Here is a 57444-nt window from a genome sequence, read left to right on the forward strand (position 1 = left end):
TCGTTCCAGTCGTAGGAGTTGGTCGTCCACTGCGCGGTGTCGCCGACGAACCTTGGGAAGGCGGTGCGCAGGACATTGCTACGCAGATCGTAGTCGGTGTCGGCAATGCGCTTTGCTCCCGCCACCGTCTCTCCGGGCGTTTCCACCCGATAGACCCGGCCAAGCCCGTCATAATAGGAGCGGACAAAATCCTCGCCCGCCCCATTGGGCAGCGGCGTCAGCTTGGCCAGAGCCTGTGTCGCCGGATTGCCCTCGTTCTCGAAGCGCGTCTTGGCATAAGCGCCGGTGACGCTCTGCGAGACCTGATAGGGCCGGCAGAACGGATCGTAGGTGAAGGTCTTGATCAGGCCGTTGATGTCGGTCTTCGTCGCCGGCAGCCCGCAGACGGCATTGTAGGTGGCGGTCGAGACGAAGCGCGTATCCGCCACCTGTCCGCCCGTGGCGAAGTAGCGCGGCGCGCGTTCAGTTACCGGGTAAAAGTGATAGGTCGCCTCATAATCCCATTCGCTCTTGTGGCCGAGCCCGTTGGTCGCAGAGATCGTGTTGCCATAGGTGTCATAGGCAAAGTACTGGTTCACCTCCTTTTGCGGCCCCGAGTAGTAATCGGAGAAGCTGCGCTTGCGGGTGAGATTGCCCTTGACCGGCGGCGTGGCGCCGGTGTTGCCGTCATAATAGGTCTCGTCATAGCCGATATAGGCAAAGCTGGTGTCCAGCCCGGCGCGCACCGTCTGGCTGCTCGGCAGCGAGACGATGTAGGCGCTCGTGTTGGGCGCAAAGCTCGCCACCGTCCAGGTCTCGTCGCCGCTGACGTCGGTGCGGCCGTAGTCCTTGATGCTGGTGATATTGTTGTAGGCGTCGAACGCCCGCTCGACCCTGAGAGTACGTGCAATGTTCTCGGTCAGCGTCGTGTCGGTCGCAATGTTCTGCACGGTGTAGGGCTTGCTCGCGGTGTTGACCGTATAGGTCTCGGCGACCTGCTTGTGCACGGTGCCGGCGCCATCCTTCCACACCGTCAGCGACGGCAGCCCATAGCTTGCCAGGTCCTGCCGGTAGGTCGTCTCCACCTTGGAGGCCGCCGTCTCGCCATTGGCCAGCGGCTTCGTCTCGACGATCGAGGCAAAGCCCAAAAACTTGCGCGCCGCCGGATCGTATTTGCCGCCGGCATAGGCGTAGGTGCTCACCGAAGTCTGGCCGCGGCCGTCGCCGACCGACAGTTTTGTCACCGCATGCACCACCTGCGGCAGGTAGGTGTTCGCCCAGGTCGACGATGGCGCATACTCCACCGCGACCGTCCCGCCCAGCTCCGTCACCACCGAGCGCAGCAGGTTCGGATTGCCGGCGCCGGGGGCCGAGATGAACATGTGGTCTTTGTAGTCGGTAAAATCCGGCAGGCCATCGCCGTTGAAGTCGCCTATGGCAACGCCGGCATTCATCCTGGCCGGAAGTGTGAATTCCACCGGCGCCATCGCCGTCGACGACGGACGCAGCGAGAAGACGCGGATCGTGTCGGCCCTGCGCGCCGTCAGTGTGCCACCGATGGTAATGACGTCCATGCGGCCGTCATTGTCGAAATCGCGAAGAACGGCGGACGTTCCCGGTATCGAGGAAACCGTGTACTCCTTGAAGCCGACACCGGTCGACAGCCAGAGTCTGACGCTGTCATCACTGCCCTTGTAGTGGAAAATGTCGGTCGCGCCGTCGCCATTCGCATCGGCCAGAACACAGGTACCCAAGTCGGCAAACGTCGAGCAGTTCGGGGAAAACGCGGGCTCGGCCGACTCCCACGTGCCGTTTGACAGGATAGCCTTCTTTACGTTCCCGCCCAGCAGCGGCGCGAACAACGGCTGCTGGTGCCCATTGCCGAGGAAATCGCCGACACCGATCACGGTGCCGATCCCGCCCCCGTTGACGGTATCGATGCCGTCAGCGTCCGCGTCGGCGACAATAGCTGGGCCAGCCGAGAGCACATCGCACGCGGCTTCATAGCCGGGCGGCGGCGTGACGGGGGGGCCTATGATCGGGATTGGCCTGCAATTGGCATTGGTCAACGCCAGCTGGCTGTTTGTGAGGACAATCGCGCCGCGTGTCCCCGTCGTCACCGTGTGGCCGTCATCCGAAGTTGTCGTCACCGTGTCGGCAAAGTCCATCGTGCCTTTGCCGGATAATAACCTGCCAGGCTTGGAGGAATATTTGCCGTCATACGCTGCGTTAAGGCCTGCCGAGATTATATCGATGAGTGCGCCATTCGAATCGAACTTGTATCGGTACTTTGTTCTGCTGGCAGTTCTTTGTCCGGTTGGGGATTCCCCTTGCGTGGCGTAGTCGCCAAAGATCTCGTCGCGGCCGTCAAAGTCCAAATCGCCGACCTCGTTTGCTGCTCCCACGCTGGACGGAAAGAGAGGACCATCTGTGAGGAGTGCGCTATTAACGGTCGTGTAGACCCCATCAGTATTCTGGTAAGTCATCTGGCCGAGCGGCTTGGCGGTGCCGCCGGTGATGGTGCCGTCGGCGGCGATGGCTGCATCGGTGCCATAGCGGGTGACGGCGGTCAGGCGCGAGGCGTTTGAGAACGGCGCCTGGTCGTAGGTCAGCTTGTAGGCGCTGCGCAGCACGCCGGAGACCGTGACGCCGATGGCCTTGATGCGCTGGCTGGTCTCGGAGATGTCGCGGCCATTGCCCATCAGGATCAGGTCGGGCCGTGTCTCCAGATAGAATTTTACGACGCTGCCGTTGTAGCTGATCGTATCGGGGTAACAGACCGGGGTTGCCGGACAGGTGTAGCTGTAGGCGACGCCGTTGCCATTGGTGTCGGTGACCGAGGTCAACAGCCAGCGATAGCTTTGGGCCAGATCATAGGCCGGCGTGCCGGCAGTCGGCGTCAGGTTGGCGACGGCCGCCACCGAGCGGTAGGTCGAGACGGTGCCGTCGCGATCCGTCACCTTCCATTCATTGGTGGTGCCGTTCAGCGCAATGCGGCGATAGGATTCATTCTCCGTCGCATGCGTGCCGCCGGTCGAACACGACGGCGACACCGTGCCGGCGACGCAGGCAACCAGCTGTTGGCCGTCGAGCAGATAGATGTCGGTGCCATCGAAGGCCGGCATGCCATAGCCGGGGCTTGCCCGCTCGATGACGTCGAAACCATCGAGCCCCCAGGCATAGCCCAGCCAGCCCTGATAGAGGCCGCCGGTCTTGGTTCGGCGCGAAGAATCGTAGGTGAGCGCGATCGACGGCTCGATGCCATGGAAGTCCGAAAGGTCGATGCCAATGGCATAGCCCAGATTGCCGTTGCCAGAGTTCTTCGGCAGATCCACCTTCGGCGTGCCGATCGCCTCCGGATCGCCGCTTTCGGAGGTCGTCGTCGTCGCCAACGTCGTCGCGGCAGGCTCCTCCGGTGCGGCATCGCTGTCGGTCGGTTGATCGGTCGTTCCTACTTCCGCCGCCGCGTCGGGAGCCTCAGTCGCGGGCGCAGCATCTCCCGTCGCGCTTGCTGGCGGCGTTGCGCCCACATCATCCGTGCCGGAGCCTGATCCCAGCGCTGCGCCGCGATTGCCAAGGTCCCCGCTCGCGCCAACATCTGGCGAAGTCCCTTGCGCCTCCTGCGCAAAGGCCGCCATCCCTGCAGAGCTTCTAATATAATAAACAAAAGATGTATCCGCGCCGAAGACGCCTGCGGCAAGCATTGCCGCACCAACAAGCAACTTGTTCATGATTCCCCCGAGCCAAAGTTGCTTACTTCTACTCAACCGCCCTCAAACGGGTACGACGCCAAGTCGTCACAGAGGCAATATCCACAGCGAAATTTTCGAAAGGCACCAGTGGCACCCGTCAATCGTCTTCTGCTCAGCGAGTTAGGCAGCGTGAACAAAACTTTGCGATTGCCGCCTGCGAATCGCTGCGCTGCTCGGACTTCCCCTCCATCGTCGTATTTCAGGCGCGGCAGCAGCTGCCACCCTGCCGGCTAGAGCGCCGCTTACCCCTGTTCGAGCTTTCCGAAGCGCACCAGATCGTTCAGCGCGGAACGGATTTGCGGCCAGGGGAATTCGGAGCATTCCTCCCAGCCTCGCCCTTACGCAATACAGCGTCGAGCTTGCCCGCCACACCAGCAAGAGTGGTGGCGGGGGTCGTTGAGAACGCTTCCAGCAGATAGTCAGCCCGCTCACCTGTGGCGCCTTGTCACCACGGGCGAGACGGGCGCGCCGGTGCTCACGCGACACCGCAACGCTGGCGGGATGGATGGCATAGGCCTCGATGTCGCGCGCCCACAGCCAACGCGCCAGCCAAAAGCCGACGCCGGCCGCCTCACAGGTGACGGCGATGCGCTTGATCGTGTGCCCGGCTTCGTCGCGCCAGCGCTGCAGCAGCTTCAACAGTGATGGTGCGACAGCATCGATCTTCTTGAGGGGCTGGCGCTTGAGACCCGGTACGAGCGCGGCGACGAGCCACTTCGCCTTGCTCATTTCGATGACGGCGATGACCGTGTTATCCTGTTCAAGAGCGGTAAGGGACCGGCTCGCGTCAAAAGACTGCGACATGGGGTGCCTCCTTCTGATGGTGGATCCAACAGCGCCTAAGGTGCCCCACCCTCGCCGCTCGCCCCATAGCGTCTACTCCCCACTTTTACGGTGATCGAGCAGCTCTGATCTTTCTTCGCCTTGGCGGCCGCCGGGATGCAGTGCCCGAAATCACGGGCGCCTGACGCACGAGATCGACGACGCGCGATTGATGAATCGAAAATTAGCGCTCAAGCCCCTTGAGCCAACGTTCGGAGTCGATCCGATCCGGTTGAGAGTATTGGTCGGCATTGTCGGCTCTGCCGCGGGCAAGCAAATACTCGACGACACGGATCGGCTTGAACTCTTCCTTCAGAACGGCAATAGCCTCTTTGGGGCGGGCCCGGGCACACATAAACACATCTAATGCCGCATAGCTGTGCTCTGGCCAAGTATGGATACTGATGTGAGATTCCGCCAATACCAGTACGCCTGAGACACCCTCGGGTGAAAACCGATGGAAGTTTGAAAAAAGTATAGTGGCTCCAGCGGACTGTGCGCTTTTCGTAATGGCTGTTTCGATAAAAGCGGGATTGCCAAACCTGTGCCGCCGAACAGATCGACAATATAATGGGCGCCAGCGCAGATCACGCCGTTAACTGAAACAAAGTTACCTGCACCGCCTTCGCGATTGTGCGACATGCTAAAAGCTCCAAAATATCGAAGGAGATCGCTCAGCCATTTTTCTGGCCGACCCAAACGAAAATGGCGTCGTAAAGTGGGTCCCGCTGTATCTCGATACGACGGCATTCCAGCGGGGTGAGCCCCGCATTCTTCATCGCGCTGGCTATCAGTTCGATGCTTAAATACGAATTGTCGTGCCCATCCTTCTGCGCAAATGACTGCCGCCTTGCCCAATCCGCTCCGATAGTTCGGCCCGTGGGTGCAAGGTGATCAGCGATGTGCTGGAAGCAATCGTCGTACGCGTCAGCTGTCCCCGAAATCGCTAGATTACCGAAGGCAGTGATCAAGTCGTATCGGTGGCTGTCCATCCAACTTGGCCACCGCTTCAGGCAGTCGAAAATCAAGAACTCGGCAAAGCGCTCGCGAAGCTGGTTGACCGAGTGATTGGATATTTTGAAATGATCGGCTACCCAACCGTAACACTCAGGAAGCGGTTGATTGCTCCGTACGAAGTTCGCTAGCACGCTAAGGGCTTCAGGCGCGATGTCGCAGCAAGACAGGCGATTGACTCCCTTGGTTGGGAGATACCAGAACAGCGTCGAAGTTCCAGATCCCAGATCGAGAGCATTTCCCATAACGCCCCATTCCGCCATCGCCTTCAAAATATCCTCGGCCCCTTGGCCCTTGATGAAGGGGCCGGAGAAATACTCCGTCAGATAGGTCTCAAAATAAGCTCGGACGGACGGACGCATTGGAACCAACTGCAGGTCTTTCGTTCGAAAGGCATCACGGTCGTTCTGGAACCCTCGGCCGAGTTCCCACATAACCCCGGACGGGGGGAGCTGACCGTCCCGAATGTCGGTAGTTGCGCTGAGAAGAAAAATCATTCGGGCGTCGTTCGGCTGGTACCAGTTGCGTCCGTAGTCGCCGAACACCTTTTCAACCTTCAATCCAGCATCGACGCAAAGCGCCGTGAACTCGTCGACGCAGTAAGGCCTAAGTCGAATGGTCGTCTCGGTCTCGTCGATGGCCGTCTCAGCGTCACGAATGTGTCTGAACGACACGTCGACTGTGCCGTCACAATTGTGTTGCTGCATACGATGACGAGACAACGTGAGCCTGGCGGCTAGCGGGCGCGTCCACTCAAAGCGCCAACTGCCATCAGGGGCAGTAGGATCGAAATAGTCTGGCTGGAGGTAGGCCTGTTCTGGCCTGACCTTTGCGAAAGACGATAGGTCGATCATCAATGTCCCATCGTCCGAGAGGTGCCGTCGCAGCGCTTTGAGCGACTGCCGCGCCTGGGACAAGTCTACCAACAGCTGAAATGCCTCTCGGGGCACGAGGATAAGGTCGAACCGCTCTTCGAGGTCCAACGTCCGGAGATCCCCAACGAGTGCTGACACATTGTTGAAGCCGAGTTTTTCAGCCTTTTCTGTCAGCCGTTCGACCATAGCCGGTTCGTTGTCGACAGCGACTATCGAACATCCGCTTCGAGCCAAATTAAGCGCGTTACGCCCGACCCCACACGGAATCTCAAGGACCGAGCGCGTAGAACCACCAACAAGACTGGCGAGAAAAGCATGGTCTACAGTGTCCGTATATTCGACATCGTAGTACGCGGCCCGTTCTTTATATGATATTATGCCGCATCGCCATGGCCGCCCCCTCACGCGGATTTCTTGGCCAATGCCTCGATCAAGGCAAAGTCGCTAATCACGTGCGGATGGATGATCTCACCGTTTTCAACAAATTTGCCCTTTTGGGAAACCGAGTCCTGGAAATCCTTAAGAAAAATCGATTTGCCGAGACTAATAAGATAACGCGTATGGTTTGTGGTTGCCCCGATCGACGCCGTCTGATGCACGTGAGCTGGCATGACGGGATCCTTGTAGTGCCAAACGCCATGCACCTTATATGGTGCCGCGCCCATCCAGGTGAATGTATGGGCCGTCGGGATGTATCCTGCTCCATAGCCGCAAGTGACGTCGATGATCATCGAGCCTTCCTTCATCTTCTTGACGAGTTCGTCTGTGAGCATCGCTGGTGTATCGTAGGTCGAAATCAAAGTCGCTCCGATCACCAGGTCGGCGTCGGGTATCTCTCGCTCCAGGGCTTCTTGCGAGACAATCAGGCATTTGACGTTCGAGGGAACGGTCGCCTCAAATCGGCGGAGGCTTTCCTCGCGGTAGCCAAAGACAACAACTTCGTTTCCGAGACCTGCGGCTGTTCGAGCAGCTGCTGCGCCGACATTTCCATGCCCGATGACGACGACTTTCGGCGGCTTCATCCCCGGTAGGGAAGCCAGCATTATGCCGAGCCCTCCCTGCGTCGATAGCAGGTGATGGGCCCCAAAGAGCACAGCCAATTTCCCGCTGATCTCGCTATCGGGCGTCATGAGCGGAAACGAACCATCTACGGCCTGAAAGTACTCATAGCTATAGGCTGTCACCCCATGCTCGCGCAGGTGGTGCGTTAGCTCGTAGTTTTCGCCTGGGTAAAAGTATGCGCCAATATGCAGCGGGCGGCACAGGTACCGCCGTTCGGCGACGCTCGGAAACTTATATTTCAAGAGGAATGGAGAAACTGTCCAAGCCTCGTCTGTTGAAACGATTTCGCCCCCTGCCGCCTTGTAGTCCCCATCAAACGCTCCCGAGGCGGCTCCGGCATCATGCTCAACGTAAACCTTAAAACCGGCCTCGACAAACTGTCGAACACCTTGCGGAAGCATGATAACCCGCTTCTCGTTGTCGCGGGTTTCTTTCAGGATAGAGACCGAGGGTTTATCCGTCATATTGGTACTCTTCATTTCGAGATTTTGTAGAAGTGTCGTGCTAGGCCCCTGACCTGCGTCCTGGTTAGATTCGAGCTGTTTCGTCGCGTTTTAGGAATAGCGTCAGCCGCACCAGCAGACTGAGAATTCCCACCTAACGCTGCGAAAGCGTTAGCGGACGATGCAGGGCTTTCATTCGGCAGGAGCCTGCAGCAGCGCTTCGTCTGATCTTCTCAACCTTCCGCATTCTCTTCCTCCCGAGCCCGCTCATAACGCTCAGCATTTCCTGACCGATCTCCGTCGCCTCGACGCTTGCGGTATGGGAAGCTCTGACCCTAGCTCTCGCCTGATATTCCCGCCCGCGGTCCCTTCACGTCCAACCTCAGACGGCGAGACAATGCCGACTATTGTGTTTCGCCCGATCGTCAATGAATTGCTTCAACTCGGCTCGCCACATAATCAGTCCCCGTGGCTCGGCATGGTACGCCTGCAGATCTTCAGCCATCTTCAGTTGCTCCGAGCAATTCAGGCGAATTGCCATCGTCATCTCCCTTGGTTTGCGGGCAATTGCCGTCACGATGGCTTCCCAAAGTTGATGTGCAAGTGACGTGCCATCCTGATGATGTAGCTCCGCGCTGATACTCAAGTTGGGCCGGCGCGCCTTCTCCCCGCGCGCGTCTTCTTTTCTTGCTTTGAGGGCTTCGCACGAAATGCAAAACGTTCGACTATAATGCGTCCGTTCGATAGTGGACAGTTTGGGCCAAAGGCCACAATATTGTTTGCATCGGTCGAGACACCATGGGAGCGGCGCCGGCTTGAGCGCTGCCGCCCAAGCCGCTTCGAGAGCATGCCGCTCATCCATCTCATCTGCTTTTGGACCGATTTTGACACAAAACTTTCTCTCCGGTGCGCGACACCCAGGCTGGAGCGCGTATGTTGACATAAAGATGTCTTTATGTGAATTTGGACACACTGTCGTCTTGAGGATGAAAATGTCGCAGAATTCTGCATCGCTGGACGCATTGTTCGGCTCCGTCGCGGCAAAGCCCGACGAGTCGGAAGTGCTTGCGGCGCTGACGGCAGCGGCGCGTGAGCGCATCCTCATCCTCGACGGCGCCATGGGCACGCAGATCCAGGGGCTGGGTTTCGATGAAGATCATTTCCGTGGTGAGGCCTTCGCCGGCTGCGCCTGCCATCAGCAAGGCAACAACGATCTTCTGATCCTGACGCAGCCGAAGGCAATCGAGGAGATCCACTATCAATACGCCATCGCAGGCGCGGATATCCTCGAAACCAACACCTTCTCCTCGACGTCGATCACCCAGGCCGATTACGGCATGGAGGATGCCGTCTATGCGCTGAATCGCGATGGCGCGCGGCTGGTGCGGCGCGCCGCTGTTCGTGCCGAGCAGCAGGATGGCAAGCGCCGTTTCGTCGCCGGCGCGCTGGGGCCGACCAACCGCACCGCCTCGATGTCGCCCGACGTCAACAATCCCGGCTATCGCGCCGTGACCTTCGACGAATTGCGCCTCGCCTATGGCGAGCAGCTGCGCGGCCTGATCGATGGCGGCGTCGACATCATCCTGATCGAGACGATCTTCGACACGCTGAACGCCAAGGCGGCAATCTTCGCAGCAGAAGAGGTCTTCAATGAGAAGGGCGTGCGCCTGCCGGTGATGATTTCCGGCACCATCACCGATCTGTCCGGCCGCACGCTGTCCGGCCAGACGCCGACCGCCTTCTGGCATTCGGTGCGCCATGCCAGCCCCTTCACCATCGGCCTCAACTGCGCGCTCGGCGCCAATGCCATGCGCGAGCATCTGGCCGAGATATCAGGCGTCGCCAACACTTTTGTCTGCGCCTATCCAAATGCCGGCCTGCCCAATGAATTCGGCCGTTATGACGAGAGCCCGGAATTCATGGCCGCGCAGATCGAGGATTTCGCCCGCGAGGGGCTGGTCAATATCGTTGGCGGCTGCTGCGGTTCGACGCCTGAGCACATCCGCGCCATCGCAGAGGCGGTGCGGAAATATCCGCCGCGCGCCATTCCCGACATCGTGCGCAAGATGCGCCTGTCCGGGTTGGAACCGTTCACGCTGACGGATGAGATTCCCTTCGTCAATGTCGGCGAGCGCACCAATGTCACCGGCTCAGCCAAGTTCCGCAAGCTGATCACGGCGGGCGACTATGTCGCCGCGCTCGACGTGGCGCGCGACCAAGTCGCCAATGGCGCGCAGATCATCGACATCAACATGGACGAGGGACTGATCGATTCGAAGAGGGCGATGGTGGAGTACCTCAACCTGATCGCCGCCGAGCCGGACATCGCCCGTGTTCCTGTCATGGTCGACAGTTCCAAATGGGAGATCATCGAAGCCGGCCTGAAATGCGTGCAGGGCAAGCCGCTGGTCAACTCCATCTCTATGAAGGAAGGCGAGGCGGCATTCCTGCATCATGCCAGACTCGTGCGCGCCTATGGCGCGGCGGTGGTCGTCATGGCCTTCGACGAGGACGGCCAGGCCGACACCAAAGCGCGCAAGGTCGAAATCTGCACCCGCGCCTACAAGCTTTTGACCGAACAGGCCGGCTTCCCGCCCGAGGATATCGTCTTCGACCCCAATGTCTTCGCCATTGCCACCGGCATCGAGGAGCACGACAATTACGGCGTCGACTTCATCGAGGCGACGGGAGAGATCACCGGGACGCTGCCGCATGTCCATATCTCAGGCGGCGTGTCGAACCTGTCCTTCTCGTTCAGGGGCAACGAGCCGGTGCGCGAGGCCATGCATGCGGTGTTCCTTTACCATGCTATCCAGGCGGGCATGGACATGGGCATCGTCAACGCCGGACAGCTTGCCGTCTACGAATCCATCGATCCCGACCTGCGCGAAGCCTGCGAGGATGTCGTCAACAACCGTCAACCGAAAGGCGGCGGCACCGCCACCGAACGCATGCTGGAGATCGCCGAACGCTTCAAGGGCACGGCGGGCCAGGAAGCCAAGGAGCGCGACCTCGCCTGGCGCGAATTGCCAGTTGCGCAGCGGATCAGCCATGCGCTGGTCAACGGCATCACCGAATTCATCGATGCCGACACCGAGGAAGCGCGGCTGGCCGCCGAGCGCCCGCTGCATGTCATCGAAGGCCCGCTGATGGCCGGCATGAACGTCGTCGGCGACTTGTTCGGCGCCGGCAAGATGTTCCTACCGCAAGTGGTGAAATCGGCGCGGGTGATGAAACAGGCGGTGGCCGGCTTGCTGCCGCATATGGAGGCCGAGAAGCTGGCCAATACCGCCAATGGCATCGACAATGGCGAACGCCAGACGGCGGGCAAGATCCTGATGGCGACGGTGAAGGGCGATGTCCACGACATCGGCAAGAACATCGTCGGCGTCGTGCTGGCCTGCAACAATTACGAGATCATCGATCTCGGCGTCATGGTGCCGGCGGCAAAAATCCTGCAGACGGCGCGAGAGCAAAATGTCGACATCATCGGCCTGTCCGGCCTGATCACGCCCTCGCTCGACGAGATGGCGCACATGGCCGCCGAGATGGAGCGCGAAGGCTTTGACATTCCGCTTTTGATCGGCGGCGCGACGACCAGCCGCGTGCACACGGCGGTCAAGATCCACCCGCGCTATGCGAAAGGCCAGACCGTCTACGTCACCGACGCCAGCCGGGCGGTCGGCGTGGTGTCGTCCTTGCTGTCGAATGACAGCAAGGCGAAGTATGTCGACACGTTGCGCGCCGAATACAAGAAAGTCGCCGACGCGCATGCCCGGTCCGAAGCCGACAAGCAGCGGCTGCCGCTGGCCAAGGCGAGGGCCAATGCGCATCGGATCGATTGGTCTGAATATGAGCCGCCGAAGCCGTCCTTCACAGGTGTGAAGGTCTTCGAGAACTGGGATCTCACGGAACTCGCGCGCTACATCGACTGGACGCCGTTCTTCCAGACCTGGGAGCTGAAAGGGCGCTATCCCAAGATCCTCGAAGACGAAGCGCAAGGACCCGCCGCGCGCCAGCTGTTCGAGGATGCGCAGGCGATGCTGAAGCAGATCATCGCCGAAAAATGGTTTGCGCCACGCGGCGTCATCGGCTTCTGGCCGGCCAATGCCACCGGCGACGATATCAGGCTGTTCACGGATGAGGGGCGATCGCAGGAGCTGGCGACCTTCTTCACGCTGCGCCAACAACTGACCAAGCGCGACGGCAAGGCCAATGTCGCATTGTCGGATTTCGTCGCGCCGGTGGACAGCGGCAAGCCCGACTACATCGGCGGCTTCATCGTCACGGCCGGCATCGAGGAGGTGGCGATCGCCGAACGATTTGAGAGGGCCAATGACGACTATTCGTCGATCATGGTCAAGGCGCTGGCCGACCGCGTCGCTGAGGCCTTCGCCGAGCGCATGCACGAGAAGGTGCGCAAGGAGTTCTGGGGCTATGCGGTCGACGAAAAGCTGGCGCCGGACGAGCTGATCGGCGAGCCCTATCGCGGCATCCGCCCGGCGCCCGGTTATCCCGCCCAGCCCGACCACACCGAGAAGGCCACACTGTTCCGGCTGCTCGACAGCGAGCGCAATGCCGGGGTGAGCCTGACCGAAAGCTATGCGATGTGGCCCGGCTCGTCTGTGTCGGGGATCTATCTGTCGCATACCGAAAGCTATTATTTCGGCGTCGCCAAGGTCGAACGCGACCAGGTTGAGGACTATGCACGCCGCAAGGACATGCCGCTCGCGGAAGTGGAGCGCTGGCTCGGACCCATTCTCAACTATGTGCCAGCGCACTATGCCGAGGCTGCGGAGTAGTGGCGGCAAGCTCTGCCGTCTTACGCTCCGAGCCGCAACTGCCGTTTCTGTATCATGGAAATGAGGTGCCGGATAAACGCTCAGGTCATAGGAATGTCAGCTGAGGCACAATTTCCATTCACGCGTTTCCGGCCGCCTCAGCGATGGCCATATCCCTCGCGCGCAGGAAGACGCTCTCCATCCGCCAGTGCTCGTTGGTGTAGCGGGGGTCGTGTGCCCATTCGTCCCAGCCATGATTGCGGCGGAATTCGCCGAGCAGGCCGGAAGCTGCAAATGACCTTTCCGAAAAGTTTGCGACAGAACCTTTCTATCGCTACCCCATTCGTTCTGAGGCGAACGAACCGGGTGATGGTGGAAATACAACCGTCTTGTTCCCGTTTAGGAAAACTCGGCCATGGATGTGGGCGTGTATCGCCCGTGCCAAGGCCTGTGCTTCAACGTCACGACCCAAGCTGACGTAATCCTCATTGGACTGCGCATGTGTCACCCGAATGATGTCTTGCTCAATGATCGGCCCCTCATCTAGATCGGCAGTGACGTAATGAGAGGTCGCGCCGATCAATTTCACTCCGCGTTCATACGCTTGCTTGTAGGGATTGGCGCCCTTGAACGAAGGAAGAAACGAATGGTGGATGTTGATAATGCGGCCGGACATCTTCCGACATATTTCATCCGAGAGAACCTGCATGTAGCGAGCTAGAACGATCAGCTCGGCCTTGGTCTCGGTCACTACAAGCATCTGCTGGGCTTCCGCTTCGGCTTTATTTTCCTTCGTTACCATGATGCAGTGAAACGGAATGTCGTGATTCACCACGACCTTTTGATATTCCATGTGATTGGAGATCACCGCCACGATATCGATCGGGAGAGCGCCAATGCGCCAACGGTAGAGGAGATCGTTGAGGCAGTGGCCGAAGCGAGAGACCATGACGATAACTCTTCGCTTCACGGCCTCGTCAAAGAATTCTGAATCCATCGCGAAGCGCGATGCGATTGGATCGAAGCCGACGCGGAGCTCGTCCAGGTTTCGCCCACCTTCAGACCGGAAGCTCACTCTCATAAAGAAGTTGCCAGTATCAACATCGTCAAACTGCGCACTGTCCGTGATGTTGCAAGTTTGATCAGCGAGAAAGCTGGAGATCGCAGCCACTATGCCCCTGGTGGAACGACATTTCACGCGAAGTGCAAATTTCGACATTGTTCGTTCCTCAGTTGTTTCGCGCCGCCAAGGTGTGACGGAATGCGGAAAGGGTATTCGCGAGCAAACACGCGATTGTCATCGGACCCACGCCGCCTGGGACAGGTGTAATCGCTTGAACGTGAGCAGCCTCTGCAAATGCGACATCGCCAACAAGGCGCGGCTTTCCGCCTTGGGTCACCCGATTGACACCTATGTCGACGACAACCGCGCCTGGCTTGATCCAATCACCTCGGATCATTTCTGCGCGTCCGACCGCGGCGACTAGAATGTCGGCCATCCTGCAGAGAGCCGGAAGTTCGCGGGTCCGCGAATGAGCGACTGTTACAGTGCAATTCTCAGCCAGCAACAGTTGGGCCATTGGTTTGCCGACGATATTGCTTCGTCCAACTATGATCGCGTGGAGACCAGCTAAATCGCCGAGACGATGCTTCAGGAGCAATAGGCAGCCGCGAGGAGTGCACGGAACGAACCCTTCTTGGCCGGTCGCCAGCCTGCCGGCATTCTGGACATGAAACCCGTCGACGTCTTTGGTCGGATCAATCGCGTTGAGAACCATGTTCGGATCAATCTGAGACGGCAATGGTAGCTGTACCAAAATGCCATGCACAGAAGGGTCCTGATTCAATTCATTAACGATTGACAACAGGTCGTCCTGATTGGTGTCGGCTGGAAGTTTGTGTTCAAAGGACGCCATACCCACCGCAAGCGTCTGACGGTGTTTGTATGCGACATAGACAGCACTCGCTGGGTCTTCTCCCACTAAGATCACTGCCAAGCCCGGCACTTTTCCGGTTGCCGATCTCAGCGCAGCTACATCGGCGGCAATCTGCGTGGTAAGGGTGTTTGCGACTGCTTTTCCGTCGATGAGCTTGCTGGGTTGAATGCCAACGGTCATGATTTTGCCTTTCGGTCTCGCGGGCGTCGAAGGATGCTGGACGCCGTGCCGGTACGACCAGCGCGGCTGCGATGGAAATCCCTGCGGACCGAGGGACAATTAGTCTATCTCAACTGAGAATAGATCGAAAAAGTGGATACTGATATTGAGACGGAGCAAGTCTCACTATCGAGATCCCAAGTGACTAAGAAAGGTTTCAAATTCAGCCTCCGGGATCGCCGCAGTGTGTTCGGGTCCGGGATAGGCACCGGAATAGATGTCAGCCCGGAATTCCCGGAATGCCGCGACGCGTTCACTATTCAGTCGGTCGAACTCGGCCTTGAAGTTGCGATACGCCTTGGCGTGGCGCGGAAGGCGGTTCCGGCCGTAGCCGAGCACGTCCTCTGCGAACAGGTACTGGACATCGCCACCTGAGCCCGAACCGAGGCTGAAGTAGATCATCGATGTGTTTTTGGCGAAGAACTCGGCTATCCGGCCGGGAACGACCTCAAGCTCAACAGCGAAACAACCGATTTCCTCGAGCCGTTTTAGTCGCTTCCACATCGTCAGCGCCTCTGATGCGGTCTTTCCGACAGCGCGCCAGCCGGTCCAGGTAACGTAAGATGGAATAAGGCCCACATGAGCGACAATCGGAATGTGATTTTCGCACATTGTCCTCTGGATATCGAAAGAAGCGGCACAATAGAAACAATCGCCCCCAATCGCTGTGTAGCGGTAAGCCGCCTCCAGGAATTGCTCGGCGCTGACCAGCAGCTTTCCGTCCACGGTTCCTTTCGTTGGCGGCGTCAGGCCGATCTGCACGAAGCACGCCCCCGCCGCCTCACGCATTTCGGGGGTGAAGTCCTTTGCCTCGATTGACAGGAGATCGATCCCCGCAGCGGCGGCGGCGGCGGCTTCCTCCGTGCTGGTGACATAGAGCATCGAAAGCTTTTCGCCCCGTCGCTTCTTCGCGCGTATGTCTTCGACGTGAGGTCTGTTGTGGTACATGATCGTGGGTCTCCGCGAAATGCGACTCCCTTTAATGAGTCTCGCTTACTCAACGGGTATCAGGAAGGTCAGGACTGAACCGGCACCCTGAACGAGGGTCCCAAGCTTGGCGTTCAATCGAGCGTTCTCGGGTGCGGAAAGGTGCGTCTCGAAGGCCGCCTGGTCCGCGTAGACCTCGTAGACGACAAACTTGTCTGGTCGACCGTCGACTTGGCGGCAGGCAAACGCTCGGTTCCCAGGTTCTTGCCGAACAATGCGCCCGTAGTCGCATAGCAAGCCGCGGACCTTTTCAACCGTCTCCGGAAGAGCCGTGACTTCCGCGATTACGGCTTTCGGGTTGATGTCGGTCAACGGATAGTCTCCTCAGACATCGATTATCACGCGGCCGCCTTCGACCTTAACGGCGTAGGTGCGCAGGTTATCGCAGGCGGGAGGCGTCTCGACCTCGCCGGTTGTGAAGTCGAAGACCGAGGCATGCTTGGGGCATTCCACCGTATTCTCCATCACCAACCCGTCGGCGAGGTGGATATTCTCGTGGGTACAAAGCCCGTCCGTGCAGTAATACTGGTCCTGATGATTCCGGAAGATTGCGAACGTCTTACCTGCATGGTCGAACCGTAGGCCGCCTTCCTCTTCCAGGTCGTCGGCTCCACAAACGTCAATCCAAGGCATCGTCACTCTCGCTAGATTTTGAGGCAACAGGGTTCGAGCGGGTTCAGGCCGATTTGTCCTTGAGGCGCTCTTTCTTGGCGCGGAAACGCGCCTTCATCCGTTCGTCAGATTCCTTCGACCCGTCGTGATAGGTGCCGAACATCCGGTCCACGGGGACGAGCCCCTCGCCTCCGTAATTCACCTCGAAATACTTATGGTGGAGGTAGTGCATATAGGCGTGGGTATCGAACCCCTGCTCATCGCTGGTCTCAACCGTGTCGAAACCGATGTGCCCAGGCACGGCGCCGAAACCCGCGAAGTGTAGCTGGTAGAGTGCAATGACGGGGTTTGAGGGGATAACGAAGTGCCAGAAAACCACCCCGAAATAGAGCAAGTGCTCAATGGGATGCATCGATAGCGATGACCACGGGCTGGGATTTATGGAGTTGTGGTGCACCGAATGGACGTATTTGTAGAGCACTGGGACGTGGATCAGCCGGTGGATGCAATAGAAGTGGAAGTCGTGAATTATCGGCACCACGACAGCCACGACCCCGAGCCACACAGGGTGCTCGGCGAAGTTGAGCCAGGGTATGTATCCATTCGCGGAACTCCACAGCATCAAGACCTGCAGGCACGTCCATATCGGTACACCGATCAGCAGCGACCGCAGCATATTGTCGAGGGTCTGCTTATTGAACCAAAATACATTTGATTGCTGATCCGCCGGGAACTTGTGGTTGTACTTAAATCGGTTCCCCTGCCGACGGCGAACGTAAAGCGGCAACTCCCAGCTTTGGTACCAGAGAAAGGCCAGGATGAGGTTCACCGCCAGCATTTTCAGCGACCAACCCCATGCAAAGTTCTGCAGGACTGCGGCGTCAGGGACAACCAGCTGCCAGTAGGCGAGTGCCGAGACCATGAACAGCAGGTTGTACGGAAAGAAGTAAGATGGAAGCCACTTCAGAAGCTTCTTTGGATTGGGAGGGAAGAGCCATATTGGCGCCGGCTCCAACAGCTCGTTGGGAGCCCAATCGCCGCGCTTGCTGCGCGTTCCAAACTTAAGATCGTCCATCGGATGCTCCTTTCGATCTCGCCCCGAAAGGCCCGATCGGCCTACAACATGCCAATATTCCAACAAATGGTCAATAACTAAATCCGGTTGATTTACAAAAAAAATCATGCCAGATTTCGGCCGTCGATCCTACGGCAAGCTGACGGGTGGAAGACGAAGCACTACGACCGCATTCACGCGCTCAAAAGGAGCCTCAATTGGGATATCAGACGCGGCGGGCACTGGCGCGATGGCATCGCGGGCGTTCTGGACGTCAAGACCGGCCAGCAGTAACGAGAAGGGCGCCATGATAACCGGCGTTTCCGATCTTAACGCCCCTGAAAACGCGAGCTGTATCTAATGTCAGTCGACAGCACCTTCAACGCATTCGTAGGCAACGCGACGCACCGTGGCGGCAACCAGATAGGTGTCAAACACTACAATGAGCGCTTAATCCTTAGTCTGATCCAGGAGGCTGGCGCGCTTTCCAAGGCCGAGATCGCGCGCATTACACATTTGTCCTCGCAAACGGTCACGATTATCGTAAATCGCCTCCTCAAGGAAGGATACCTGCGGAAGAAGGACGTAATCCGCGGCCGGATTGGTCAGCCTTCTACTCCGATCGAGATTGCACCGGATGGAGCGATTTCGATCGGGGTCAAGATTGGCCGCCGCTCCTTGGATCTGCTGGCTCTATCGTTCGACCGCCGGGTGATTGCTAAGAAAAGCTTTGCCTACGATGCCCTCGACGCGGACGTCGTCTCGGGCCTGATGGGAACAGCGTTCGACAGCCTGAAGGATGATTTGAGCCGCGTCCAGAAATCCAGACTCGTGGGCGTAGGTATTGCTGCTCCAACGGCGATCGAGTCTGGCATAGCCGTCATCGGTGATCCTGGCGGTGCATCCCCACGCTGGCGGGAGGCCGACATGGTCGCCAGGGTCGAAGAAACCTCCGGCTTGAGCGCCGTGGTGCTCAATGACGCTGACGCTGCTTGCTTGGCTGAGATTGATTTCCGGAGAGAGAACCGGAATCGGTCAATCGTATACTTTTACATCAGCACCTTGATTGGCGGCAGTGTTGTTTTGGAGGGCAATCTAATTACCGGCCACACCGGCAACGCGGGCGCGGTGGGTGCAATCCCTCTTAAACTTGGATCGCACAATAGGAGTCCAGCGCCCGCGCGGTTGAGTCAAGCCGCCTCCCTCAATCGGTTGGAGGTCCTTGCGGCGCAGCACAAATTGCCAATGAAGACGTTCCGTGAAGATGGTGGATCCGTCGCCAAGCTTGATGAACCGGCACTTGCCTGTTTCGATGAGTGGTGCGATCTGGCGGCGGATGCACTTGCTTTTGCGGCCATCTCTGGCACGAGCTTCATCGAAGCCGATAGTGTCGTTGTTGACGGCGTCCTCTTGCGACCTCTCCTCGATCGTCTCATCGTGAGCGTCCGGGAACGAGTGGCAGGCTACGATCTGGAGGGCATCATCATTCCTGAGTTCCGTGTGGGCTCGATCGGGTTTAACGCCCGCGCGATTGGCGCTGCTCTGGTTCCATTGAACGAACAGTTTGCGCCAGACAACAAAGTCGTTCTCAAGAGCTGAAGTGAAGGACCGCATGGCAGAGATAGCTATTGTCGGCGCCGGAGAATGCGGTGTCCGCGCCGCATTCACGTTGCGGGAACTTGGTTTTCAAGGGTCGGTAACGTTGCTGACCGCAGAGAAAGCTCTGCCATATGAACGACCGCCGTTATCCAAGACGATGCTAGCCAATCCCAAGGCCATTCGTGCCGAAGATGCCTATCCCGGAGCAGGGATCGAACTCCGACGTGGTGCGCTGGTCGAGTCTCTGGTGCCTGAGAGGCGGGAGATTCACCTCGCCGATGGCACGCTCTTGACGTATGATCAGTTGCTCCTTGCGACGGGAGCCCGTGCCAGATTGTTTCCTGGCCTTGAAGGCTGTCTCACACTACGAACCGATGTGCAGGCGCGGCGCATTATGCTGGAGTTCAGCAGCAATGCGCGCATCGGGGTCATTGGTGGCGGATTCATTGGCCTTGAACTCGCCGCGACTGCGCGGCAGGCAGGTGCCGAGGTTACGGTGATCGAGACCGCACCGCGCATTCTCGGACGCGCCGTGCCCGGGGCGATCGCCCAAATCGTTCACGCGCGGCACGAAACCGCAGGGGTCAAGATTCTGACTGATACTGTCGTCACCGAGGCTGGAACGAACCGCATTGTGCTGGCCAACGGGATTGAACTGGAGTTCGACGCCGTTATCGCTGGCGTCGGGGCGATCCCTAATACCGAGCTCGCCGAAAAGGCCGGTCTGTTCGTGGATAACGGGATTGTTGTCGACAGCGCATTCCGAACCTCCGAACCCAATATCTTCGCCGCAGGCGACTGCTGCAATTTCGAGTGGCGAGGAGCCCGTATGCGACTTGAAAGCTGGAAGGCCGCACAGGACCAGGGTGCCCATGCCGCAGCAGCCATGCTCGGTGCCAGTGGAGAGTACCAGAAAGTCCCGTGGTTTTGGTCGGATCAGTTCGATCTGACTCTGCAGGTCGCAGGGCAGTTCGATCTAACCCGGGATATACATCACCGCGCAGCCTCCGGTGGGGTCCGCATCGTCTTTCAGTGCGATCAAGATGCCCGGGTCTCAGCGGCCGCCGCAATAGGACAGGGGAACACGGTCGCGAGGGACATGAGTGTTCTCGAGAAGCTCATCGAGCGCGGAACTGTGGTTGCGGCCAGTTCGCTGATAGACCCTGACTTTAGGATCAAGGGCTTGCTCAAGTAATCAAGTAATAAAGCCGCCGGAGGTCTACCAGCCCAAGCCAAGGTGCGGTCCGCGGCCGTCGTCGCGGCATCCGCTCCAGCACTTCTCGACCGAAATCAACTAAAATGCTCTATTCGTTCGGATAGCGCAGTCCGATTTGCGCCCTGATCGTATCAAGTGATTGCATTATCGACACGGTCTCGTTAGCAGGCATGATCTCACCGGACAATTTTCCAGCCGTCACAAGCCTCTCCATTTCGGCAGCTTCATATTGCATGCCACGTCCTGCTACCGACGACGAATACTCTTCTATCACCCTGTCATTCTTGTCGATGTGGCGAAATGAAGTTGGCGAATACCAGGTAGATGCAATCTCAACTCTCCCCTCGGTGCCGAGGATCGATGCAACATTGGGTCCGGTGTTGTCGAGACTGGAGATGGTGGTAGACAAAGCCCCGCCGGCGTGTTGGAAGATAGTTGCTACCTCAGCGTCCACTCCTGTCTCCTTAATCCGAGCCATCGAAACGATGTGTTCAGGCTCTCCGAGCACGTCAAAGGCGAACGAAATGGGGTAAATGGCGAGATCAAGCAGGGCGCCTCCGCCGAGTTCCAGAGCGTTGAGCCGATGATTGGGATCGCCAGGAAGGTCACGAGTATGATCGGCGATCACCGAATAGATCTTTCCAAGCACTCCTGATGCGATGATCTCCCGGATGCGCACCATATGAGGAAGGAAGCGCGTCCACATCGCCTCCATCACGACCAGGTTTTTCGCAGAGGCGAAATCAACGACATTGCGCGCTTCCCGTGCATTGATCGTGAATGGCTTTTCGATAAGCACGTGCTTGCCGGCGGTCAGCGCCTTAAGCGCGTTGTCGGCGTGCATCGGATGGGGTGTAGCCACATAGATAATATCGACCTCCGGGTCCGACAAAAGGTCCTTGTAGCTGGCGTGCGCGTTGGGAATACTGAAACGATTGGCGAACTTGTCGGCTCCTGCCTGTGTTCGAGAGCCGACAGCCGAGACACGATGACCGGCAAGCTGCAAATCCTGGACAAAGAGATCAGCAATCCAGCCGGTCGCTAGAATCCCCCAACGCAATTCGGCGTTCATTATCTTACCTCAAGGCTCGACTGTGAATTCAACTTTGTAGGTGTCACGCTGCATGAGATATTGACTAGCCTCACCTACTTGCGTCGAACGCGACCCGCGTGCCGCTGGTCGTGTCGAAGAAATGCAGATGTTTCGGATCGAAGCGGATGCCGACGTTTTCTCCCATGTGCACCTTGGTATTTTTGTCGGTCTTCACGGCGACCAAGTTTCTGCCGACCTTTACGGTAACCAGCGTGCTGTCGCCCAATAGTTCGGTGGTATAAACCTCGCCGGCCATATTACCCGCGTCTGTTTCGCTGAGCCGCATATCTTCGGGTCGCTGGCCGACGGTGATCGCGCCGTTCACGCCGGCCGGAGCCGCAAGCGTCAACTCGGAGTCCTGCACCCGTCCGTCGGCAATTGCTATCGGAAGCAGGTTCATGGGTGGATTGCCGAGGAAGCCGGCAACAAAGACGTTTGCCGGCGTGTTGTAGATGTCGAGGGGTGTGCCGACCTGCTGTAGTTTGCCGTTCGCCATCACGGCGACACGGTCAGCCAGCGTCATCGCTTCGACCTGGTCGTGCGTCACATAGATCGTAGTGGTACCGAGGTCGCGCTGCAGGTGCTTCAATTCCGCGCGCATATAGACGCGCAGCTTGGCGTCGAGATTGGACAGAGGTTCGTCCATCAAAAACAGTTTGGGCGTGCGTACGATGGCACGACCGAGCGCCACGCGCTGTCTTTGCCCGCCGGACAGTTGACCGGGTTTGCGCTCTAGAAGCCCGCCGAGTTCGACGCGCTCGGCGGCGGCGCGTACCTGGCGCTCGCGTTCCTCACGGTTCACACCTGCGACTTTGAGCGGATAACCAATATTGTCCGCCACGGTCATATGCGGATAGAGGCCATAGTTCTGGAACACCATGGCGAGGTCGCGTTTACCCGGGGGCAAATCGTTGACCACACGATCGCCTATGCGAATCTCGCCAGCGCTCGGGTCGTCGAGCCCGGCGATCATGCGCATTGTGGTGGACTTGCCACAGCCAGAGGGCCCGAGCAACACGATGAACTCGCCATCGGCCATGGCGAGCGAGATCTTTTCCACGGCGACAAAGGAGCCCCAAAATTTAGATACGGATGACAACGTTACGGAGGCCAAGATCATATCCCTTCGTGGACGATGCTACGGACAGCAGTCATAGCTGTGGAGTATTTGTCACGATAAATCGTTGACGGCGATGGTCGGTTTTGGGAACGCCTCCGACGGTCGTTCAGCCCGCATCGAGCAAACTGAAACTCCATGAACTCCCGCTCAGGTCGGCCCATGTAGCCGGCGATGTCGGTGCCAAGTGCTAAGGCGCCAACGTCAGTACCGGTGAGAATATGCACATGCACGTCTGGATCAGAGGGCACTACGTTCAGCTTCTCCAGCCAGTCCCACGTCAGCAACGCGATGCTGGGCTCAGGAATATCCAAGAGCATGATATCCGACACGTCAGCCCTTCACCGCGCCGGCCGTCAGGCCTGCTACGAACTGTCGTTGCAGAAAGAAGAAGACAGCGACCACCGGCATGGAGATCATCACGGATGAGGCCATGAGCTCTCCGTAGCGGATGCCGTACTGGCCGATAAAGTCATTCACTCCAACTGGCAGCGTGCGCATCTCCTTGGTCGAGGTAAAGGAGAGCGCAAAGAGGAACTCCTGCCAGGTGACGATAAGCACAAAGACTGCAGTGGCGACTATCCCCGGCCGGCAAAGCGGCACGATTATCTCGAAAAACGTTCTGAACGGCCCGGCCCCATCGATCGCCGCCGCTTCTTCGAGTGTCAGCGGCAAATTGGCCATGAAGCCACGCAGCATCCAGATCGCCACCGGCAAGGTTACGGTGACGTAGGCGAGGATCAACGACGTATATGTGTTGAGTAGGTTGGCCCCCTTCATCATCTTGTAAATCGGGATGATGATGGCGCTGGCCGGGAACATCTGCGTGACGATCACCAGCGTCATGGCGATGATAAGTAGGCGGACGTGGGTGCGCGTAAATGCATAGGCGGCCAGCAGGGCTAACGAAACGGTGATGATGACGGTGGACAGTGAAACGATGACCGAATTCATAAAATAGGTTCGGAACTCCGGCCGGAATGCAGTGACGTAGTTGTCGAAGGTCGGGTTCTCCGGCCACAGCCTGGCGGGAATGGAAAAAGGCTCGGCCGCCGGCTTCAACGACACTGAAACCATCCAAAAGAAGGGCACCAGGATTATCAGCGCCAATACGACGTTGAGGGCCAGCAGTGCGGCTTGGCGGCTCCTGTGGGAACGGGTGTTCATGACGCCTTCCCCCTATGCCGGCCGCGCGACAAAACGCCGAAATAGACCATTATCAGCAGCGCCAGGACCAAGATTGAAAAAACGCCATATACAGCAGCTTCGCCAAAGCGAAATTGTCCGAAACCGAGTTCGTAGATCTGGGTTGGGAAGATGGCTGTGGCATTCTGTGGGCCACCGTTTGTCATCACCCAGATTACGTCGAAGTAATTGAAAGTGAGGATAGTGGTAAGGAGGAGATTGATGGCGATCACGTCTTTGATTCCGGGGAGCACAACGTCAAACAGGCGCCTAGTCGCTCCCGCTCCGTCTATCTTGGCGGCCTCGACCTGCTCTTGGTCGACCGTCTGCAGGGCCGCTAAGTAGACGATCGCCGAGAAGGGGAACCCTTTCCATACGGCCGCCATAATGATCGAGCCCATGGCTGTCGACGTTTCCGCCAGCCAAGCGGTACCGTGGTCGATCAGTCCCAGGCTAATAAGTAACGAGTTCACCAAACCGAGTTGCGGGTCATACATGAATCGCCAAAGGATGGCGGCCACTACGCCGGGGAGGACCCAAGGCAAAAGCACCAACGACCGCATAAGTCCCTGGCCAGGCATCTGCTGATTGAGCAGCAGTGCGACCAGCAAGCCGAACACATTCTGCAGTGCTACCACAAAGACAGTCCAAATGAGGGAGTTCCACACTACTTGGCCGAAGATCGGATCGGCCAAGATCTTGTAATACGCTGCAAGCCCCTGGAACTTCGGCACCGGGTTGATGAACGAGGTCGAATAAAGGCTTTCAATTATGGTGCCGATCATCGGGTAATACATAAGTGCGCCGACCAGCAGCAGCGCCGGAGCTACGAAAATCCAGGCCATCCAGCGTTCACGATAGGACATTGTATCATTTCCCGATAGAGAGGGCCGGGCTCGGGGCAAAGCCCGAGCCCGGCTTAGTCCTGGTGACTAGTTAAGGGCGTCGATAGCAGTGCAGGCCTTGCCGGCTGCCTTCTGCGGATCCATTCCGGAAAATACATCCTGCGCTAGAGTCACCTCGATGTCGGCGACTTCGAGATAGCGAGGTGACAACGGCCGGGGTGAGGCATTCTCGAGATGAGGGATGATGAGATCCGCACCTTTGCGGTTTGCCGCCAAAAAGCTTTTTGCGGCCTTCATGTTTGCCGGGACAAGTTCGACAACATCGCCGTTCACGTCTTCGCGGGTTAGGAACTGGATGAGTTTCCAAGCGGCTTCCTTGTGCTGGGAAGCTTCAAAGATGGCAAGGTTCCACCCACCATACGTGCCAATCGCCGTCTTACCTTCGGGCGCATTCCCTACAACGAAATCCCAGTCAAGTTTGGACTTCTGCAGAGTCGGCTGCTCCAGCGCGGGCCAGAACTCCGTTGCAAGAGATCCGTTTAGAAAAAGTTCGCGCATCGTTGCGGAACTGGCGTTCATGATGCCCTGCGGCGCATATGGCACCAGTGACTGCAGGTAACTCAATGCCCCGACCGCTTCAGGGCTGGTGAGCGCGCATTTGCCCTTCTCATCCAAGACTTTACCGCCATTGGAGAAGATGAAAGTATCGAGAACGACGACCGTGTCTTCCCCCTTGTGGCCGAACAAGCCAATGCCGTAGCGGCCCTTGGACTTGTCCGTAAGCTTCGGCGCCGCTGCCTTCAATCCCTCGAAGGTCTTTAGCGAGGCAGGATCAACGCCAGCCTCTTTGAGGAGTGCCTTGTTGTAGTAGGTGAAGGACCAAACGTCCACGTTGATGGGGATTCCCCAGAGCTTGCCGTCAGAAACGTTCGAGTCCCAGGCTCCTTTGAAGAAAGTGTCGCCCGTAAGACCGGAAGTCTTGACTTGGTCGTCGAGAGCCGTAATTGCGCCGGCTTGAGCAAAGGCGCCCATCCAGATTTGATCCAGGGTGGCTACATCAGGCGCATTACCGCCCTGTACCGCCGTCAACAACCGCTGTTGGTACTCCGAATATGGTATTGTGGTAAGCTCTACTTTGATTTCGGGGTTTTCCTTCTCGAAGCGCTTCAAGGCGTTCTGCTGATTCTGATTGAAATCGGATTCGGCCCGCTGGTTGTCCCAGAATTTTAGCACGACCTGCTCCGCGTTGGCCGAACCCGCGGCGAACATCGCTGTGGCCGCTGCGAGGACGGCCGACTTCATGACGTTGCGTATCATCCATTCACTCCCTGTTCAGTTTGTTTGGCTTGATATCCTCGCCGCCGGCCGTGCCGGCTTCGAATGGACCACCTCCTCCACCGACTACGATCAAGCGATGGATCGACACCGCTCCGGTGTTTGTGGACGCCGCGCGTGACCGGCGTGATCGCACGGATTAACTCAATAAATTGGAACGTTCTAAATTGCAACAACTATTTTCCCTCACCCATCGGGCCCAGATCTGCACCGCTTCAAGCCAGATCTACCCAAAGGACTGCAAATGTGGGGCTTTATGGCACACGATCGGGGGCGCAATGACAAAAGCGGCGGGTGACAGGCGCGCCCATTAGATAAAATTCCGCTTGACAAGCTAGGAACGTTCCAATTGTTTGAAGCCTAATTTGAGAAGACCGAGGTTGCGATGTCAAAGGCGAGACTGACTGTCATCGACATCGCCAAAGCCGCAGGCGTTTCCAAGTCCACGGTTTCGTTGGTCTTGCAGGGCTCGCCTCTGGTGAAGGAAGCGACGCGTTCCAAGGTCAACGCGACAATGCGCGAGTTGGGGTATGTCTACAACCGGGGTGCCGCAAACCTTCGACAGGCGAGCGCCAGATCGGGCATCATCGGTGTCGTGGTGAACGATCTTACAAACAGCTTCTTTGCAGAGTTGGCCGTAGGGGTCGACACGGTCGTCCAGTCGGCGGGCTTCGTCCAGTTCCTGTCAAATACGAGTGAAAATACCGACCGGCAGCGAGAGGTGGTTGCCTCGATGCGTGAGCATGGAATTTCGGGGCTTATCGTTTCGCCGGCCCGCGCCACCGATGCAGCAGACTTCAAGCCGCTCGTGGCGTCAGGGATCCCGGTGGTTGTGGTAGTCCGCAGCCTGCCCGGCGCGAGAATGTCGTCGATTGTGTCTGATAACGTTGGCGGCGTGGCGATGGCGGTCAAGCATTTGGTGTCGCTAGGGCATAGCCGGATCGCTTTTTTGGGAGGCTTTCCAGATACGGCTGTGTTTGCCGAGCGACGGTCTGGTTACCGCAAAGCGATGGACGAAAGTGGTCTTAAGTTCGATGAGGAGTTAGTTGTTCCGTCCATTCCCTCGAGAGCAGGTGGCGTGGAAGCCATCGGACGTGCGATGACCATCAGCGATCGACCGACCGGGGCCGTCTGCTTCAATGACGCGGTGGCGTTTGGCGTGTGTGATGGATTGCGCGCTCGGCGCATGGAACCGGGGCGGGACTTCGCGGTGGTAGGTTTCGACGACGTTATCGAGGCGAAAACGGCGGTTCCGGCCCTGACGACGATCTCGGTCGATCCGCAAGCTATGGGCAGGCGCGCCGCACACCTCCTTCTGAAGCAGATCAATGCGGGAAAAGCAGATGCGGAGAACATCATTGCGGCGGTCAGGCTGGTCGTCCGCCAGAGTTGTGGAACTGGCCAGAGCAAACCAGAGGGGAAGTTAGGATGACGGTTCGATGGGCATTGATCGGTGCGAGCATGATCGCGCGCGAGTGGGTCACTGGTATGCGGGGAAGCCGAGGCAGGTCGTATCAGTCGTCAGTTCCAGTGTTGGGCGCGCCAAGACATATGCGCGTCGAACCAGGACTTTGAGCATCCCGCAATGAGCAAGCACATCACCCCCGCCCAAGCCGCCGCCCTCATTCCGGATGGCGCTGTCGTGTCGGTCTCGTCCTCGAGCGGGCTCGGTTGCCCGGACCTGATGCTGAAGGCGATCGGCGAACGCTTCGAGGCCGCCGGGCATCCGCGCGACCTGACCACGCTCCACCCGATTGCCGCGGGCGACATGAGCGGCATCAACGGCGTCGATTACATAGCCCAAAAAGGCCTCTTGAAGACCATCATCGGCGGCTCCTACCCTTCAGGTCCTTCCACCGCCGAGCCGCCCCTCATTTGGCAAATGATCGCAAGCAACGACGTGGCGGCGTACAACATCCCTTCCGGAGTGCTCTTCGACATGCACCGCGAAGCGGCCGCGAAGCGCCCGGGCGTTATCACCAAGATCGGGCTCGACACCTTCGCCGACCCGAACCGCCAGGGCTGCGCGATGAATGCGGCCGCGGAAGCCCGGCCCGTGGTGAGCAAAATCCAATTCTACGGTGAGGAGTACCTCTACTTCGAGGCGATCGCGCCGCAGGTAGCGATCATCCGTGCCACGACGGCGGACGAGCGCGGCAATTTGACCTACGAACACGAAGGCGCGTATCTCGGCGGCCTCGACCAAGCGCTCGCGGCCCACAACAATGGCGGCATCGTCATCGCGCAGGTGAAGCGCATCACCAAGGACGGATCGATGAGGCCGCATGACGTGCGAGTGCCCGGAATTCTCGTCGACTACGTCGTCGTCGATCCCGACCAGAAACAGACAACGCAGACGCTCTACGACCCTGCAATCTCGGGTGAGATTTTTCGGCCGCTCGAAAGTTTTCGCGTGCCGGAGTTCAACATCCAGAAGATAATCGCGCGGCGCGTCGCGCAGGAACTCGAGGCGGGCAGCGCCGTCAATCTCGGCTTCGGGATTTCGGCCAACGTCCCACGCATTCTCCTGGAGGAAGGGCTGCACGGCGCGGTCACTTGGGTCATCGAACAGGGGGCGGTCGGGGGCGTGCCGCTGCTTGACTTCGCCTTTGGCTGCGCCGCGAATGCCGACGCCTTCATGCCCTCGCCCTACCAGTTTACATATTTCCAAGGGGCAGGTTTCGACGCCTCGCTGCTGTCATTCCTAGAGATAGGCCGCGACGGCTCCGTCAACGTGTCAAAGCTCTCGTTCCGCCCTCATATCACGGCGGGCGCCGGCGGCTTCGTCGACATTACGGCAAGGGCGAGGAAGATCGTCTTCTCCGGCATGTTCAATGCCGGCGCCAAGCTCGCTGTCGAGGACGGCAAGGTCGTTGTAGAGAAGGAGGGCAAGCTTAGGAAGCTCGTCAAAGAGGTCGAGCACGTCACCTTTTCGGGCAGGCGAGCCATCGAACAGCGCCAGGATATCACCTATGTCACCGAGCGCGGCGTGATGAGACTGACGCCGGACGGCGTCGTGCTGACTGAAATTGCGCCGGGGATCGATCTCAACACCGGCATTCTTGAACAGTCGGAGTTCCCGCTGATCGTGTCCGACACCCTAAAAGTCATGGACGGCGCGCTCTTCGTCGACAGGCCGATCGGCCTGTCGCTTGCCGTGAAGCCGGCCCGTAGCTTGGCGGGGGCATGTAATGGCTGACGCGCACATGAGGCTTGCCGCCGAAGGCGCGGTCGCATCCGTCACGATCGCTCGACCCGAGAAGCTCAACGCCTTCGATATTGACATGCTGAAGGCATTGGCCGCCATCTGCGACGAGGTCGAGGCGATGACCGATGTCCGCGCGGTGGTGCTTACCGGCGAAGGCAGAGCCTTCAGCGCCGGTGGCGACATCAAAGCTTGGGGCGCCATGCAGGCGAACGAGTTCGGCCATGCCTGGGTCCGCTTCGGCCATCGCGTCTTCGAGCGTCTGGCGACCCTGCGCATGCCGGTGATCGCCGCACTCAACGGCCACGCGCTCGGCGGCGGCCTGGAACTCGCGGCCGCAGCCGACTTCCGCATCGCGGAACAACATATCCGCATCGGCCTGCCGGAGACCGGGCTCGGCATGATACCGGGATGGTCGGGCACGCAGCGCCTAGTGAGGCGCTTCGGCGCGCAGATCGTTCGCCGCATGGTCCTGGGAGGTGAGACGTTCTCCGCCGAGGAAGCCCTCAAGTACGGACTGGTCGACGCCGTCGTGGACAGCGGCGCTGCCGTCATCGAGGCGAAGGCCTACGCGGCGCGGGTCGCGACGCGGGGACCGGCGGCCGTCGAGATATCGAAGCTAATGATCGCCGTTGCGAATGGCGAGGACAATGGTTCGGCGGTCGAAGCGCTCGGCTCGATTCTGGCCGCCAAGACTGGGGATCTCAAGGAAGGCGTCGCCGCCTTCTCGCAGAAGCGCGCGGCGGTCTTCAAGGGAGAATGGTGATGACGTTAGAGATCAGGCCAACAGCGCTTGCCGACGCGCCCGTGCGCGGCTTCGAGATGCTGATCGACGGCAGATGGACGGCCGGCGCAGAAGGCCGGACGATCGACCGGAACGCGCCGAGCCACGGCATCGTCGTGAGCCGCTACCAGGCGGCGACAAGGATGGATGCCGAGCGCGCCATCGCCTCGGCGCGAAAGGCATTCGACCACGGCCGGTGGCCGCACACGACGGCGTCGCAGCGCTCGCGGGTTCTGCTGAAGGCCGCCGATCTCATCGAGGCCCGCGCCGAAGACCTCGCCTATCTCGACTGCATCGAGGGCGGCAAGCCAATAACTCAGGTGCGCGGCGAGATCGCCGGCGCTGTCGACATCTGGCGCTATGCCGCTGCGCTTGCCCGCGACCTGCACGGCGAGAGCTACAATTCGCTTGGGCAGAACACACTAGGCGTCGTTCTGCGCGAGGGGATCGGCGTCGTGTCCATCATAACGCCGTGGAACTTTCCATTCCTGATCCTAAGCCAGAAACTGCCCTTTGCGCTCGCCGCCGGCTGTACATGCGTCGTTAAGCCCTCAGAGCTGACATCGGGTTCGACGCTCGTTCTCGGCGAGATCCTTGAGGAAGCGGGCGTCCCGGACAGCGTCGTGAACATCGTCACCGGCACGGGTCCCGAAGTCGGCGCGATCATGACGTCCCATCCTGCGGTCGACATAGTTTCGTTCACCGGCTCGACCGGCGTCGGAAAGCTCACCATGACGAATGCAGCGCAGACCCTCAAAAAGGTTTCATTGGAACTCGGCGGCAAGAATCCGCAGATCGTATTCCCGGATGCGGACCTCGACTCCTTCATCGACGCCGCCGTCTTCGGCGCTTATTTCAATGCGGGCGAATGCTGCAACGCCGGCTCGCGGCTAATCCTCCATAAGAGCATCGCGTCGGATGTGGTCAAGCGTGTTGCAGAGCTTGCGAAATACGTGAAGGTTGGCGATCCGCTGGACCCAGCGACGCAGGTCGGCGCGATCATTACGCCTCAGCATTTGGAGAAGATCGCGGGCTACGTCGCCAGTGCAAAGAATAGCGGCGCGAAGGTTGTTCACGGGGGCGATCAACTCGATCTCGGGATGGGGCATTTTATGTCGCCGACAATCCTCGAGGCGGTCATGCCGGATATGGAAATCGCACGTGAGGAGGTCTTCGGCCCCGTACTTTCAGTTCTCACCTTTGAAACGGCGGCGGAAGCCGTCGAGATCGCCAATTCCATCGATTACGGCCTTTCCGCCAGTGTGTGGAGCCGCGATTTCGATACGTGCCTGACATTCGGGCGCAGCTTGCGGGTAGGAACGGTGTGGATGAACACCTTCATGGATGGCGCCTCCGAGCTCCCGTTCGGTGGCTACAAGCAATCCGGGCTCGGTCGCGAACTCGGACGCCGCGCGGTCGAGGACTACACCGAAACAAAAACACTCAACATGCACATCGGAGGCCGCACCAATTGGTGGATGCCGCGACAGGAAAATTGGCCTGGCCAACGCACCGACCGGGACCTCGCCGAATGAAGACGACCACACGACCCGTCGCCATCGTCACTGGCAGCCACGGCATCGATCTCGGAATTGCGACCGCCTTTGCAAAAGCGGGATACAATGTGGCGATCACTGGGGTCGCGAGTCCCGACAACGGGCAGGATGCTGTCGCAAAACTAGAATCCTATGGCGTGGCAGCCGCCTATCTGCAGTCCGATATCGCTGATGTTTCCCGACATGAAGAAACGGTAACGGGCGTCCTTTCGCGATTTGGTCGTGTCGATTGCCTTGTTAGCAATGCCTCCATGGCAGTCGTACCAGGTGACTTCCTCGACCTGGTGCCGGCGGACTTCGATAAGACGATCGCGATGGACCTAAGGGGAACGGTGTTCTTTACGCTTGCTGTGGTCAAGGCAATGCTCGTGAGGAGCGCGGCGGATGTACCCAGGTCCATCATCAACATCACGTCGGTCTCACCCGAGGTAAGTTCGCCCGAACGCGCGGACTATTGCATCAGCAAGGCCGAGCTGGCGGCATTCTACCAGGGGGTGGCATTTCATATCATGGATACGGGAGTATCAGTATTTGAGGTGCGGCCCGGCATCGAGCGGGGGGAAGAAGCAGCAGACCTCGGCAAAATCTGCACGGCACTCGCTTCCGGCGGTTTGGGTTTTGCGACGGGAACGATCATCGAAGCCGACGGGGGCTCTTCAATTCCACGCCTCTGAAGGGAGCAACAGAATGGGCTTCGACTACATCATCACCGGAGCCGGGCCTGCCGGCTGCGTGCTCGCGAACCGGCTTTCTGAAGATCCGGCCGTGCGCGTGTTGTTGCTGGAGGCTGGCGGCGGAGATTGGAACCCGCTGTTCCACATGCCGGCGGGCTTCGCCAAGATGACCAAGGGCGTGGCGAGTTGGGCCTGGGAAACCGTGCCGCAGAAGCACATGAAAGGCCAAGTGCTGCGCTATACGCAGGCGAAGGTGATCGGCGGAGGTTCTTCAATCAATGCACAGCTCTATACGCGCGGCAATGCAGCCGACTACGATCTCTGGGCTACAGACGACGGCTGCGAAGGCTGGAGCTATCGGGAAATCCTGCCCTATTTTAAGCGCGCTGAGGACAACCAGCGTTTTGCCGACGACTACCATTCCTATGGCGGGCCGCTCGGCGTCTCCATGCCAGTCTCGAATCTCCCGATCTGCGACGCGTATATCCGCGCCGGCCAGGAACTCGGCATTCCCTACAACCACGACTTCAACGGTCGCCAGCAGGCCGGCGTCGGCTTCTACCAGCTTACGCAACGCAATCGCCGTCGCTCCTCCGCCTCAATGGCCTATCTGTCGCCGATCAAGGGTCGGAGAAACCTTTCGATCCGCACCGGCGCTCGCGTCGCCCGCATCGTGCTGGAAGGCACCCGCGCCGTGGGCGTGGAGGTCGTGACTGCGAAGGGCATCGAAGCGATCCGGGCGGAACGCGAAGTACTCGTCTCCTCCGGCGCCATAGGGTCGCCTAAGTTACTCCTGCAGTCGGGCATCGGCCCGATCGATCATCTTAAATCTGTCGGAGTTCAGGTGAAACACGACCTACCGGGGGTTGGCTCGAACATGCAGGACCATCTCGACCTGTTCGTCATTTGCGAATGCACCGGCGACCACACCTATGACAACGTGGCGAAGCTGCACCGCACCCTCTGGGCCGGTATCCAGTACGTACTCTTCCGCACTGGTCCGGTCGCCTCCTCGCTCTTCGAGACGGGTGGTTTTTGGTATGCAGACCCCGAGGCCCGCTCGCCCGACGTCCAGTTCCACCTCGGCCTCGGCTCCGGGATCGAGGCGGGAGTCGAGCGGCTGAAGAGCGCCGGTGTGACGCTGAACTCCGCCTATCTGCACCCGCGCTCTCGCGGCACGGTTAGACTTTCTTCCGCCGATCCTTCGGCGGCCCCGCTGATCGACCCCAACTATTGGGAAGACCCGCACGACCGGAAAATGTCGATTGAGGGCCTGAAGATCGCCCGGGAGATCATGCAGCAGGCCGCCCTGGAACCTTTCGTGATGGCCGAGCGCCTGCCTGGACCAAAGGCCGTGACGGACGAAGACTTGTTCATTTACGGGTGCGCCAATGCCAAGACCGATCACCACCCGGTCGGCACGTGCAAGATGGGTTTCGATTCCATGGCCGTCGTCGGGCTCGATCTCAAGGTCCATGGGTTGGAGGGATTACGCGTTTGCGACTCCTCAGTCATGCCGCGGGTGCCGTCCTGCAACACCAATGCTCCGACGATCATGGTGGGCGAGAAGGGATCCGACATAATACGCAATCGTGCCCCGCTTCCGCCGGCTCTTTTCGAGCATGAACGCAACGACGCGCGCCCCCGCGCACGCACCAACATTCAATAGGTGCACTCATGATCCGCCGCCACGAAGTGAGCAGGGAAATGGGGCGAATGTTACGATTTCCGGCTGTTCTCGTCGGCCAAGATATCCCGCGCATGCACGCACTGATCGGCCAAATTCGTGCTGACACATCCGGTTGGCATTTCATGGTGATGAATCACTGGCAAAAATGCGCTCCCTGATGACACAAGGATCTTAGCAGTCTTATGACGATTGACGTCCCGCAGCACATTCTCGACGCCATGACCGATGTCGATATGCCGCGACTACGGTCGGAGACGGCTCCGTCCGGTACAATGGTCCACGGCGACCTTCAAGTCCCGGTCTATCGATGCGGTTGTGTAGTGGTCGGTTCCGGTGCGGCGGGGCTGCGTGCGGCGGTGGAATTAAGGCGGCGTGGGAAAGAGGTGGTTATCGTCAGTCAAAGCGCTTGGGGTGGAACGTCGGCCTGTTCCGGCTCTGACAAGCAGACGCTGCATACGGCCAACAGTGCGGATCAGGGAGATAACTACAAGGCGATGGCGCGAGCAATACGCGCCGGTGGCGCGATGGATGAGGATATTGCCTATGTGGAGGCCGTGGGCTCGTCTCGCATGATGGCCTCGCTACAGTTTCTTGGCCTTCCACTGCCTCAGGACGCGCTGGGCGGCACTCTCAGATACAAGACCGACCACGACGAGGTGGGTCGTGCCACCAGTTGCGGTCCACGCACGTCACGTCTGATGGTCAAGGTGCTTGCCGAAGAGGCGATCCGTCTTGATGTTCCGTTCTATAACCACACTACGGCTGCCAAAATCCTCACCTGCGGGGAGGGGACGGATCGGCACGTCGCCGGCATTCTTACGATGCGCCCCAACGACCGAACAACAACAAACGCCTTCGGCCTTGCCCTGTTCGAGTGCTCGGTCCTTGTGCTTGCCGCGGGCGGTCCCGGCGAACTTTATCGTGATAGTGTCTATCCCAACGGCTGCTTCGGGTCGCTCGGCCTTGCGCTCGAAGCTGGTATCGAATTGGTCAACCTTACGGAGAGCCAGTTCGGTATAGGCACGCGCCGGGAGGGTTTTCCCTGGAATCTGTCCGGCACCTATGTCCAGGCAATTCCGCATGTCTATTCGATTGACGCGGAGGGCAATGAGCACCCCTTCCTTGCCCGGTATTATCGCAGCACACAGGAGATGGCCTCCAACCTGTTCCGCAAGGGATATCAATGGCCTTTTCATGCCACGCGGATGCTCGATTTCAGCTCGAGTCTCATAGATGTTGCGATCTATCGCGAGTCCGCAGCGGGGCGGCGCGTGTTCATGGACTTCAACCGGAATCCGCTGACCATGCCCGGCGATCTGCCGTTCTCCCTCGAACGGTTGGACGACGACGTGAGTTCCTATCTCGGCAATGCCGGCGCGGGTCAACATTTGCCAATCGAGCGGTTGAAGCACATGAACCCGCTCGCGATCGAACTCTATCGTCGCTACAAGATAGACATAACCAAGGAACCGTTGGAGTTCGCCGTCAACAACCAGCACATGAACGGCGGCATCATGGTGGACGTTTGGGGGCGCAGTAGCCTTGCCGGCTGCTATGCGATCGGAGAGGCCGCTGGTACGCACGGCGTGACGCGGCCCGGCGGAGCCGCGCTTAATGCCGGGCAGGTCTTTGGCACCCGAGCGGCCGAGCACATTGCAGCCAGCGGCAAAGCAAAAGTAGCGCCGAAGGTCGACATTGCCCGAGCTGCGCAAGCGGGCATCGCAGCGCTCTTCACGATCATGCGCCCCGACAGCTCGCTGACGATCAAGTCGGCGCGTTCCACGATCCAGGCGCGGATGAGCGATGCGGCCGGTATGATCTGCGACGGCGAGCGGGTAAGCCAGGCCCTCGCAGAAGCTCGAAGCCTCAATGTAAGCATTCGCGCAAATGGCATTAGGTACAAACGACCTGCTGAGGCGGTGCGGTCAATACAATGGCGGCAAATGGCGCTAGCTTCCGAAGCGGTGCTTACCGCTTTGGACCATTACATTGGCCAAGGCGGAGGGAGCCGCGGTTCCCGCGCAATATGCGATCGAGAAGGTGAATCGCTTCCGCTCGCGAGGACAGGCCCGCTGGAAGACTATCGCTTCCGGAGGGAGCGCGACGCCCAGCGGAGTGAACAGATCATTGTCCGATTGGACGGCGTCGAAATGGTGGTTTCAACACGTCCAATCCGTTCGTTCGACGAGAGTGCTGGGTCGTTCTTCGAACGCGATTGGCCAGATTGGCTGACCGGCCGGATCTTTGATCTCGGTTCTGACTAAGAAGATACCTAGTCGCGGTGCGCGTGATGTCGTCAACATCCGCATGGAATATCTGGAACTGAGGGAACCCGAGACCTAAACGCCAGCCGAAGGGCGACCGGAGACGGACAATGAGGTGTGGTATGGGTGGTGGAGAGGCTGACATCGTTTGCATGGGTGAACCCCTGTTCGAGTTCGCGTGGCGGCGGGACGGAACGATCAAGCCGGGCATTGGCGGCGATGTGTCGAATTGCGCGGTCGCCGCAGCCAGATCCGGCGCGAAAGCAGGGATGATAACCCGCCTGGGGGAGGACAGCCTGGGCGAGCGTATCCGGTCGCTGTATCACGACGAAGGCATCGCAACGACGCATGTCATCCGTGATGCTGCCGCGCCAACCGGTATCTATTTCATAGAGTATGGTCCTGATGGTCATAGCTTTTCCTATCGGCGCGCCGGCTCGGCTGCCAGCCGCCTGGCAAGCAGTGATCTCGCACCAGGCATGTTCGCGGGTGTGTCATTTCTTCATCTTAGCGGGATATCACAGGCTATTTCCGAGTCTTGCCGGGACGCTTCGTTTACAGCGATGGAGATGGCCAGATCGGCAGGTGCCAAGGTTTCCTTTGATACCAATCTGCGGCGCAGTCTATGGACGCCGGCAGCGGCGTGGGAAACCTTGTCAGCTTCATTGCCACAAATAGACTTTCTCTTTCCGAGCATGGAGGACGCACAAGCCCTGCTCGGGCTATCGGATCCGGATGCCATTTGCGACGAATTCCTTCGACACGGCGTCAAAACGGTCCTTTTGACCCTAGGCGAAGAAGGCGCAATTGTAGCTGGTGGCGATATGAGAATTCGGATACCCGCTTACTCAGCGCAACTTGTGGATGCGACGGCTGCTGGTGACACTTTTGATGGTGCCTTTCTGGCTGAATTTTTGCGCTGCGGCGATCCAGAGGCGGCCACCCGGTTCGCTTGTGCTGCGGCGTCCCTCGCAGTTGAGAAGACCGGCGCGGTCGATTCCATCCCTTATCTGAGAGAAATCCGCACACGTATGGCTGCGTAGTCCTGTCGAGCTTGCACCACACCAGCATTGGAAAACAACGCTCGTATATGCCCACCGTCGCGACGCGACGGCCATCAGTGCGTCGCCGGCGAGACGGGATCCAGATACCGGCCGATGCCGTTGCGGCCTTCATCAGTCTCCTTCGTCTTCAGGTGACGAAGAAAGCTCAGAATGGCTTGAAGCCGTGAGCCCGTCGAAATTCGCCAGCTTTTCAACGATCGCCATAGGAGTTTCCGCTTCGGCCTGGTCTTCACCGCAAAGATGCAGCACGACGGGGTATAGGATCTCCACCGGTGAAATATTCAGCACCTCGCAAAAGTGGAGTAGTCGGCCGACGGTCAGCCGTGAAACCGCGTTTTCGTAACGATTATAAACCTAGTCGCTGAGCCCAAGCATGGGTGCTAGCTTTGAACGCGGGATTTTCCGTCGGTCGCGAGCGTTGCGAAGACTGGTGCTGATCTTTTTTTCGATTTCGGCGCTTAACTCAGTTCGCCGAAGCTGGTTTTCCGATAGACCGGCTTGTCAATTTATGGATCATCGATCTGCTGTAAACCGAGGTGAGAAATCCATTCTTCGAAAGCTCCTGCCATTGCTCCTGCCAAAGTGACGTTGATCTTCTGTGTTCGTTCCAATCAATGTAACAGAATTGGTTGACTGGACGCCACCTTGGAATCTAGTGGGCCTGCCAGAATATGGGCGCGTCGCTTCGCGAAACCGCTCTATGCCTTCGGCACGGAGCCAACGCGGCCAGAACGCCGTCATCAATACACCAGATTGGGATATCGCCCGTTTACAGCACGGCCCGCAATCAGCATAGTGCGCCAGCTCGGGTAATACGAGTTGGTGATGGTAAGTGGCTAGCTCTTCTTGCCATTCACCGCGGGAGCCGTCCTGGCGCTAGCCGGTGACGACGGCTGCTTTCTATTCAAAGAGTGACGGCCGCGATCGCGGCCGACTTTGTCTGCCTCAGAGAGGGAAAGAGGGCCCCGCCTTCTCTCCCTCGCAAGCAAAAAAGGTCTCCCCGTCCTTCCTCCGCTACGCCTTCGGCTGCGCTACGTGCAGGATAGACGCGGATCCCCTTACGCGGATCATGCGTCGCCCCTTCGGCTTTGCCTCGGGCGGGCGAACCCCCTCAGTTTGTCCCTTGCGCCGACCACGTCTTTGGATCGGGCGCCGCGATGAGAAGCTATGCGGGGGAGCGGCGAGGTGGCACCATCGTCGTACGATCAACCCGAAGGATAGACTATCATGTCCAAAGTCGACGATCTCAGCCGATCAATCACTGTATTGGATCAAGCTCGCACTGTGCTCGTCGTTGTAGAAATGAGTCAAAATAACTGGCTGGTGGCCGGAATGCTTCCCGGCGTTCAGCGACACCCCCTCAAGAAACTCGATCCCGATCCCAATGCATTGCTCGGTTTGATCGCGCGTTGGCGATCGGAGGCGGAGGCTGCGGGCATGCCGATAGACCGGGTCGCGCTGGCCTTCGAGGCTGGGCGAGACGGCTTCTGGCTGGCCCGGTGGCTGCAGACGCGAGGCATAGACGCTCACGTCATCCATTCAACCAGCGTCGCCGTGAACCGTGAACACCGACGGGCGAAAACCGACAGGCTAGACACGGCCATGCTGATGCGCGTGTTCCTGGGTTGGCTGCGTGGCGAGCGTGGCCACTGCCGCATGGTGGCGATCCCATCATGGCGGAAGAGGATGCCAAGCGGCCGAGCCGCGAGCGGGAGAACCTGGTCAGCGAGAAAACGCGGATAGTCAATCGCATGAAAGGGGCGCTGGCTCGGCTCGGCATCCGTGGCTTCAAGCCCGAGCTTCGCCGGGCGCCGAAGAAGTTGCCGGACCTGCGCACTTCGGAAGGACAGCCGCTTCCGCCGAATATGCTGGAAGAGATGCGGCGCGACATGGCTCGGCTTGCGGTGGTGCGCGATCAGATCACGACGATTGAAAAAGCCAGAATTGCCCAGCTTGAGCAGGCGCCCGCGTCGGGGTATAATGCAATGGTTGTGCTATTGGCGCGCGTGATTGGTGTCGGGATTGAGACAGCCGACATGCTGGTCCACGAGGTGCTTAGCCGCAACCTCAGAGACCGGCGCGCGGTGGCGCGTTACGCCGGTCTGACAGGCTCCCCCGACGAGAGCGGATCTAAACGACGCGAAAAGGGGTTGGCCAAGGCAGGCAACGCCCGGGTGCGACGCGGGCTGATCCAATTGGCCTGGCGCTTCCTGAGATTCCAAAAGAATAGCGAACTGACGCAATGGTTCCAGGCACGAGCGGCACAGGGCGCCCGCAAGACGACGATGATCGTGGCGCTCGCACGCAAGTTACTCATCGCGCTCTGGCGATTGGTTACCGTCGGCGAAATCCCGATGGGCGTCACATTGCGCCCGATGAACTGAACACACTGCAGGGCGCCTGACGGATCAACCGCCGTAATGACGCCCGCGCGTATCGATTCGAGGTGGCGGTGTCCCGATGGACACCATGGCGTTATTTGCCGTCATGAGAATGGGCCCGCCGCCTCGGAGCCTTGCTGCTGAAGCCAATGACTGCTTCATGGTCCGGGTCTTTTGCAGACCCACCGAATACAAGGTTGCGGCGTAATGCGATGCGCCCAAAGGCAGGCTCCCCTCGAATTTGATGCTCGCGGACCAATGCACAAGGCAGTGACCAACCGTTCTGTTATGGCTATCCTGACCGCTTTACCGCGAAATCAGTGAAGGCCCCTTGACAACGAAATCCCCATACAAGGTGTCCACTTCGGCCTTGGTGAGGTGGTACGTCACCTCAATCTGCATCCGTTTAATGCGAATCGTCAGCACGCGTTGGGCAACGCCGAAGAACGCCGGGTCGGCGGCAAGCGACGTCGGAAGAAAGATCAGATCGCGGCCAAGCGGGCGTTGCGCGTGGTGACGGAATTGTTCCGCTTCTCCTCGAGTTCGTCGAGAAAAGCGAGAACAAGGTCTCGATCAAGCTCTTCGAGCGTCAACGCCGCCGGCTTCTTCCGCAACCGGGCGGCGGCAAAAGGATCAGCATGCGCAAGGCGTCGCGATAGCTGGCCACGGTCGCGGGAGTCGCGTTCCGCTGCTTGGTCAGGCGCTGGCGGAAATAGGACTCCAGGAGCGGCGCTACGAGCAGGTGTGCGGTGTTCGCTCGTGCTGCGCCTCCATCGAGGGCGGCACGCTCAGGTAGTAGGCCGTGTCGGTGTAACTGGCGTGGCCGAGATATGTGGCCAGCGCCTGAACGTCTGCGCGCTGTTGGTGCCAGAGGCTGAGGCGGGTCACGGCAAACCGGTGATCGTGCGGCCTTAAACGGCTTACCGCCATCAAAGTCGGCGAGTTTACGGACCTCGGCAAAGCCATTTTGCAGGCCGGTCGCCGAGAGGCGGTTGCCCCGGGAACTGAGGACGAATCCCTGATCCTTGGGTATGGGCGCTTCATTTCGGAATCGGGGGCGGGCTTCATCGGAATAGGCACACCACAGCGTTGGAGAAATTGAGATCTCGTCGGATTGTTCACTCCTAGCCATAACCTTCTCTCTTTTGTCGTCATCGCCCGGTCCGGTCAGTTCGATATGGTGGTGTTCTTCGGAGGGCGTGGAGGGCAGCGAACGGTCCCGCGCCACGCCGCTGATCTGGCGGCCCATCAGTTGGCCAGCTGCGACTCGCGCGCGGTGTGCGCAGCGAAATATCTCGCGATTGCACCGATGACCCGAGTTGTCGCCTTTCCATCGCCGTAGGCGTCCACGGGCTGGGCCATCCGTGAATATTCGTCCGGATCGCGCAGCAGCCGGGTCGCTTCACTCACGATGCGGGCGGTGCTGCGGCCCACAAGGCGCGCCGTGCCAGCTTCGACAGCCTCCGGCCGCTCGGTGATTTCTCTTAAAACGAGCGTCGGTTTGCCGAGTGAAGGGCCTTCTTCCTCTGCGCCGCTGCTGTCCGAGATGATGATGTCCGCGCGCAGCATAAGGCTGCAGAAGTTGCGGTACGGCAGAGGATCCACCACCGTAATATTCGCCTGGTTGCTTAAATAGGGCAAAATGACTTCGCGCACTGCCGGGTTCTGGTGCAATGGGATGATGACACGCACGTTCTCCTGACATGATAGCTGCACAAGAGCTCTTGCGATCTCGTGCATCGGTGCGCCCCACGATTCACGCCGATGTGCTGAGGCGACCACGATCCGCCGCGTTTCGTTCTTCAGGTCGGCAAGCGCTGGCTCGGCGAAGGCGGGGGCATTTTCGGCCGCCCAGTGAAGGGCGTCGACGACCGTGTTCCCGGTGACCGTGATACGATCCTCAGCGGCACCTTCGCGGAGAAGGTTCTCGCTGCTACGAATCGTCGGCGCCAGGTGGAGATCCGTTATCTGGGCGACCAGGCGCCGATTGGCCTCCTCTGGATATGGCGATGCAATGTTGCCGCTACGCAAGCCCGCCTCGATATGGATGATGGGGATACGGTGCTGGAAGGCGGCCAGGGCTCCTGCCAGGGTGCTCGCGGTATCGCCATGAACGACTACCGCGTCGATCCCCCATTGTTCTATTTGCCCGGAGAGCCTTTCCAGTATTCGATATGTGACCTGCGACAAGGTCTGGCGAGGTTGCATGACGCTTAGTTCGATGTCGGGTCGAATACCGAATTCCGCTAAAGCGATATCCAGCATCTCGCGATGCTGCCCCGTGGAAACAACGAGGGGCTCGAACCTGCGGTCGAGCTTCATCGCCTTAATTACTGTGGCGCATTTAATCGCCTCAGGACGAGTACCGAAAATGAATGCCACCTTGGGCATGATCGTCTCTCCAAATAAATGTGAGCGCGCTCTCTGCTAGTGTCTTGCGTGGCCTGGGGGCGTCGGAGACCGCAGTCGCCAAGGAATCGCATAAGGGGCCATAGGCGCCATCATCAGGGCCGAAGCGAACCACGTCTTGTCCATTCACAGCGGACGACGAGGATGTACCCTTGCCATAGTACGCGATTTGACGCGGATCGCCTTCCTCCATCGCGACTGACCCCGGCATCAATGATGGCGGCAATTGCTGCCGCCACTCCTCAACGAGGAGGCACAAAACTCGTGCCACATTGGCTGATCGAGCTAAAAAAACAATTTGTGATTGCTTACAGCTACTTAGCAAACAGAAAAAAGTTCGCCCAACCGAACTTCGTGTCACGGGCCCGACAAAGCCGACACACGACGCAGTCTTAGCGACGAAGAGCAAATCGCTGCGTCGGACAAGCTGGCCGGCTTTGCCAAATGCGGGTCGGCTTTCGACCGGCGCCGGGAGCAATCCTGCAATCGACTTGTGGCATCGCAGGAAACAATGGCTTCCCGGTTGGTCTGCCTGCGTCGATGACGATGCGATCAGCACGGTCATGGCGTGCCAACGCTCTTACGCTTGGCGGCCGGCAAATCCCGGGATTCACTGAACCAGAACTCGACGGTGTCGCCGACGCTGTCGATGGCGCGATAGAGGTCCATCCATCGCCAGCGGACCTTGATGTAGTTCTCGTCCGCATGCCATTTGCCGGTCACGAGGCGCTTGCGCCGGTTAAAGCGTTCCATCAGCAGCGGCGCGAAATGAACGACCCAGCGATGGATCGTTGAATGATCGACACTAATGCCACGCTCCGCCATCATTTCTCGAAGATCAGCGTAGGCTCAGTCCGTAGGCCAGATGCGAGCGAATGCAAAGCAAGATCACAGATTGGTCGAAATGGCGGCCTTCGAATATCTCAACTCTCCGAGGAACACCGGAGCCCAATGCGCTTGGTTACCAAAAACTTTGCAACACATCCTCGGGAAGTCGCCGGACGGTGGCGCCGATGTCGCGAACCCGACAAAAGTGTCGCGGCCATTCCAGCGGGCGCGCGTGTTTCACTCTTGTTGAGTAAGGAGCACCGCATTCGGCACGTGGCACGCTGATTGCGGGGATTATGAGCAGGGGCCGTCGCGACAACCGGTCGTAGCGGTCCCCTGTCCAATACATTGGAGGTCGAGCTATGTTGTCCCACTTCGAAAACCAGTCAATAAACCAAGAGGTCGCTAGGCTCAATCTCCCGAACTCTCGGATAAAGCACTTCGCGCCGGCTAGTTACGCACAAGCCGGAGAAGACGTTATTGTCGAAGGAATTCTGGCTGCAAAACTCTGCAAGAGTCAAAGATCTTGGGCCAGTGTGTTTTATGTCGAGATCGGCGCTAATCACCCCATCTCGACCTCAAATACCTTTCTTATGTACCAACGGGGCGCGCGAGGTGTTCTGGTTGAACCCAATCCTGAATTGGAAGCGCTGATCAGGACTGCTCGCCCGGAAGACGTTCTCGTTCGATCCGTTGTCTTGCCCGCTCCGCAAGCGTCTGCGACGCTCTTCATCGGAAACGCCCATGAGCTTTCGTCGGTGGATAAAGCACACGTTGAAAGTTTCGGGGACTTCGACGGTATAGGAGGTATCCGAGAACATATCGAGGTGAGCGCGATCGGTATCAATGAACTACTCGCCCCTTATGCCAATAAGATCGATTTCTTATCGATCGATTGCGAAGGACTGGATCACGATCTCGTCAAGGCCATTGACTACGAGTGCATCAGACCTGCTGTCATCCAATGCGAGCCAAACGAGCATTATCTAAAGGGCAATAGGGATCGGATCATCAATGTAATGGAATGCAGATCATACCGGCTTGCTGCAATGACTGACATCAACGTCGTCTTCGAGCGATTGACTTGATGCAGCGGCCCAAATCGAACGCGTCATTGAACGTACACCAAGCCTGCCAACGTCCGTCCTCGGGTGCCGCGTGGCAATCAGATGAAGCGCATATCGCCGCATGTAGCGTAAGCGGGAGCTGAGGCCATTCAGCGCTGGGAATTCCATGGCATGAGGGCGTCGATACCGCTGTTTGGCCATGCATTGGGATCGGCCACTATCTTATCGAGCCGGTGGCCTGCACTTCAGCGTCGGGTTGGGAGAGGGGTCGGGTCGAGAACCACGTCAGGCTGGGCGCGAGCGCTTTTTCATCCCAAGGCTGCGCTTCAAGAACTTGGAGGAACTCAACGCCTTGCTGCTGGAGACGGCCTCAGCTCCATGTCCCGCGAGCGCAGGCCCTGAACGCGCCGAAGACGTATTTCATAGGCTCAGGATAGGCCCTGTGAAACTTCGTCTCGTCCGCATCGAGACAACGGTCAATGCGTCCCATGGCGCAATCAACACAGCAGGGCATAAGGGTCGGAACTTCATAGGCCAGTCCACTCTTGGAGAACGGAGCAAACTTAATCCGCATGTGCGCGCGATGCCGAAAAAGGGTCGCGCGAGCCCCGCACCAAGCCCTGTCGGTCCGAATCGGGGTAGCCTGTTGCAATCTGTTTGTCCTGAAGGAGAACGACATGACGTTCCGTTCATTGGATGACCGCATCCTCGTCCGCCGCATCGAAGCCGACGAGAAGACGGCCAGCGGCATCACCATTCCCGACATCGCGAAGGAAAAGCTGCAGGAGGCCGAAGTGATCGCCGCCGGTCCTGACGCACGCAATGAAACCGGCCAGCCTAAGCCACTGGACCTCGAGGTCGGCGACCGCCGTAAATCGATGCTGGAGGATATCGCGATCCTGACTGGCGGCACCGCCATGAGCGAGGATCTCGGTATCAAGCTAGAGAATGTCGCGCTGGACATGCTCGGCCGCGCCAGGCGGGTGACAGTCGAGAAGGAGAACACCACGATCGTCGACGGCGCCGGCAAGAAGGAGCAGATCCAGAGGGTGTCACCCAGATCAAGACGCAGATCGAGGAGACCACCTCCGACTGGATCGCGAGAAGCTGCAGGAGCGGCTGGCCGAGCTCGCCGGGGTGTCGCCGTCATCCGCGTCGGCGGCTCGACGGAGGTCGAGGTCAAGGAACGCAAGGATTGGGTCGGCGACGCCATTCATGCCACCCGTGCCGCGGTCATCCTGCCCGGCGGCGTGGCGCTGCTCAGAGCCGCCAAGGCACTCGAGGCGGTCGCCGCCGACAACGCCGACCAGAGATACGGCCCCGATATCGTGCGGCGCGCCATCGAAGCTCCCGCGCGCCAGATCGCGGAGAACAGCGGGGCAAACCGCTCCATCGTCATCGGCAAGCTGCGCGAGGCTGTACCTATGGCTCGGACGCCCAGACCGGCGAATTCGGCGATCTCTTCGGCCAAGGCGTGATCTCGGCTTAAGGAGACCGCATGGTTCAGCCCGGTAGAACTCCATTTCATATTCAGCTCGCGGATATCATTCGGTCTCAGATCGAGAGCGGGGTCTTCAATGCTGGGGATCAGCTCCCCACTCAGATGGAGTTGATGAAACAGCACGAACTCAGCAGCAATACGGTGCGACAGGCGGTGCTTGCCCTTGTCGGTGAAGGCTTGCCTTATCGACGCGCTGGCAAGGGGACGTTTGTTGCCAAGCGTCACATCGGCCGGGACCTGCTCACTTTTTCAGGATTTTCGGAAGAAGCGGTAGCGCGTGGCTTCCGGCCGGGTACCAGGCATGTGACGGTCGACTGGCGTTCCGCTGACGCTGCGGTTGCAGCCGCACTCAACGTGCCAACCGATGAGAGCGTGCTGACCATCGAGCGCGTACAAACGATCGATGATGAAGTCGTCGCGGTTGAGACGGTTTCGTTTGTCGCGGCAATCGGACGCCAGATGGAAAAGCGCGACCTTGCCGACGCTTCTTTCACCGAGATTCTCGAGCGGCAGCTTGGTGTGGCTCTTGCGCGAGCCAGACAGGAGATAAGGGCCGGCACCGCGCGTACCAGACTGGCAAAAGCACTCGACGTGTCGAGCGGCACTGCGGTGCTGCAAATCGACCGTACCGCCTTCGACTCGAACGATCGGGTTATTTACTTTTCGTCCTCGTCCTACCGGGCGGATCGCTACATTTACACCGGCTGGATCGAACGAAAGAGCGCCTTGGTTACTCAACCACGCCAATTGATCGGCCGGAGCAGATGATGCCCAACTGCGAAGGGATGTGTTGCAAAGTTTTCAGCTAGTCATGTGAACCTAAAGTTCGCCACATAAGGTCTGCTCGGCCTAAACACCTGACGGACGAGAGAATTTCGTCCGCGGACTTGGTCCATCGATAGGGCTTTGGGTTCTCATTGTGGCGCTCGATGAAGGTGCGAATATCGGCCTCGAGCTGGCTGGTTGAGGTGTGCACGTGCTTTCGGGTCAGTTCAGCGAACCAGCGTTCGACCTGATTGATCCAGGATGCCGATGTGGGCGTGAAGTGGACATGGTAGTGAGGCCGGCGCGACAGAAACCTGACCAGCGCGGTTTTGTGGTATCCATGATGACGTGGACATCGAGATCGGGCGGCACGTTGGCGTCGATCTGCTTGAGGAAGTCCAGAAACTCGGTCGCCCTGTGCCGCTTGTAGCATTTGCCAATCACAAAGCCGGACGCCACATCGAGCGCCGCGAACAGCGAGGTGGTGCCGTGTCGGACATAGCTATGGGTCCGGCGCTCCAGCACGCCCGGCATCGTCGGCAGGACCGGTTGCTCCCGATCGAGTGCCTGGATCTGGCTCTTCTCGTCGACGCTCAAAACCAGTGCCCTGTTGGGCGGTGACAGGTAGAGCCCGACGATGTCGCCAACCTTGTCGACGAACAGTGGATCGCTCGACAGCTTGAACTGGGTGAAGAATTGCCCGCGGCGCCCGGCAGCCGCATCTATGTGATCGAGGACATGCGGGATGTGACCGCCGAAATGCTCAAGAGCGTCTCAGACAAGCTGAACGGGTTTGCCCGCTATGAGCGGCTCGCCACGAACAAAAAGGCCCTGATCGCCGCATGTGAAGGACAGCCCAATCACCGTTGCGACGTAGGGGCCCATTATGGCGGCGCCTCCTACTATCTCCTCCAGAAGCTCGAAATTGAGGACGTGCGCCTCGTCTATGCGCCCGCGCTCCGCATCGGCAACTTCGGCGGCCAAACGGATAACTGGATGTGGCCGCGCCACACGGGCCACTTCGGCTTTTGTCGCGCCTATGTCGCGCCTGATGGTTCCTCCCGGCCATATGCGCGCGACAACGTGCCCTACCGGCCCAAGAACTGGCTGCGCATCGCCGTTGAAGGCGCCAGGATGGACATTCTGCTGAATTTTACCTGCGGCGCTGTTTCATGGACGCGCTTGGGCACCCCATTTTCTATTGCCCGCCTCGGCTCATGCGGGGCGGGCTTCTTGGCCTTCTGGAGGATTTGCTCACCATGGTTCATAGTGGCGGCGCAACCGTCCGGTGAGCGCCTCACCTGAGGCTACATGGCGGCCGTGGAGATTGCCTCAGGAGCGGCGCCCAATCGGAAACCTTAGCACCTCCGCGTTTTGGCGTGGCTGCTTGAACTCTTCGACGGCAACCGCCTCAATTAGCAGGTCCAAGGCTTGGCGTCCCCTTCGACTCATCGGGTCATCGCCACAAAGGTAGTCATACGCTCGATCTAAATGCACTCGGGCGGCGGAAAAATCGCTTGTCATAGGACCCTCTCTAACCACCCCATTGCCGTCTACGAGGTGAAGGTCGCGCAATCGTCAATATTTACAGACAAATTTGAATTAAATCGGGGATGATCGGGGAGTAGCTAGGCCGTCACCCACGGTGACTGAACCGGCCGACATCGGCGCCGAGGTCTCGGCATTCCTCGCGCGCCTGGAGGCCGTAGTCCCCTAACATGATGCCGCCGTCCAGCCCGCCGACGATCACTCGCTGGCGCTCGGTCGGATCATAAATGCCGAGCACCCCGTTCCGAGACCACCTCTAACCGGCGTCATTCAATGCGGACGCGGAACCGGCCCGATTTTGCGGCGCAGAGCCAGAGGCGGCGAGGCGGCCGCCCAGGTCCCAGGCCGGTTGGCTCCAAATCGCGCTAGGTCGTGTAGATCAGGTTTGTACACACCACTTAGCTATACGCGGGGGGCGATAATGCCATCGAAGAACAAATGGCGCAGGTATTGGGTATCGATCCGTCGGAGCACCCAATCCCGCCCGCAACGCGGTTCGCAGCCATCTCGACCGATTGGTGGACTCCTGACTGCGGGATCTAAGGAGCTTTTCCTAGCCTATAGCTAAATGGAAAGACGCCCATCCCCTCGATTGAGCCAACCCAGACCCAACCTACTGGACTCCAGAGCGAAAAGAGCGCGTGCGGCTCGTGCGACTTGTGGGGAAAAGGAAATGGCGCCTCGGCATGACTGACTCCGACTGCCTGAGCGCCGGCTTTCAGTGCGCGCAAGGGGAGCGTTCCGGTGGCCAATGCTGCTGTTGGAACGGAGCAGGTGGGTTGTTCTAGCAACACGGTTGAGTGTCCGGGGTGCCAACAATGAACAAATGCGCAGGAACACTCGATCCGCGCCTTCTGCAGGCCTGCCTACAACCTGTGCAAGTGCACAGGTAGCGAAGGTGCGCGCATTCAAGCACGTTTGAGCGTCGGCGCAATTTCCATGCCGACCACCAACGGAGATATCTGCGATGACCAGCAACATGCGGCTAATGAAAGCGAGCGAGATTCCCGCCTTCGTCGACAAGGTGATCGAGGCTGGCTGTGATATCTGTGCGATCGGTCACTTAGGCTATTCACTGGGCGATGTTGACGGGAAGGTACCCTGGCGCAAGGTAAAAAGAATCGTGGAAGAGTTTGGCGATCGTGATCACCTGCTACCGGAGATCGTTGCCTATCTTCGCTCGATAGGTCGGTACATAGAACTCACGTCGTCGACAAACGACGGCCGGAGACCGCACAAAACAGGCACTCGAAATTGGAACGCATAAAGGACGGGTCGGATACGATTGTCGAATCCGGCTCCTTCACCGACATGACGAGCTCGACTTCCGGACGGGTATTGACGCCAATGAGCTGTGGATTCCCAACAGGGCAATAACCTGGTCTTCTCGTACTGGGCACCACGGACAAGGGTCGGTCAGCCCCCCAGTGGCATTGCGATGTGCTGTCGTTTCTGACTCTGGCACCATAGTTCAACCCGATAACCGCAGTTTACTGAGAGAATCCACAACTTCGTAGCTGCGGCAGGAGAGAACCAAGCAACAGCTAGAAAACCGCCGCCGAGTTCCATAATATGCGTTATGCAACTTTAAGTTGTAGCAGCTAAGTTAAAATGTCCGGATCTGGCAAAGTAGGAATGTCGCTCCTGCCTTGCCAATCTGCCCGCATTTGAGAGCGCGGGAGATTGCAGATTGGGACTGGTTCTGATGAGCGAACGCGAGCTGCGGCGTATCGAGGTTTTGTCGAAGATTGTTGAGCGGCGAATGACGAGCGTTGCGGCGGCAAGCTTGCTCGGCGTTTCAGTTCGTCAGATCCAGCGGCTGTTGAAGACGTTCCAGGCGGATGGCGCTGCGGCTCTCCGGCACAAGGCGCGTGGCCGGCGTTCCAACAATCGCATTGTCGATGGTGTTCGCGACTTCGTGCTGGAGCTGATCCGCGAACACTACATCGACTTCGGTCCAACGCTTGCCCGCGAGAAGCTGATCGAACGGCATCAGCTCGCGGTCAGCAAGGAGACGCTGCGCAAGTGGATGACGGAGGCTGGAATCTGGACGTCGCGCCGTGAACGCAAGCAGCGGCTGCATCAGCCCCGCGGGCGACGAGACTGCCTGGGCGAGATGGTGCAGATCGACGGCTCGCATCACTGGTGGTTCGAGAACCGCGGTCCCAAATGGGCCCTGCTCGTCTTCATCGACGATGCGACCGGCAAGCTCCTGCATCTGCGCTTTGCGGGGTCGGAGAACACGTTCGATTATTTCCATGCTGCCAAGGCGTATCTGCGGCACTGGGGCAAGCCGCTTGCGTTCTACAGCGACAAGCATGGCATTTTCCGAACGACCCATGGTTCCGAGAAGGATAGAAGCAGCGGCCTGACGCAGTTCGGCCGGGCTCTTTATGAGCTCAACATCGATATCATCTGCGCCAACACCCCACAGGCCAAGGGTCGCGTCGAGCGCGCCAACCAAACGCTCCAGGACCGGCTTGTGAAGGAGTTGCGCCTGCGCGACATCAGCACGATCGAGGCGGCCAACGCCTATGCGCCCGATCATGAGAATCTGGACGGCGCCATGTGTCGCAAGGAGATTCGCACGCTGTCTCAGGCTTTGACGCTGCGCTACGACAAGGTGCTTTTCATTCTCGATCCGACCGATACCGCAAAGCGACTTGCCCGTAAAAAGGTCATCGTCTGCGACTATCCCGCTCGCCTTGAGGTCACTCACGACGGCATTAGCCTGCCCTACAGAACCTTCGACAAGCTGCGTTCAGTTCACAGATCGGAGATCGTCGAGAACAAGCGGCTTGATGCCGCCCTGGAACTGGTCGCCCAGATGCAGGCTGGCCGGGAGCTTCATCGCAGCCAGCGCGGGCCGCGGCGCACCGGACAGACGAACCACATGTTCGGCATTCCCGATGGCAGCCAGAGCAATGGCTATGTGAAGCGTGGCCGCAAGCCCGGCAAGAAGGCGGATTTCACAAAGGACCCCGCAGTCGTCGTGCGGCGTGAGCAGGCGCTTGCCAGAATGCCGGCAGCCAAGGTCGAGAGCCAGGCCGTCAAAGTCGATCTGACGCTCACGGAGAGCGATAGGCATCGTATTGCGGATGTCCTCGCAGTGCTGGACGAGTTTCCAATCAACCGGAAGGCTCAACCGACAACGGAAGCCGGCTTTTAGCTCGACGAGGGCCACGCGGCTCTCAAAGCTAAAGCCGAGGGAGATCTACTGGATCGCCCCCGATCGGGCTGCGCAACCCCGACCAGCTGACGCCCGATCGGGCGCTCACGTCGCAGCCGGCAGCACCGTTATGCGACATTTCTACTTTGCTGACATCGCGACATTCGAACTTGGTTGCAACAAGTTGTAGCAGCTAAGTAAAATATCCTGATCTGCCAAAAATAGGAATGTCGCTCCTGCTTGTGCCTTGCCACTCTCTCGCCTTCGAGAGCGGGGAGATTGCATCTTGGGACGTTTAAGGGGTGGATTTTCGTTTAAACGGTTCAAATGGGCGGTCGTCCGCCAGCAACTTCTCCTTGCTAAGTAATCCGGCATTCTCGAAGGCCTCGCGCCAGTTCGAGGCGCATTCATATCCCCCTCCGCAGCAGCACGCGCAAGCATCGTCACAAGCCCCGAGCCGCTTCGCGTTCGGCGCTGTCCAATTTCCGACAATGTCGGATACGCAACGTAGCAGGGTCAGATCTACCAGACTGCGTATAAATGGTTTTCTCATTTGGCACGGTACATGCACCATCATCCGCAAACACGTGCCCGACGAAAGAAGACGTCGCATGATCACCTCACCAAAACATACCGCCGCCGCGGAACAAATCACTTCGCCCCGAACCTTGCTTATCGTCCGTCCCGTCACCACAACCGGAGCCATCCGCTTCGTCTTCGACGGCGGCACCACGCAGGACTCGGCTGACAAGGAGGGACTGGCCAATTTGATGACCGGCCTGTTCGACGAGGGCGCCGGCGATCTCGACAGTGATGCCTTCCAGGCGACGGTTGACCATGCCGGGGCCGAGATGAGCTTCGACGCGCAGCGCGACGGCATTTATGGCAGATGCGCATGCTGCCCGAACGGAAGGACGCCGCCTTCGATCTGCTCAGGCTCGCGCCTAACAGCCCCCGCTTCGACCAGGAGCCCGTCGACCGCATCCGCGCCAAGCGGCGCAGAATCTACGGCACGCATCCTTATTCGAGGCCGGACGAGGGGCACCAAGGAGAGCCTCGCCGGCATAACGCCGGTCGATCTAGGCGCCCTCCACAAGGCCGCTTTCGTCGGTGACGGGCTGCACGTAGCGGTCGTCGGCGACATTGATGCCAAAGGCCTGAGTGAAAGGCCCCACGACTCGGTCGGCGATTTGCCTCAGAAGCAGGCGATCGCGCCGGTGGCCGATGTCGCCCCGAGCTCGGCCGGCGTAATTGGTCGCCTACGACCCGCCGCAGACTTCGCTGCAGCTTGTTTTTCCCGGCATCGGACGCAGCGACTCGGAACTCTAAGCCGCACAGCTGATAAGCAAAATACTCAGAGGCTCGCCATTTACCTCACGTCTGTTCCAGGAAGTGCGCGAAAAGCGCGGCCTTGCTTACGGTATCCATTCCAGCCTGAAAGACCACCAGCATTCCAATGCGCTTGTCGTGACCACGGCGACGCGCGCCGACAGGGCGGCCGAGACGCTCGGGCTGATACGCCACGTGATCAGGGAGTTGGCGGAAACAGGGCCGACAGAGGCCGAGCTAAAAGCGAGCAAGAAATATCTGATCGGCACCTATGCTACCAACAATCTGGATTCCTCCAGTTCGATTGCAGCCACGCTTGTCGGGTCTTGGCATCGGCTACACCAGTGCCGCGCCGCCCTCATCGATCGACCAAGTCGAGGCAGCGGCGAAGAAGCTGCTTTCGGCCGAACCCGCCATTATGGTGGTCGGCCCGCGCGTGGACGCCAAAGAATGGGCCCGGGCTCCAATTTCGCCATTCTTCTCCCCTTGTGAGGCTTTTACTGGGAGAGATCGAGCCCAAAGGGAGATTCCGATGTCTGAAGCGAGTCAGGAAAAGTTGGACGCATTCTTGGGGAAAATGGTCGGCGATCTCGGTGCGATCGCTACGGGCGCGGCTGTCTTGCTAGGCGACAGACTCGGCCTGTTCAAGGCATTGCGCGAAGGCGGCAAGATGACGGCCGCCGAACTTTCGACACGCACCGGTACCCAGGAGCGCCTTGTAAGGGAATGGCTTTCCGGGCAGGCGGCGGCGGGCTACGTCGACTACGATGAAGCCAACGACCAGTTCTATCTCAACGCCGAGCAGGAGCTGGTGTTCGCCGATGAAAATAGCCCGGCCTTCATGGCTGGCGCATTCGAGTTCCTATCCGCGCTGTGGCTCGACGAAGAAAAGGTGAGGCAGGCATTCCAGTCCGGTAAGGGCGTTGCATGGCACGATCATAGCGCGTGTCTGTTTCGCGGTACGGAACGGTTCTTCCGTCCAGGCTATAATGCCAATCTGATCGACTCCTGGCTGCCGGCCCTGGAGGGCGTAGTCGAGAAGCTCGAACGCGGCGTGGATGTCGCGGATGTCGGATGCGGTCATGGCGCATCGACGGTGCTCATGGCACGTGCTTTCCCCAATTCGCGCTTCGTCGGCTTCGATTATCACGCCCCTTCGATCGAGCGCGCCCGCAAGGCCGCCGAGGAAGCCGGCGTCGGCGCCAACACGCGCTTCGAGGTCGCGGCCGCCAAGACCTATCCCGGCACCTATGACCTCGTCGCTTTTTTCGATTGCCTTCACGACATGGGCGACCCGGCGGGCGCCGCCACCCATGTCCACGGGTCGCTCAAGCCGGATGGCACGTGGATGATCGTCGAGCCGTTCGCGCATAATCATCTAGCGGCGAACCTCAATCCCGTCGGACGCGTTTACTATGCCGCTTCCACGTTCGTGTGCACGCCCGCGTCCCTGTCGCAGGAAGTCGGGCTCGGGCTTGGCGCCCAGGCCGGCGAGGCGAGGCTACGCAAGGTGGTGACCGGCGGCGGCTTCAAGCGATTCCGTCGCGCCACGGAGACGCCGTTCAACATGGTGCTGGAGGCCCGTCCCTAGCGCGGCCGTCGCTAGAAATTGCAGCTCATCGCTTTATGGTGAAGATCGTCGTCAAAATCCGAACTCACAGTTATCGACAAATTTTCAGAGGCGTCACTCCCCTGACATCCGATTGGAGTTGTTAGAAGCCAACAGTAGTTGAAGGCACACGCAGCCAAGCTCGTCGCCTAGAGTAGTTCGGTGCTCTCCGAGAATCCAACTCCGAAGACCGTACTCCGCGCAAACGCGCAGTTTCTCCACCTGAACTTGGGCGACTTCGGCGGCGTCGGCGACAAACGCGAAAAGCGCCAGGAGCGGCACTGCGACCAATGGCCCTTTCATAAACCTCGAATGCGCTTTCAATCTTGGCGATGCGTTCCGTCAGTGTGATCTGAAAAGACTCATGCTAATCACAGCTTCACGACGCCTTGCGACGCAACGCCGTTTGGTATCCCAACCATTGGTGAATTTCGGCGGCGATGCGCTCGGCATGTGCGGTGACTTCGGGAATTCCCATCAGTTCGCCGACGCTGCCTCGCGCCAGTGGCCCGCTGACGAAAATGCTGTCGGTCGGGCGCCCGGATGTGCCGACCGCACGGCCTTGGCTGTCGGTCTCCAAACCAAGACCAATCGGGTCGAGCCGGACCAATCCCATCCGCTCGAGCGCCGCAATCGCCGTGTTGGTCCGCAAGATATCGGCGTGCGCCGGTCCGGTCGTCACGATCACACTGTCGAAAGCATCGACAACGAGGCTGCGTTGGCCACGCAGCCGCTGCCTGACGCGAATGCATCCGTCTACCTGTTCGGCGCCGACAATCGATGCGGCGCTATAGGAAAGCCTGCCCTCGGCAACGCGGCGATCGAGCACGGCCGCGATCTGTGGCGCAACGCGGAAGCGATGCACATCCCACAGCGCGCGAAGGTGACGCACAACCTGGCGCTGCTCGGCTAGCGGCAAGGCCTGCCAGATGGCCTGTCCCTGACGCCGGACGGCATCGAGCACCGGGTGCCAGTCTTCGCCCTGACGCTTGGCATCAAGAATCGTGGCCCGGATGCGCCTGAACAGTGCCGTTGCGCTGCGTGAAGGAAGGGTCGTGAAATCGCCAATTGGATCGGCCAGCATCGCGGCTTGGCCGCGCGAGCGATAGCCGTGGCGTGACTGCGCGACGATGTGGCCACGATGCCCCTTGCGGTCGAGCGTTGCAATCACGTCCGCCGACGTCAGTCCGGTGCCCACGACCAGGACACGGTCGTCGCGGCCGATCGCTTCCAGCCTCTCGAGATCATAGGGATTGGCCACCAGCCCGGCTGTGCCAGCCACGGACTTCAGGGGCATCGGCAAGGCCGGCGGCGGATGCGTCGTCGCAATCACCACGGCGTCGGCAGCGAGCGTCCCGCCATCAGCGAGGATCAGACGGTAGCCCTCGCCGGTGCGCTCGACCGATGCGACGGCGGACCTGACATGGCGGATCGTTTTGCTGAGAAGGGAGGGCCGGAGATGAGATTCCACATAGCGCCCGAAAACGCGACGCTGCGGGTAGAGTGCCCCGTAGGCGGCAATAGCCTCGGCATCGTCTACAATGGCTCTGGTCAGCTCCAGCCAGTCGGCAAAGTGGCTGTCCTGCCCGGAGATCAGCGACATTCTCGACGCCGGCACATTGATGCGATGTGCCGGATCGGCCGTGGAATAAGCCAGACCATAGCCGAGCCCCTCGCGGGGCTCGACGACCACGATATCGGATGCACCGGCCGGGAGCAGTCGCGCCAGATGAAACGCAGTCGCCGCACCTGAAAAGCCGCCGCCGACAATCGCTATGATCGGTGCGCTGGCGCTCAAGACTGGCTCGCGCGCAGCGCCGACGGGCGATGGTCGCCGGCCACGGTTTCGCCGAAGGGGCCCATGTTGACGGCCGTCGGCCGCGTTGAGATCTCGTGATCGAGTGGCAACTGCGGCAACACAAGTTCGCCGAAGCGATAGGCTTCCTCCAGATGCGGGTAACCGGACAGGATGAATGTATCGATGCCTATGCGCCGGTATTCATCGATCCGTGCCGCCACCGTAGCCGCATCGCCGACCAGTGCGGTGCCCGCACCGCCGCGCACCAGGCCGACGCCAGCCCACAGGTTCGGGCTGATTTCCAGCTTGTCGCGGCGGCCGCCATGCAACCGGCTCATACGCGACTGGCCAACCGAGTCCATGCGCGCGAACACCTTCTGCGCCTCGGCGATCGTCTTGTCGTCCAGACGGCTGATCAGCCGATCGGCATCGGCCCAGGCTTCGTCATTGGTTTCACGGACGATGACATGCAATCGGATGCCAAAGCTCACCGCGCGTCCCGCCTTCTCGGCAAGGCCGCGCACATGGTCGACCTTTGCGGCGACATCGACCGGTGGTTCGCCCCAGGTCAGATATTTGTCGATCTGCTCGGCGGCGACTGCATTCGCCGCCTCCGACGAACCACCGAAATAGAGCGGCGGATGCGGCGTCTGCACAGGCGGGAACAGCAGCCTTCCGTCCTCGATGCGGAAGTGCTTGCCTTCGAAGGCAATGGTCTCGCCGCTGAGCACGGCCTTGTAGATATCGAGGAATTCCCGCGTCACCTCATAGCGCTCGTCATGGCTGAGGAAGATGCCGTCGCCCTTGTTCTCGACCGGGTCGCCGCCGGTGACGACGTTGATGAGCAGGCGCCCGCCCGAAATGCGGTCGAGCGTCGAGGTCATCCGCGCGGCAAGCGTCGGCGATTGCAGGCCCGGCCGCACCGCAACGAGGAAGCGGAGCCGCTGCGTCAACGGCGCCAGCGCCGACGCCACGACCCAGCTGTCCTCGCAGCTTCGGCCGGTCGGCAGCAGCGCGCCGTAATAGCCGATGGCGTCGGCGGCCTTGGCGACCTGGGTCAGATAGGGCAGGTCGACCGCCCTGCCCCCCTCGGAGGTGCCGAGATAGCGGCTGTCGCCATGGGTCGGGAGAAACCACAGGACCTTGATCCTGTCGGGGATGGCAGTGCTCATGAACAGTCCTTTGTGACTTTACGGCGTTCTCGCTCAGCTCCAGGCGTGGAGCGGCGGATTGACGTCGTTCAGGTAATAGTTGCCGAGGATCGCGTATTTCCAGCGCACCGGATCGTGCAGCGTGTGGGTTCGGGCGTTGCGCCAGTGCCGGTCGAGATTGTGCTCGGCCAGTGTGGATCGCGTGCCGGCGAGTTCGAACAGTTTGTTGGTGGCGTTGATGGCGATCTCGGTGGTGAGGATCTTGGATTCGGCAACCGCGATCTGCGCTTCCGCGACGGTCTTATCGTTCGGATCGGCCACGGCGCGGTCGACCGCCAGCCCTGCCTTGTCCAGAACGGCCTGCGCCGCATTGGCCCGCAGGCGAAGGTCACCGACGGCCTGGATAGTGTAGGGATCCTGCCAGGCATGATCGACGCCGCTGTCGATCCACGCGCGCGACTTGGTGCGCACGAAGCTGACGGTTTCGTCGATCGCCGCGTTGGCGATGCCGAGATCGACAGCAGCCTGGATGATCTGGAAGATGGCGCCGTCGGCCGTCGCCCGGTCATAGCCCTTGTAGCCGGGGACGAGATGCGTCTTCGGCACTTTCACATTGTCGAGCAGGACTGTGCCGGACAGCGTCGTCTTCTGGCCGAAGCTCGACCAGTCGTCGATGACCGTCAGTCCGGGCGCGCCGCGATCGGCGATGGCATACCAGGCCCGGC

At 59.5% G+C, this 57444-nt stretch carries 44 protein-coding genes and 5 pseudogenes; 22 read left to right on the forward strand and 27 right to left on the reverse strand.

The features are described 5' to 3' along the window. From NKJ55_RS27200 to NKJ55_RS27225, 6 genes are all read right to left on the reverse strand, one after another. On the reverse strand, nucleotides 1-3710 hold a 3710-nt coding region (locus NKJ55_RS27200; RefSeq protein ID WP_352452569.1), incomplete at its 3' end, for a toxin TcdB middle/N-terminal domain-containing protein. A 141-nt stretch (nucleotides 3711-3851) separates the two neighbouring features. Further along, nucleotides 3852-4535, reverse strand: coding sequence for a hypothetical protein (locus tag NKJ55_RS27205; RefSeq protein WP_352452570.1), 684 nt, complete (start codon nucleotides 4533-4535; stop codon nucleotides 3852-3854). A 202-nt stretch (nucleotides 4536-4737) separates the two neighbouring features. After that, nucleotides 4738-5139 (reverse strand): adenosylmethionine decarboxylase, encoded by a 402-nt coding sequence (speD, locus tag NKJ55_RS27210; protein ID WP_352452604.1) that lies wholly within the window; start codon nucleotides 5137-5139, stop codon nucleotides 4738-4740. 88 nt (nucleotides 5140-5227) lie between these two features. Continuing rightward, nucleotides 5228-6847, reverse strand: coding sequence for a methyltransferase domain-containing protein (locus tag NKJ55_RS27215; protein ID WP_352452571.1), 1620 nt, complete (start codon nucleotides 6845-6847; stop codon nucleotides 5228-5230). Then, nucleotides 6844-7968 carry an NAD(P)-dependent oxidoreductase gene (locus tag NKJ55_RS27220; RefSeq protein ID WP_352452572.1) on the reverse strand — a complete coding sequence of 375 codons (1125 nt, stop codon included), beginning with the start codon at nucleotides 7966-7968 and terminating at the stop codon, nucleotides 6844-6846. Before NKJ55_RS27220 ends, NKJ55_RS27215 begins: the two co-directional genes overlap by 4 nt. 361 nt (nucleotides 7969-8329) lie before the next feature. Then, entirely contained in the window at nucleotides 8330-8809 is a 480-nt protein-coding gene (locus NKJ55_RS27225) for a hypothetical protein (protein ID WP_352452573.1), read from the reverse strand. A gap of 130 nt (nucleotides 8810-8939) precedes the next feature. Here NKJ55_RS27225 and metH point away from each other — a divergent pair, with 130 nt between their 5' ends. Beyond that, the gene (metH, locus tag NKJ55_RS27230) at nucleotides 8940-12749 is read left to right on the forward strand and encodes a methionine synthase (protein ID WP_352452574.1); all 3810 of its coding nucleotides are present in this window, start codon (nucleotides 8940-8942) and stop codon (nucleotides 12747-12749) included. A 313-nt stretch (nucleotides 12750-13062) separates the two neighbouring features. On the opposite strand, the gene purU is transcribed toward metH, so the two are convergent. The 6 genes from purU to NKJ55_RS27260 form a co-directional block, all read right to left on the reverse strand. Further along, complete coding sequence (gene purU, locus NKJ55_RS27235; protein ID WP_031194740.1) at nucleotides 13063-13947, reverse strand: formyltetrahydrofolate deformylase; 885 nt, start codon at nucleotides 13945-13947, stop codon at nucleotides 13063-13065. A 10-nt stretch (nucleotides 13948-13957) separates the two neighbouring features. Beyond that, nucleotides 13958-14845, reverse strand: coding sequence for a bifunctional methylenetetrahydrofolate dehydrogenase/methenyltetrahydrofolate cyclohydrolase FolD (gene folD / locus NKJ55_RS27240; RefSeq protein WP_352452575.1), 888 nt, complete (start codon nucleotides 14843-14845; stop codon nucleotides 13958-13960). Between the two features lie 165 nt (nucleotides 14846-15010). Then, on the reverse strand, nucleotides 15011-15832 hold the full coding sequence (locus NKJ55_RS27245; RefSeq protein WP_023721595.1) for a 3-methyl-2-oxobutanoate hydroxymethyltransferase: 822 nt from the start codon (nucleotides 15830-15832) through the stop codon (nucleotides 15011-15013). A 45-nt stretch (nucleotides 15833-15877) separates the two neighbouring features. Next, nucleotides 15878-16183, reverse strand: a complete 306-nt coding sequence (locus NKJ55_RS27250; RefSeq protein ID WP_352452576.1) for a putative quinol monooxygenase — start codon at nucleotides 16181-16183, stop codon at nucleotides 15878-15880. A gap of 12 nt (nucleotides 16184-16195) precedes the next feature. Next, nucleotides 16196-16510: a MocE family 2Fe-2S type ferredoxin gene (locus NKJ55_RS27255; protein WP_036245547.1), complete on the reverse strand. Its 315-nt coding sequence runs from the start codon at nucleotides 16508-16510 to the stop codon at nucleotides 16196-16198. A gap of 37 nt (nucleotides 16511-16547) precedes the next feature. Beyond that, on the reverse strand, nucleotides 16548-17558 hold the full coding sequence (locus tag NKJ55_RS27260; protein WP_023721598.1) for a sterol desaturase family protein: 1011 nt from the start codon (nucleotides 17556-17558) through the stop codon (nucleotides 16548-16550). Nucleotides 17559-17897: 339 nt separating this feature from the next. Here NKJ55_RS27260 and NKJ55_RS27265 point away from each other — a divergent pair, with 339 nt between their 5' ends. Then, nucleotides 17898-19136: an ROK family transcriptional regulator gene (locus tag NKJ55_RS27265; RefSeq protein WP_023721600.1), complete on the forward strand. Its 1239-nt coding sequence runs from the start codon at nucleotides 17898-17900 to the stop codon at nucleotides 19134-19136. 13 nt (nucleotides 19137-19149) lie between these two features. Continuing rightward, nucleotides 19150-20331: an NAD(P)/FAD-dependent oxidoreductase gene (locus tag NKJ55_RS27270; RefSeq protein WP_352452577.1), complete on the forward strand. Its 1182-nt coding sequence runs from the start codon at nucleotides 19150-19152 to the stop codon at nucleotides 20329-20331. Nucleotides 20332-20440: 109 nt separating this feature from the next. Here the strand turns inward: NKJ55_RS27270 and NKJ55_RS27275 are convergent, their stop codons facing one another. The 6 genes from NKJ55_RS27275 to NKJ55_RS27300 form a co-directional block, all read right to left on the reverse strand. Next, nucleotides 20441-21424: a Gfo/Idh/MocA family protein gene (locus NKJ55_RS27275; RefSeq protein WP_023721602.1), complete on the reverse strand. Its 984-nt coding sequence runs from the start codon at nucleotides 21422-21424 to the stop codon at nucleotides 20441-20443. Nucleotides 21425-21494: 70 nt separating this feature from the next. Beyond that, nucleotides 21495-22559, reverse strand: a complete 1065-nt coding sequence (locus tag NKJ55_RS27280) for an ABC transporter ATP-binding protein (protein WP_352452578.1) — start codon at nucleotides 22557-22559, stop codon at nucleotides 21495-21497. 2 nt (nucleotides 22560-22561) lie between these two features. Continuing rightward, nucleotides 22562-22894, reverse strand: coding sequence for a Clp protease/crotonase-like domain-containing protein (locus NKJ55_RS27285; RefSeq protein ID WP_031194746.1), 333 nt, complete (start codon nucleotides 22892-22894; stop codon nucleotides 22562-22564). Between the two features lies 1 nt (nucleotide 22895). Next, a complete protein-coding gene (locus NKJ55_RS27290) occupies nucleotides 22896-23729 on the reverse strand; it encodes a carbohydrate ABC transporter permease (RefSeq protein WP_352452579.1) in 834 nt (277 codons plus the stop codon). Next, entirely contained in the window at nucleotides 23726-24613 is an 888-nt protein-coding gene (locus NKJ55_RS27295) for a carbohydrate ABC transporter permease (RefSeq protein WP_352452580.1), read from the reverse strand. The genes NKJ55_RS27290 and NKJ55_RS27295 overlap by 4 nt, the downstream gene beginning before the upstream one ends. Before the next feature lie 66 nt (nucleotides 24614-24679). Next, nucleotides 24680-25909 carry an ABC transporter substrate-binding protein gene (locus NKJ55_RS27300; protein WP_352452581.1) on the reverse strand — a complete coding sequence of 410 codons (1230 nt, stop codon included), beginning with the start codon at nucleotides 25907-25909 and terminating at the stop codon, nucleotides 24680-24682. Here NKJ55_RS27300 and NKJ55_RS27305 point away from each other — a divergent pair. From NKJ55_RS27305 to NKJ55_RS35675, 10 genes and pseudogenes are all read left to right on the forward strand, one after another. Further along, on the forward strand, nucleotides 25893-26048 hold the full coding sequence (locus NKJ55_RS27305) for a hypothetical protein (protein WP_210164501.1): 156 nt from the start codon (nucleotides 25893-25895) through the stop codon (nucleotides 26046-26048). The genes NKJ55_RS27300 and NKJ55_RS27305 overlap by 17 nt on opposite strands. Before the next feature lie 264 nt (nucleotides 26049-26312). Beyond that, a complete protein-coding gene (locus NKJ55_RS27310) occupies nucleotides 26313-27359 on the forward strand; it encodes a LacI family DNA-binding transcriptional regulator (RefSeq protein ID WP_023721608.1) in 1047 nt (348 codons plus the stop codon). Between the two features lie 153 nt (nucleotides 27360-27512). Beyond that, entirely contained in the window at nucleotides 27513-29126 is a 1614-nt protein-coding gene (locus NKJ55_RS27315) for an acyl CoA:acetate/3-ketoacid CoA transferase (RefSeq protein WP_023721609.1), read from the forward strand. After that, entirely contained in the window at nucleotides 29119-29898 is a 780-nt protein-coding gene (locus tag NKJ55_RS27320; protein WP_352452582.1) for an enoyl-CoA hydratase/isomerase family protein, read from the forward strand. Before NKJ55_RS27315 ends, NKJ55_RS27320 begins: the two co-directional genes overlap by 8 nt. After that, entirely contained in the window at nucleotides 29892-31451 is a 1560-nt protein-coding gene (locus tag NKJ55_RS27325) for an aldehyde dehydrogenase family protein (RefSeq protein ID WP_352452583.1), read from the forward strand. The genes NKJ55_RS27320 and NKJ55_RS27325 overlap by 7 nt, the downstream gene beginning before the upstream one ends. After that, nucleotides 31448-32146, forward strand: coding sequence for an SDR family NAD(P)-dependent oxidoreductase (locus NKJ55_RS27330; protein WP_352452584.1), 699 nt, complete (start codon nucleotides 31448-31450; stop codon nucleotides 32144-32146). The genes NKJ55_RS27325 and NKJ55_RS27330 overlap by 4 nt, the downstream gene beginning before the upstream one ends. A gap of 13 nt (nucleotides 32147-32159) precedes the next feature. Further along, nucleotides 32160-33815, forward strand: coding sequence for a GMC family oxidoreductase (locus NKJ55_RS27335; RefSeq protein WP_352452586.1), 1656 nt, complete (start codon nucleotides 32160-32162; stop codon nucleotides 33813-33815). Nucleotides 33816-34018: 203 nt separating this feature from the next. Continuing rightward, nucleotides 34019-36100: an FAD-binding protein gene (locus tag NKJ55_RS27340; RefSeq protein WP_352452587.1), complete on the forward strand. Its 2082-nt coding sequence runs from the start codon at nucleotides 34019-34021 to the stop codon at nucleotides 36098-36100. Between the two features lie 152 nt (nucleotides 36101-36252). Then, nucleotides 36253-37143 carry a sugar kinase gene (locus tag NKJ55_RS27345; RefSeq protein WP_352452588.1) on the forward strand — a complete coding sequence of 297 codons (891 nt, stop codon included), beginning with the start codon at nucleotides 36253-36255 and terminating at the stop codon, nucleotides 37141-37143. Between the two features lie 1248 nt (nucleotides 37144-38391). After that, a pseudogene (locus NKJ55_RS35675) lies at nucleotides 38392-39548 on the forward strand (IS110 family RNA-guided transposase). A 586-nt stretch (nucleotides 39549-40134) separates the two neighbouring features. On the opposite strand, the gene NKJ55_RS27360 reads toward NKJ55_RS35675, so the two are convergent. The 3 genes and pseudogenes from NKJ55_RS27360 to NKJ55_RS27370 all read right to left on the reverse strand — a co-directional run. Beyond that, complete coding sequence (locus NKJ55_RS27360) at nucleotides 40135-40794, reverse strand: hypothetical protein (RefSeq protein WP_352452591.1); 660 nt, start codon at nucleotides 40792-40794, stop codon at nucleotides 40135-40137. Beyond that, nucleotides 40794-41936 carry a non-hydrolyzing UDP-N-acetylglucosamine 2-epimerase gene (wecB, locus tag NKJ55_RS27365; RefSeq protein ID WP_352452592.1) on the reverse strand — a complete coding sequence of 381 codons (1143 nt, stop codon included), beginning with the start codon at nucleotides 41934-41936 and terminating at the stop codon, nucleotides 40794-40796. Before wecB ends, NKJ55_RS27360 begins: the two co-directional genes overlap by 1 nt. Nucleotides 41937-42410: 474 nt before the next feature. Next, a pseudogene (locus NKJ55_RS27370) lies at nucleotides 42411-42876 on the reverse strand (IS6 family transposase); the annotation flags it as partial. A gap of 268 nt (nucleotides 42877-43144) precedes the next feature. Here NKJ55_RS27370 and NKJ55_RS27375 point away from each other — a divergent pair. The 4 genes and pseudogenes from NKJ55_RS27375 (at nucleotide 43145) to NKJ55_RS27390 (ending at nucleotide 46118) form a co-directional block, all read left to right on the forward strand. After that, complete coding sequence (locus NKJ55_RS27375; RefSeq protein WP_352452593.1) at nucleotides 43145-43870, forward strand: FkbM family methyltransferase; 726 nt, start codon at nucleotides 43145-43147, stop codon at nucleotides 43868-43870. A 194-nt stretch (nucleotides 43871-44064) separates the two neighbouring features. Then, a pseudogene (locus NKJ55_RS27380) lies at nucleotides 44065-44261 on the forward strand (IS21 family transposase); the annotation flags it as partial. A gap of 265 nt (nucleotides 44262-44526) precedes the next feature. After that, the gene (locus tag NKJ55_RS27385) at nucleotides 44527-45327 is read left to right on the forward strand and encodes a TCP-1/cpn60 chaperonin family protein (protein ID WP_352452594.1); all 801 of its coding nucleotides are present in this window, start codon (nucleotides 44527-44529) and stop codon (nucleotides 45325-45327) included. 20 nt (nucleotides 45328-45347) lie between these two features. Beyond that, nucleotides 45348-46118, forward strand: a complete 771-nt coding sequence (locus NKJ55_RS27390; RefSeq protein ID WP_352452596.1) for a GntR family transcriptional regulator — start codon at nucleotides 45348-45350, stop codon at nucleotides 46116-46118. Between the two features lie 51 nt (nucleotides 46119-46169). Here the strand turns inward: NKJ55_RS27390 and NKJ55_RS27395 are convergent. Further along, a pseudogene (locus tag NKJ55_RS27395) lies at nucleotides 46170-46799 on the reverse strand (IS630 family transposase); the annotation flags it as partial. A 12-nt stretch (nucleotides 46800-46811) separates the two neighbouring features. On the opposite strand from NKJ55_RS27395, the gene NKJ55_RS27400 reads away from it, so the two are divergent. Next, the gene (locus NKJ55_RS27400) at nucleotides 46812-47420 is read left to right on the forward strand and encodes a S46 family peptidase (RefSeq protein ID WP_352452597.1); all 609 of its coding nucleotides are present in this window, start codon (nucleotides 46812-46814) and stop codon (nucleotides 47418-47420) included. Nucleotides 47421-47447: 27 nt separating this feature from the next. Here the strand turns inward: NKJ55_RS27400 and NKJ55_RS27405 are convergent, their stop codons facing one another. Continuing rightward, the gene (locus NKJ55_RS27405) at nucleotides 47448-47639 is read right to left on the reverse strand and encodes a hypothetical protein (RefSeq protein WP_084642947.1); all 192 of its coding nucleotides are present in this window, start codon (nucleotides 47637-47639) and stop codon (nucleotides 47448-47450) included. 991 nt (nucleotides 47640-48630) lie between these two features. Here NKJ55_RS27405 and NKJ55_RS27410 point away from each other — a divergent pair. Next, nucleotides 48631-48930 carry a Y4lK-related protein gene (locus NKJ55_RS27410; RefSeq protein ID WP_023722911.1) on the forward strand — a complete coding sequence of 100 codons (300 nt, stop codon included), beginning with the start codon at nucleotides 48631-48633 and terminating at the stop codon, nucleotides 48928-48930. A gap of 438 nt (nucleotides 48931-49368) precedes the next feature. Continuing rightward, nucleotides 49369-50697 (forward strand): annotated as a pseudogene (locus NKJ55_RS27415) (ISNCY family transposase); the annotation flags it as partial. 755 nt (nucleotides 50698-51452) lie between these two features. Here NKJ55_RS27415 and NKJ55_RS27420 read toward each other — a convergent pair. Continuing rightward, the gene (locus tag NKJ55_RS27420) at nucleotides 51453-51671 is read right to left on the reverse strand and encodes a hypothetical protein (RefSeq protein ID WP_352452598.1); all 219 of its coding nucleotides are present in this window, start codon (nucleotides 51669-51671) and stop codon (nucleotides 51453-51455) included. A 553-nt stretch (nucleotides 51672-52224) separates the two neighbouring features. Between NKJ55_RS27420 and NKJ55_RS27425 the strand changes: the two genes are divergently transcribed. Next, nucleotides 52225-52653 carry an insulinase family protein gene (locus NKJ55_RS27425; RefSeq protein WP_352452599.1) on the forward strand — a complete coding sequence of 143 codons (429 nt, stop codon included), beginning with the start codon at nucleotides 52225-52227 and terminating at the stop codon, nucleotides 52651-52653. 40 nt (nucleotides 52654-52693) lie between these two features. Continuing rightward, nucleotides 52694-53752, forward strand: a complete 1059-nt coding sequence (locus NKJ55_RS27430; RefSeq protein ID WP_352452600.1) for a class I SAM-dependent methyltransferase — start codon at nucleotides 52694-52696, stop codon at nucleotides 53750-53752. Nucleotides 53753-54149: 397 nt separating this feature from the next. On the opposite strand, the gene NKJ55_RS27435 is transcribed toward NKJ55_RS27430, so the two are convergent. From NKJ55_RS27435 to NKJ55_RS27445, 3 genes are all read right to left on the reverse strand, one after another. Further along, nucleotides 54150-55568 (reverse strand): FAD/NAD(P)-binding protein, encoded by a 1419-nt coding sequence (locus tag NKJ55_RS27435; protein ID WP_352452601.1) that lies wholly within the window; start codon nucleotides 55566-55568, stop codon nucleotides 54150-54152. After that, nucleotides 55565-56740, reverse strand: a complete 1176-nt coding sequence (ssuD, locus tag NKJ55_RS27440) for an FMNH2-dependent alkanesulfonate monooxygenase (protein ID WP_352452602.1) — start codon at nucleotides 56738-56740, stop codon at nucleotides 55565-55567. Before ssuD ends, NKJ55_RS27435 begins: the two co-directional genes overlap by 4 nt. Nucleotides 56741-56773: 33 nt before the next feature. Next, on the reverse strand, nucleotides 56774-57444 hold a 671-nt coding region (locus NKJ55_RS27445), incomplete at its 5' end, for an acyl-CoA dehydrogenase family protein (RefSeq protein ID WP_352452603.1).

The sequence above is a fragment of the Mesorhizobium sp. M0106 genome (genome assembly GCF_040322715.1).
GTDB lineage: Bacteria > Pseudomonadota > Alphaproteobacteria > Rhizobiales > Rhizobiaceae > Mesorhizobium.

Coding starts and splice junctions, on each gene's coding strand:
- NKJ55_RS27205 (WP_352452570.1), bottom strand. CDS start 4,535: ATGTCGCAGTCTTTTGACGCGAGCCGGTCCCTTACCGCTCTTGAACAG.
- NKJ55_RS27220 (WP_352452572.1), bottom strand. CDS start 7,968: ATGACGGATAAACCCTCGGTCTCTATCCTGAAAGAAACCCGCGACAAC.
- NKJ55_RS27225 (WP_352452573.1), bottom strand. CDS start 8,809: ATGGATGAGCGGCATGCTCTCGAAGCGGCTTGGGCGGCAGCGCTCAAG.
- metH (WP_352452574.1), top strand. CDS start 8,940: ATGTCGCAGAATTCTGCATCGCTGGACGCATTGTTCGGCTCCGTCGCG.
- purU (WP_031194740.1), bottom strand. CDS start 13,947: ATGTCGAAATTTGCACTTCGCGTGAAATGTCGTTCCACCAGGGGCATA.
- folD (WP_352452575.1), bottom strand. CDS start 14,845: ATGACCGTTGGCATTCAACCCAGCAAGCTCATCGACGGAAAAGCAGTC.
- NKJ55_RS27245 (WP_023721595.1), bottom strand. CDS start 15,832: ATGTACCACAACAGACCTCACGTCGAAGACATACGCGCGAAGAAGCGA.
- NKJ55_RS27260 (WP_023721598.1), bottom strand. CDS start 17,558: ATGGACGATCTTAAGTTTGGAACGCGCAGCAAGCGCGGCGATTGGGCT.
- NKJ55_RS27265 (WP_023721600.1), top strand. CDS start 17,898: ATGTCAGTCGACAGCACCTTCAACGCATTCGTAGGCAACGCGACGCAC.
- NKJ55_RS27270 (WP_352452577.1), top strand. CDS start 19,150: ATGGCAGAGATAGCTATTGTCGGCGCCGGAGAATGCGGTGTCCGCGCC.
- NKJ55_RS27275 (WP_023721602.1), bottom strand. CDS start 21,424: ATGAACGCCGAATTGCGTTGGGGGATTCTAGCGACCGGCTGGATTGCT.
- NKJ55_RS27290 (WP_352452579.1), bottom strand. CDS start 23,729: ATGAACACCCGTTCCCACAGGAGCCGCCAAGCCGCACTGCTGGCCCTC.
- NKJ55_RS27295 (WP_352452580.1), bottom strand. CDS start 24,613: ATGTCCTATCGTGAACGCTGGATGGCCTGGATTTTCGTAGCTCCGGCG.
- NKJ55_RS27305 (WP_210164501.1), top strand. CDS start 25,893: ATGACGTTGCGTATCATCCATTCACTCCCTGTTCAGTTTGTTTGGCTT.
- NKJ55_RS27300 (WP_352452581.1), bottom strand. CDS start 25,909: ATGATACGCAACGTCATGAAGTCGGCCGTCCTCGCAGCGGCCACAGCG.
- NKJ55_RS27310 (WP_023721608.1), top strand. CDS start 26,313: ATGTCAAAGGCGAGACTGACTGTCATCGACATCGCCAAAGCCGCAGGC.
- NKJ55_RS27315 (WP_023721609.1), top strand. CDS start 27,513: ATGAGCAAGCACATCACCCCCGCCCAAGCCGCCGCCCTCATTCCGGAT.
- NKJ55_RS27320 (WP_352452582.1), top strand. CDS start 29,119: ATGGCTGACGCGCACATGAGGCTTGCCGCCGAAGGCGCGGTCGCATCC.
- NKJ55_RS27325 (WP_352452583.1), top strand. CDS start 29,892: ATGGTGATGACGTTAGAGATCAGGCCAACAGCGCTTGCCGACGCGCCC.
- NKJ55_RS27330 (WP_352452584.1), top strand. CDS start 31,448: ATGAAGACGACCACACGACCCGTCGCCATCGTCACTGGCAGCCACGGC.
- NKJ55_RS27335 (WP_352452586.1), top strand. CDS start 32,160: ATGGGCTTCGACTACATCATCACCGGAGCCGGGCCTGCCGGCTGCGTG.
- NKJ55_RS27340 (WP_352452587.1), top strand. CDS start 34,019: ATGACGATTGACGTCCCGCAGCACATTCTCGACGCCATGACCGATGTC.
- NKJ55_RS27345 (WP_352452588.1), top strand. CDS start 36,253: ATGGGTGAACCCCTGTTCGAGTTCGCGTGGCGGCGGGACGGAACGATC.
- NKJ55_RS27360 (WP_352452591.1), bottom strand. CDS start 40,794: ATGGGCCGCCAGATCAGCGGCGTGGCGCGGGACCGTTCGCTGCCCTCC.
- wecB (WP_352452592.1), bottom strand. CDS start 41,936: ATGCCCAAGGTGGCATTCATTTTCGGTACTCGTCCTGAGGCGATTAAA.
- NKJ55_RS27375 (WP_352452593.1), top strand. CDS start 43,145: ATGTTGTCCCACTTCGAAAACCAGTCAATAAACCAAGAGGTCGCTAGG.
- NKJ55_RS27385 (WP_352452594.1), top strand. CDS start 44,527: ATGACGTTCCGTTCATTGGATGACCGCATCCTCGTCCGCCGCATCGAA.
- NKJ55_RS27390 (WP_352452596.1), top strand. CDS start 45,348: ATGGTTCAGCCCGGTAGAACTCCATTTCATATTCAGCTCGCGGATATC.
- NKJ55_RS27405 (WP_084642947.1), bottom strand. CDS start 47,639: ATGACAAGCGATTTTTCCGCCGCCCGAGTGCATTTAGATCGAGCGTAT.
- NKJ55_RS27410 (WP_023722911.1), top strand. CDS start 48,631: ATGACCAGCAACATGCGGCTAATGAAAGCGAGCGAGATTCCCGCCTTC.
- NKJ55_RS27420 (WP_352452598.1), bottom strand. CDS start 51,671: ATGGTCAACCGTCGCCTGGAAGGCATCACTGTCGAGATCGCCGGCGCC.
- NKJ55_RS27430 (WP_352452600.1), top strand. CDS start 52,694: ATGTCTGAAGCGAGTCAGGAAAAGTTGGACGCATTCTTGGGGAAAATG.
- ssuD (WP_352452602.1), bottom strand. CDS start 56,740: ATGAGCACTGCCATCCCCGACAGGATCAAGGTCCTGTGGTTTCTCCCG.